Annotated in this window: 51 protein-coding genes and 1 tRNA gene; 28 read left to right on the top strand and 24 right to left on the bottom strand. The window is 64.3% G+C overall.

Annotation, left to right across the window (positions count from 1 at the left end; all coding sequences use genetic code 11):
* Positions 1-48 precede the first annotated feature (48 nt).
* A complete protein-coding gene (locus C7449_RS16570) occupies positions 49-939 on the top strand; it encodes a branched-chain amino acid aminotransferase (protein WP_108004013.1) in 891 nt (296 codons plus the stop codon).
* 49 nt (positions 940-988) lie between these two features.
* On the opposite strand, the gene C7449_RS16565 is transcribed toward C7449_RS16570, so the two are convergent.
* Both C7449_RS16565 and hppD read right to left on the bottom strand, forming a co-directional pair.
* Entirely contained in the window at positions 989-1,258 is a 270-nt protein-coding gene (locus tag C7449_RS16565) for a hypothetical protein (protein WP_108004012.1), read from the bottom strand.
* Between the two features lie 305 nt (positions 1,259-1,563).
* On the bottom strand, positions 1,564-2,667 hold the full coding sequence (gene hppD, locus C7449_RS16560) for a 4-hydroxyphenylpyruvate dioxygenase (protein ID WP_108004011.1): 1,104 nt from the start codon (positions 2,665-2,667) through the stop codon (positions 1,564-1,566).
* Positions 2,668-2,760: 93 nt separating this feature from the next.
* Here hppD and C7449_RS16555 point away from each other — a divergent pair, with 93 nt between their 5' ends.
* The 3 genes from C7449_RS16555 (at position 2,761) to C7449_RS16550 (ending at position 4,304) form a co-directional block, all read left to right on the top strand.
* On the top strand, positions 2,761-3,261 hold the full coding sequence (locus C7449_RS16555) for an Lrp/AsnC family transcriptional regulator (RefSeq protein ID WP_108004010.1): 501 nt from the start codon (positions 2,761-2,763) through the stop codon (positions 3,259-3,261).
* A gap of 125 nt (positions 3,262-3,386) precedes the next feature.
* On the top strand, positions 3,387-3,563 hold the full coding sequence (locus C7449_RS21825; protein ID WP_170115917.1) for a hypothetical protein: 177 nt from the start codon (positions 3,387-3,389) through the stop codon (positions 3,561-3,563).
* 99 nt (positions 3,564-3,662) lie between these two features.
* The gene (locus tag C7449_RS16550; RefSeq protein WP_108004235.1) at positions 3,663-4,304 is read left to right on the top strand and encodes an MBL fold metallo-hydrolase; all 642 of its coding nucleotides are present in this window, start codon (positions 3,663-3,665) and stop codon (positions 4,302-4,304) included.
* A gap of 89 nt (positions 4,305-4,393) precedes the next feature.
* Here C7449_RS16550 and C7449_RS16545 read toward each other — a convergent pair whose 3' ends face one another.
* The 5 genes from C7449_RS16545 to C7449_RS16525 all read right to left on the bottom strand — a co-directional run bounded on the left by C7449_RS16545 (position 4,394) and on the right by C7449_RS16525 (position 8,364).
* Positions 4,394-4,807 (bottom strand): BA14K family protein, encoded by a 414-nt coding sequence (locus C7449_RS16545; protein WP_108004009.1) that lies wholly within the window; start codon positions 4,805-4,807, stop codon positions 4,394-4,396.
* A gap of 137 nt (positions 4,808-4,944) precedes the next feature.
* A complete protein-coding gene (locus tag C7449_RS16540) occupies positions 4,945-5,160 on the bottom strand; it encodes a cold-shock protein (protein WP_097142268.1) in 216 nt (71 codons plus the stop codon).
* A gap of 450 nt (positions 5,161-5,610) precedes the next feature.
* The gene (locus C7449_RS16535) at positions 5,611-6,507 is read right to left on the bottom strand and encodes a DMT family transporter (RefSeq protein ID WP_108004008.1); all 897 of its coding nucleotides are present in this window, start codon (positions 6,505-6,507) and stop codon (positions 5,611-5,613) included.
* A 146-nt stretch (positions 6,508-6,653) separates the two neighbouring features.
* Positions 6,654-7,835: a PQQ-dependent sugar dehydrogenase gene (locus C7449_RS16530; protein WP_108004007.1), complete on the bottom strand. Its 1,182-nt coding sequence runs from the start codon at positions 7,833-7,835 to the stop codon at positions 6,654-6,656.
* 82 nt (positions 7,836-7,917) lie between these two features.
* Positions 7,918-8,364, bottom strand: a complete 447-nt coding sequence (locus C7449_RS16525; protein ID WP_108004006.1) for a hypothetical protein — start codon at positions 8,362-8,364, stop codon at positions 7,918-7,920.
* Positions 8,365-8,725: 361 nt separating this feature from the next.
* Between C7449_RS16525 and C7449_RS16520 the strand changes: the two genes are divergently transcribed.
* Complete coding sequence (locus C7449_RS16520; RefSeq protein ID WP_108004005.1) at positions 8,726-9,928, top strand: pyridoxal phosphate-dependent aminotransferase; 1,203 nt, start codon at positions 8,726-8,728, stop codon at positions 9,926-9,928.
* Between the two features lie 169 nt (positions 9,929-10,097).
* On the opposite strand, the gene C7449_RS16515 is transcribed toward C7449_RS16520, so the two are convergent.
* The 4 genes from C7449_RS16515 to trxB form a co-directional block, all read right to left on the bottom strand.
* Entirely contained in the window at positions 10,098-11,147 is a 1,050-nt protein-coding gene (locus tag C7449_RS16515; protein WP_108004234.1) for a calcium:proton antiporter, read from the bottom strand.
* A gap of 166 nt (positions 11,148-11,313) precedes the next feature.
* Complete coding sequence (locus C7449_RS16510) at positions 11,314-12,243, bottom strand: lytic transglycosylase domain-containing protein (protein ID WP_108004004.1); 930 nt, start codon at positions 12,241-12,243, stop codon at positions 11,314-11,316.
* A 593-nt stretch (positions 12,244-12,836) separates the two neighbouring features.
* Positions 12,837-13,733, bottom strand: coding sequence for a LysR family transcriptional regulator VtlR (locus tag C7449_RS16505; protein ID WP_108004233.1), 897 nt, complete (start codon positions 13,731-13,733; stop codon positions 12,837-12,839).
* A gap of 117 nt (positions 13,734-13,850) precedes the next feature.
* Positions 13,851-14,825 (bottom strand): thioredoxin-disulfide reductase, encoded by a 975-nt coding sequence (trxB, locus tag C7449_RS16500; protein WP_108004003.1) that lies wholly within the window; start codon positions 14,823-14,825, stop codon positions 13,851-13,853.
* A gap of 221 nt (positions 14,826-15,046) precedes the next feature.
* Here trxB and C7449_RS16495 point away from each other — a divergent pair, with 221 nt between their 5' ends.
* Together C7449_RS16495 and C7449_RS16490 are read left to right on the top strand one after the other, a co-directional pair.
* Entirely contained in the window at positions 15,047-15,514 is a 468-nt protein-coding gene (locus C7449_RS16495; RefSeq protein ID WP_108004002.1) for an Lrp/AsnC family transcriptional regulator, read from the top strand.
* 4 nt (positions 15,515-15,518) lie between these two features.
* Positions 15,519-16,436, top strand: coding sequence for a glycosyl transferase (locus tag C7449_RS16490; protein WP_108004001.1), 918 nt, complete (start codon positions 15,519-15,521; stop codon positions 16,434-16,436).
* Between the two features lie 106 nt (positions 16,437-16,542).
* Here C7449_RS16490 and C7449_RS16485 read toward each other — a convergent pair whose 3' ends face one another.
* From C7449_RS16485 to carB, 4 genes are all read right to left on the bottom strand, one after another.
* On the bottom strand, positions 16,543-17,457 hold the full coding sequence (locus C7449_RS16485; protein WP_108004000.1) for a 3-deoxy-manno-octulosonate cytidylyltransferase: 915 nt from the start codon (positions 17,455-17,457) through the stop codon (positions 16,543-16,545).
* A gap of 136 nt (positions 17,458-17,593) precedes the next feature.
* Positions 17,594-18,676, bottom strand: a complete 1,083-nt coding sequence (locus C7449_RS16480; protein ID WP_245414426.1) for a glycosyltransferase family 4 protein — start codon at positions 18,674-18,676, stop codon at positions 17,594-17,596.
* Positions 18,677-18,686: 10 nt separating this feature from the next.
* Complete coding sequence (gene greA / locus C7449_RS16475) at positions 18,687-19,163, bottom strand: transcription elongation factor GreA (protein ID WP_108003999.1); 477 nt, start codon at positions 19,161-19,163, stop codon at positions 18,687-18,689.
* Between the two features lie 320 nt (positions 19,164-19,483).
* The gene (carB, locus tag C7449_RS16470) at positions 19,484-22,966 is read right to left on the bottom strand and encodes a carbamoyl-phosphate synthase large subunit (protein WP_108003998.1); all 3,483 of its coding nucleotides are present in this window, start codon (positions 22,964-22,966) and stop codon (positions 19,484-19,486) included.
* 418 nt (positions 22,967-23,384) lie between these two features.
* Between carB and ypfJ the strand changes: the two genes are divergently transcribed.
* The 3 genes from ypfJ to C7449_RS16455 all read left to right on the top strand — a co-directional run bounded on the left by ypfJ (position 23,385) and on the right by C7449_RS16455 (position 27,320).
* Positions 23,385-24,317 (top strand): KPN_02809 family neutral zinc metallopeptidase, encoded by a 933-nt coding sequence (gene ypfJ, locus C7449_RS16465; protein WP_108003997.1) that lies wholly within the window; start codon positions 23,385-23,387, stop codon positions 24,315-24,317.
* 196 nt (positions 24,318-24,513) lie between these two features.
* Complete coding sequence (locus C7449_RS16460; protein WP_108003996.1) at positions 24,514-25,764, top strand: TCR/Tet family MFS transporter; 1,251 nt, start codon at positions 24,514-24,516, stop codon at positions 25,762-25,764.
* Positions 25,765-25,949: 185 nt separating this feature from the next.
* Positions 25,950-27,320 carry an MATE family efflux transporter gene (locus C7449_RS16455; protein ID WP_108003995.1) on the top strand — a complete coding sequence of 457 codons (1,371 nt, stop codon included), beginning with the start codon at positions 25,950-25,952 and terminating at the stop codon, positions 27,318-27,320.
* A gap of 225 nt (positions 27,321-27,545) precedes the next feature.
* On the opposite strand, the gene carA is transcribed toward C7449_RS16455, so the two are convergent.
* Positions 27,546-28,754, bottom strand: coding sequence for a glutamine-hydrolyzing carbamoyl-phosphate synthase small subunit (carA, locus tag C7449_RS16450; protein ID WP_108004231.1), 1,209 nt, complete (start codon positions 28,752-28,754; stop codon positions 27,546-27,548).
* 332 nt (positions 28,755-29,086) lie between these two features.
* Between carA and C7449_RS16445 the strand changes: the two genes are divergently transcribed.
* Positions 29,087-29,536: a GatB/YqeY domain-containing protein gene (locus tag C7449_RS16445; protein ID WP_108003994.1), complete on the top strand. Its 450-nt coding sequence runs from the start codon at positions 29,087-29,089 to the stop codon at positions 29,534-29,536.
* A gap of 88 nt (positions 29,537-29,624) precedes the next feature.
* On the opposite strand, the gene C7449_RS16440 is transcribed toward C7449_RS16445, so the two are convergent.
* On the bottom strand, positions 29,625-30,560 hold the full coding sequence (locus C7449_RS16440; RefSeq protein WP_108003993.1) for a hypothetical protein: 936 nt from the start codon (positions 30,558-30,560) through the stop codon (positions 29,625-29,627).
* Between the two features lie 188 nt (positions 30,561-30,748).
* Here C7449_RS16440 and dnaG point away from each other — a divergent pair, with 188 nt between their 5' ends.
* Positions 30,749-32,746, top strand: a complete 1,998-nt coding sequence (gene dnaG / locus C7449_RS16435) for a DNA primase (protein ID WP_108003992.1) — start codon at positions 30,749-30,751, stop codon at positions 32,744-32,746.
* Between the two features lie 146 nt (positions 32,747-32,892).
* Here the strand turns inward: dnaG and C7449_RS16430 are convergent, their stop codons facing one another.
* Positions 32,893-33,471, bottom strand: coding sequence for a GNAT family N-acetyltransferase (locus tag C7449_RS16430; protein WP_108003991.1), 579 nt, complete (start codon positions 33,469-33,471; stop codon positions 32,893-32,895).
* Positions 33,472-33,993: 522 nt separating this feature from the next.
* On the opposite strand from C7449_RS16430, the gene recQ reads away from it, so the two are divergent.
* The 8 genes from recQ to C7449_RS16390 all read left to right on the top strand — a co-directional run bounded on the left by recQ (position 33,994) and on the right by C7449_RS16390 (position 44,597).
* Positions 33,994-35,862, top strand: coding sequence for a DNA helicase RecQ (gene recQ / locus C7449_RS16425; protein ID WP_108003990.1), 1,869 nt, complete (start codon positions 33,994-33,996; stop codon positions 35,860-35,862).
* 252 nt (positions 35,863-36,114) lie between these two features.
* Entirely contained in the window at positions 36,115-37,302 is a 1,188-nt protein-coding gene (locus C7449_RS16420) for a glycine C-acetyltransferase (protein ID WP_108003989.1), read from the top strand.
* Between the two features lie 33 nt (positions 37,303-37,335).
* Positions 37,336-38,373: an L-threonine 3-dehydrogenase gene (gene tdh / locus C7449_RS16415; protein ID WP_108003988.1), complete on the top strand. Its 1,038-nt coding sequence runs from the start codon at positions 37,336-37,338 to the stop codon at positions 38,371-38,373.
* Between the two features lie 17 nt (positions 38,374-38,390).
* Positions 38,391-38,738 (top strand): GFA family protein, encoded by a 348-nt coding sequence (locus C7449_RS16410; protein WP_108003987.1) that lies wholly within the window; start codon positions 38,391-38,393, stop codon positions 38,736-38,738.
* 407 nt (positions 38,739-39,145) lie between these two features.
* Entirely contained in the window at positions 39,146-41,194 is a 2,049-nt protein-coding gene (rpoD, locus tag C7449_RS16405; protein ID WP_108003986.1) for an RNA polymerase sigma factor RpoD, read from the top strand.
* A 330-nt stretch (positions 41,195-41,524) separates the two neighbouring features.
* Positions 41,525-42,415, top strand: coding sequence for a DUF930 domain-containing protein (locus C7449_RS16400; RefSeq protein ID WP_170115915.1), 891 nt, complete (start codon positions 41,525-41,527; stop codon positions 42,413-42,415).
* 217 nt (positions 42,416-42,632) lie between these two features.
* Positions 42,633-44,069 (top strand): DUF1254 domain-containing protein, encoded by a 1,437-nt coding sequence (locus C7449_RS16395; RefSeq protein ID WP_108004230.1) that lies wholly within the window; start codon positions 42,633-42,635, stop codon positions 44,067-44,069.
* A gap of 234 nt (positions 44,070-44,303) precedes the next feature.
* Positions 44,304-44,597 (top strand): GYD domain-containing protein, encoded by a 294-nt coding sequence (locus C7449_RS16390; protein ID WP_108003984.1) that lies wholly within the window; start codon positions 44,304-44,306, stop codon positions 44,595-44,597.
* An 85-nt stretch (positions 44,598-44,682) separates the two neighbouring features.
* On the opposite strand, the gene C7449_RS16385 is transcribed toward C7449_RS16390, so the two are convergent.
* Entirely contained in the window at positions 44,683-45,789 is a 1,107-nt protein-coding gene (locus C7449_RS16385) for a branched-chain amino acid ABC transporter substrate-binding protein (protein WP_108003983.1), read from the bottom strand.
* Positions 45,790-46,229: 440 nt separating this feature from the next.
* Between C7449_RS16385 and C7449_RS16380 the strand changes: the two genes are divergently transcribed.
* The 6 genes from C7449_RS16380 (at position 46,230) to C7449_RS16355 (ending at position 50,893) form a co-directional block, all read left to right on the top strand.
* Complete coding sequence (locus tag C7449_RS16380) at positions 46,230-47,888, top strand: alpha/beta hydrolase (protein WP_108003982.1); 1,659 nt, start codon at positions 46,230-46,232, stop codon at positions 47,886-47,888.
* A 104-nt stretch (positions 47,889-47,992) separates the two neighbouring features.
* Positions 47,993-48,571 carry a transglycosylase SLT domain-containing protein gene (locus C7449_RS16375; protein ID WP_108003981.1) on the top strand — a complete coding sequence of 193 codons (579 nt, stop codon included), beginning with the start codon at positions 47,993-47,995 and terminating at the stop codon, positions 48,569-48,571.
* A gap of 324 nt (positions 48,572-48,895) precedes the next feature.
* Positions 48,896-49,249 (top strand): DUF1428 domain-containing protein, encoded by a 354-nt coding sequence (locus C7449_RS16370; protein WP_108003980.1) that lies wholly within the window; start codon positions 48,896-48,898, stop codon positions 49,247-49,249.
* Positions 49,250-49,302: 53 nt separating this feature from the next.
* Complete coding sequence (locus C7449_RS16365) at positions 49,303-49,725, top strand: secondary thiamine-phosphate synthase enzyme YjbQ (protein ID WP_108003979.1); 423 nt, start codon at positions 49,303-49,305, stop codon at positions 49,723-49,725.
* Between the two features lie 97 nt (positions 49,726-49,822).
* Positions 49,823-50,203: a nuclear transport factor 2 family protein gene (locus C7449_RS16360; protein WP_108003978.1), complete on the top strand. Its 381-nt coding sequence runs from the start codon at positions 49,823-49,825 to the stop codon at positions 50,201-50,203.
* 339 nt (positions 50,204-50,542) lie between these two features.
* A complete protein-coding gene (locus tag C7449_RS16355; protein ID WP_108003977.1) occupies positions 50,543-50,893 on the top strand; it encodes a hypothetical protein in 351 nt (116 codons plus the stop codon).
* A gap of 223 nt (positions 50,894-51,116) precedes the next feature.
* Here C7449_RS16355 and C7449_RS16350 read toward each other — a convergent pair whose 3' ends face one another.
* The gene (locus tag C7449_RS16350; protein ID WP_108003976.1) at positions 51,117-51,860 is read right to left on the bottom strand and encodes an SIMPL domain-containing protein; all 744 of its coding nucleotides are present in this window, start codon (positions 51,858-51,860) and stop codon (positions 51,117-51,119) included.
* Between the two features lie 146 nt (positions 51,861-52,006).
* Between C7449_RS16350 and C7449_RS16345 the strand changes: the two genes are divergently transcribed.
* Positions 52,007-52,082, top strand: a tRNA-Ile gene (locus tag C7449_RS16345).
* Between the two features lie 105 nt (positions 52,083-52,187).
* Here C7449_RS16345 and C7449_RS16340 read toward each other — a convergent pair.
* Together C7449_RS16340 and C7449_RS16335 are read right to left on the bottom strand one after the other, a co-directional pair.
* Positions 52,188-52,988 (bottom strand): SDR family NAD(P)-dependent oxidoreductase, encoded by an 801-nt coding sequence (locus tag C7449_RS16340; RefSeq protein WP_108003975.1) that lies wholly within the window; start codon positions 52,986-52,988, stop codon positions 52,188-52,190.
* 636 nt (positions 52,989-53,624) lie between these two features.
* Entirely contained in the window at positions 53,625-54,524 is a 900-nt protein-coding gene (locus C7449_RS16335) for an MBL fold metallo-hydrolase (RefSeq protein WP_108004229.1), read from the bottom strand.
* A gap of 186 nt (positions 54,525-54,710) precedes the next feature.
* Here C7449_RS16335 and C7449_RS16330 point away from each other — a divergent pair, with 186 nt between their 5' ends.
* Positions 54,711-55,238 (top strand): BA14K family protein, encoded by a 528-nt coding sequence (locus C7449_RS16330; protein WP_342588266.1) that lies wholly within the window; start codon positions 54,711-54,713, stop codon positions 55,236-55,238.
* A 107-nt stretch (positions 55,239-55,345) separates the two neighbouring features.
* Here the strand turns inward: C7449_RS16330 and C7449_RS16325 are convergent, their stop codons facing one another.
* Positions 55,346-55,606 (bottom strand): helix-turn-helix domain-containing protein, encoded by a 261-nt coding sequence (locus tag C7449_RS16325; RefSeq protein WP_108003974.1) that lies wholly within the window; start codon positions 55,604-55,606, stop codon positions 55,346-55,348.
* Positions 55,607-55,674: 68 nt separating this feature from the next.
* Positions 55,675-56,550, bottom strand: a complete 876-nt coding sequence (locus C7449_RS16320) for a glycine betaine ABC transporter substrate-binding protein (protein ID WP_108004227.1) — start codon at positions 56,548-56,550, stop codon at positions 55,675-55,677.
* Positions 56,551-56,624: the final 74 nt, after the last annotated feature.

The following is a 56,624-nucleotide window of genomic DNA, read 5'->3' as shown; positions in this document are numbered from 1 at the left end:
GGAGGAACGATCAACATCAAGAACGACGCACAGGCGGCGGAGGAGGGGATAATGGCGGTTCCATTCGACCAAATGGAGGGGCAGATCTGGTTCAACGGCGAATTCGTCGACTGGAGGGATGCCAAGATCCACGTGCTGACCCACGGACTGCACTACGCGAGCGCCGTGTTCGAGGGCGAGCGCGCCTATGGTGGCCGCATCTTCAAGCTCACCGAGCACAACCGCCGTCTGCACCGGTCGGCCGAGATCCTCGGCTTCAAGATTCCCTACAGCGTCGAGGAACTCGACGCTGCCAGCATCGAACTTTTGGAGCGACAGGGCTTTTCCGAGGCCTATGTCCGACCGGTCGCCTGGCGCGGCTCGGAGATGATGGGTGTCTCGGCGCAGCACAACCGCATCAACGTCGCAATCGCCATCTGGCAGTGGGGCAGCTATTTCAACCCGGCCGAGAAGCTGAAGGGCATCCGGCTCGACATCGCCGAGTACCGCCGTCCCGACCCGCGGACGGCGCCCTGCGAATCCAAGGCGGCCGGCCTGTACATGATCTGCACGATTTCCAAGCATGCCGCCGAAGCCAAGGGCTATGCCGACGCGATGATGCTCGACTATCGCGGCCAGGTGGCCGAGGCGACCGGCGCCAACATCTTCTTCGTCAAGGACGGCGTCATCCACACGCCGACGCCGGACTGCTTCCTGAACGGCATCACCCGCCAGACGGTGATCGAGCTTGCCAGGCGGCGCGGCTATCAGGTTGTCGAGCGGGCGATCATGCCGGAGGAGCTTTCCACCTTCAGCGAATGCTTCCTGACCGGTTCGGCGGCGGAGGTAACACCGGTCTCCGAGATCGGCCCGTATCGCTTCACGCCCTCGACCGTCTGCGAGACGCTGATGAACGACTACAGGAAGGAAGTCTATCCGGTCGCCGCAGCGGCGGAATGACGGCATAAGAAAAGGCGGCGAAGCTTTCGCCGCCTTTTCCGCATGAGCCTCAGGCCTGCTTGCGGCCCATCACAACGCCGGCGATCGCCTGCAGCACGCCGCCGCCGATCAGGCCGCCGATCCCGTTGGCCACAAGATTGGACAGACCTGCTTCGCCGCCGAACGCCTGCATGAGCAGTCCGCCGCCGATGCCGCCGATCGCGCCGATGATCGTTCGAACGATCATGCTGGTGCCCTGCTGCTTCAAGATGGCGGCTACGACGTTGCCGCCGATGGCGCCGCTGATGAGTTGAGTGATGAGTGGCACAAATGCTTCCATGTACACTCCCCCGTTTGGTCGTGCCGGAAACGCGTCCGGGCCCCCGGCCACGACACGTGAAGCTTGCCAGCGCAGACATCGCCGAATCACCAGCACCGAACCCCCTTCGGTGGGATCAAGGTGGTTGCAAAACGTTCATCTGTCAATTTGGCCGGGAAGTTGCCGACCGGAGCCCTGCGATGAAAGCGCGTGGCCGAACGGCCGCTCGCGGCTGCCATGGACCAGGCGCCCGTCCGCTTACGGAGGCCGGCCGCGTGAAACGATTCACGCGGTCCGCTCCAGCCGGAAAAATTTGCGGATGATGCTCAGGCGGCGTCGAAGACGCCACGGCGGATCTGGTCTTGCTCGATCGACTCAAACAGAGCCTTGAAGTTGCCCTCGCCGAAGCCCTCGTCGCCCTTGCGCTGGATGAATTCGAAGAAGATCGGCCCGATTACGGTCCTTGAGAAGATCTGCAGCAGGATCTTCGTGGTGCCGCCGTCGACCACGCCTTCACCGTCGATCAGGATGCCGTGCTTCTTCAACCGCTCGATCGGCTCCTCATGGCCGTGCACGCGCTGATGCGAATTCTCGTAGTAGGTGTCCGGCGGCCCCGGCATGAACGTCAGCCCGTTTTCGGCGAGCTTGTCGGTGGCATCGTAGATCGCCTCGGTGCCGACGGCGATGTGCTGGATACCCTCGCCCTTGTACTTGCGCAGGTATTCTTCGATCTGGCTCTTGTCGTCGGTGGACTCGTTCAGGGGGATCCGGATCTTGCCGCAGGGCGAGGTTATCGCCCGCGACACGAGACCGCTCATCTTGCCGGCGATGTCAAAGAAGTGGATCTGGCGGAAATTGAACAGCTGCCGGTAGAAGTCCCACCATTTGTCCATGTTGCCGCGGAAGACGTTGTGGGTCAGGTGGTCGAGATAGTAGAAGCCGACGCCTTCCGGCTTCGGGTCGCGCTCGCCGGTCCAATCGAACTCGGCTTCATAGGGCGAGCCCTTATCGCCGTAGCGATCGATGAAATAGAGCAGCGAGCCGCCGATGCCGATGATCGCCGGCGCGTCGATGCACTTGCCGGGGCCGGTATACTCCTCGGCCCCCATGCCGACGGCGTGCTTCAGCGCGTGCTGCGCATCGACGACCCGCCAGGCCATGGAGGGCGCGCAGGGACCGTGCTTCTCCACGAAGCCGTCGGCGAACGAGCCCTTCTCGGCATTGAGGACGTAATTGATGTCGCCCTGGCGCCAGACGGAAATGTCCTTGGCCCGGTGCTGCGCCACCCTGGCATAGCCCATCCGCGCAAACAGTTCCTTGAGCTTCTCCGGTTCGGGGTGGGCAAACTCGACGAACTCGAAGCCGTCCGTACCGGCGGGGTTTTCTGCGTTGATTTCGGCCGGCGGCGCATCGTGCGGGAACGGACCCATGCTGTTCTCCTCCTCGTCCAGTTCTGACGTTGTGCAAGTATGCGCCCGGGCGTCTGCACAGTGTGTGCAAAGTGTCTGGATGCTGGAGCTAGGATGACGTATTCTTGCATCATTTGGCGGCTGGGAGACGGAATCGTGCAGCTGGACGCATTCGACCGGAAATTGCTGGCGCTCCTGCAGCAGGATGCGCGCCTGACCAACAACGAGCTGTCCGAGCGCATCAACCTGTCGCCGTCGCAATGTTCGCGGCGCCGGGCGCGGCTCGAAGAGGAGGGGATCATCCGCGCCTATCGCGCCGAGCTCGACCGCGAGAAGCTCGATCTCGGCATCGTCATCATCGTCACCGTCACGCTTGCCACCCACAACCGCGACAACGCCCAGCGCTTTGCGCGGCTGATCTCCAATCTGCCGGAGGTGCTGGAGGCGTTCTCGCTGACGGGCGAGATGGACTACGTCATCAAGGTGGTGGTGCCGAACCTGAAGGCGCTGTCGGCCTTCGTCAACGACGTGCTGCTGCCGCACGAGTCGGTGGCGCATGTGAAGACGGCGATCGTGCTCGATACTCTCAAGGAAACGACGGCGCTGCCGGTCTAATCCCGGAACTGGCGAACAGAGCGCCGCTTCCGCTGGTGTTTCCCGCGGAACACAACGGCGCTTGGTGACATTGTAGGTTGCAGGACTGCAATCGACGAAACCATAGCGCCGAAAGGACGGGAACAATGGACAGTCAGACCCCTGCCGAAGCACGCACCGTGGCCGCGCGACTGCGCGCCGTCGTCTACACCTACGTCGCGGCCAATCTTGCCGTCGCGCTCCTGCTGTTGTCGACCGTCACTCCAACGCCGCCGCCGCAGGCCGGCTGGGCTAGCGGCCATTCGCAGGTCGCCAGCCGCTGAACACGGCATCGATCGGGTAATCTGTGATGAAGCATGGCATCCGGCGCCCCGAGCCTCTATATGCGGGGCAGATCATTTCCGAGCGAGGATCCCATGGGCATGCTTCAGGCGGGCATCATTCCCGTCACCCCCTTCCAGCAGAATTGCACCATCCTGTTCGACATGGACACAAAGGAGGGCGTGGTCGTCGATCCGGGCGGCGACGTCGATGCCATTGTCGAGGCGGTCAGCAAGAACGGCATCACGCTGAAGGCGATCTGGCTCACCCACGGCCACATCGACCACGCCGGCGGGGCGAAGGAGTTGAAGGATGCGCTCGGCCTCGACATCATCGGCCCGCACGAGGACGATCTGCCGCTGCTGCAGCGGATCGAGACCCAGGCCGAAAAGTTCGGCGTCGCCATGAAGGTGCAGAACGTCGTGCCCGATCGCTGGCTGAAGGACGGTGACCGCGTCTCCTTCGGCGAGCACGAGTTCGAGGTCTACCATACGCCGGGCCACGCTCCGGGGCATGTGATCTATTTCAATCGCGCCCAGAATTTCGCGCATCTCGGCGACGTGCTGTTCCGTGGCTCGATCGGCCGCACCGACCTGCCCGGCGGCGATCACGAGACGCTGCTGGCCTCGATCCGCGACAAGGTGCTGCCGCTCGGCGACGAGGTCGGCTTCATCTGTGGCCATGGTCCGGGCGGCAGGATCGGCGAGGAGCGCCTCACCAACCCGTTCTTGCGCGGCATCTGAGGCAGATCGGGCGAATGTAACGCCCGGAAACGCAAAAAGGCGGATGGGTGCCATCCGCCTTTGCTGTGACTGTAGCCTGGCTGTTCGCTTCAGCCGGCGACGCAGAAGTGCTCCAGCCCGTCGTAACCGCGGAACGTGCCGGTGCGCGGGTTGAAGGAGCGGTAGGTATTCTCGCAGTAGCGGTACCAACCCGGGCTCCAGGGCTCGTAGCCGCCAACGTAGACAGGACGGGGGCGATAGGCGCGGCGCACCGGGCGGTATTCCGGCTCGACATAAACGCGGCGGGGTGCGTAATAACCGTCGTCGTAATAGGTGGTGCGCGAATTGGCGATGGCACCGCCGACGATCACACCGGTGACGAGACCGGCGGCGCCGGCCACCCAGGCGTCGTTATTGTTGTGGTGATGACGATAACGGTCGCCTGCCTCGGCCGACGCGACGTTGGCGAGCGTCGCCGCCGCGACAGCCGCAGCCAGCACAACCGATTTCAAGTGCTTGTTCATGAGTTCGTCCCTGCATCCAGCCGGCGAGCCGGCAATCAATGCCAGCGAACCTAGCGGCGCCGGGATGAACCGTCGCTGAACAAAAAAGAACCCGGCAGAACTGCCGGGCCTCAACGTCTGTCGATGTGCAGATTGCCTCAGCCGGCGATCTGCAGGTTGACCGCCTTCGGGCCCTTGCCGCGGCGGTCGGGTTCCGTTTCGAAGCTAACCTTCTGGTTCTCCGACAGGCCGTTCAGGCCCGAGGCCTGCACGGCAGAAATGTGTACGAAGATATCTGCACCACCGTTGTCGGGCTTGATAAAGCCGAAGCCCTTCTCGGTGTTGAAGAATTTTACGGTGCCAGTCTCGGCCATGCGTCAGGTCCTTTTCTCTCTGCCCTATGATTGGCGGCGGGCAGCATTTCCGGTTTGCCCCGAGGGGGCGTGAGGCAGGTATTTCCGATGTGAGGAAAGGGTCCTGTTTTTACCGCAGCCAGCCAACTGCTGTCCCGAAGGAACCATCAGCACGGCTGCCCGGATTTTCTCGCGTCTCCGGCGCGCTGTTTATTCAAGGTCTTCCCATGTTCGTAAATTGCCCGAACATGACAAGATTGCTGTGTTTATCTTGAATTGGCAAGCAAAAGTTTCAATCTGCTCATATGATGCCTCACCACCGCCTGTTTTCGGGCAGTTGCACAATCAAAATTCCGTTGTTTGGCGCAATTGCTCAGGCATCGCACAGTTTATATTGCCCATGCTCGCCATAAGCTTGCGCCCGGCACAGCATAGCGGCGGCGCCGTTTATTGCCATGTTCAGTATCAGCCCTATGCCGCCGCAGAGCGGTCCTTGGGCTTCGACAGTTCGGGAACGAGTTCGGTCGCCAGCATCGCCACGAAGATGATCGCGCAGCCGGCATAGCCTGCTGCGGGAATGGTCTCGCCGAGCAGGAACACGCCGAAGAATGCGGCAAACAGCGCCTCGCTGGACAGGAAGATCGCCGCCTGCGGCGCGGTGGTGTAGCGCTGCGCCACGTTCTGGCAGATGAAGGCGAGCCCACTGGAAAACAGGCCGGAATAGAGGATTTCCGGCAACGCGCCCCGAATTGCCGCAAGACTGATCGGTTCGACGATGGCGGCAACGGCGCAGCCGACGACGGCGCAGACGGCGAACTGCACCAGAGACAGGGCGAGCGGCCGGCCGGAGCGGCCGGCAAACACGCCGACGCAGATCATCTGGATCGACCAAAGCAGTGCGCACACGATGGTCAGAACGTCGCCGGTAGTCAGCGCCGAAAATGCCCCGCCGCTCAACAGGAAGATGCCGGCGGTCGCCGTGAGCGCGGCGGGCCAGATGATCCAGTGGGCACGCTTGCGCAGCACGAATACGGTCAGGATCGGCGTGAAGACGACGTAGAGACCGGTCAGGAAGCCGGAGTTCGTGACGGAGGTGGTGAGCAGGCCCACCTGCTGGAAGGCAGCGGCGGCAAAGAGCGCAACGCCCGTAACAATGAAGCCGATCCGGTCGGCGGACCGCACCGGTGCGGTTGCCCGCCTGCTTTCGACCAGCGCGAAGGGAACGGCGACGAGGGTGGCCACTGCGAAACGCAGCCCGATGAACCAGATCGGCCCGAGTGTCGCCATCGCGGTCGATTGCGCGATGAAGCCCGCGCCCCAGATGGCGCCGGCAAGCAACAGCAGGAAGTTCGCCTGGAGGCGCGACATGGCAGTCCTCGATCGGGGTGAGGGGAGATTCGGACGGGGTTCCGTAGCAGTTGCCCGACCAGCCGACAAGTGCGCGGCCGGAGGCACAGGGGCCGCTGCCGTCCGAAGGAAAGGCCGGGCGTTGCGGGCAGGTTATTGCGCGCCGTTTACTGCGAGGAGGGGGCGCGATAGAGGCGCAGCAATTGCCCGTCATCCTCATCCGTCAGGAGCAGGACGGCGCCGTCCGGTGCGACCTTGACATCGCGCAGCCTGCCGAACGCGCCGTCCAGCAGCCGCTCCTCGCCGAGGATCGCTCCTGTCTCGTCGCGCTCCAGCCGCACCAGCAGTTGGTATTTCAACGCGGCGACGAGGAGATTGCCTTGCCACTCCGGGAACATCGCGCCGCGATAGACCGCAATAGCGCCAGGCGCGATCGAGGGATCCCAGTAGTAGGCCGGTTGTTCATAGCCCTTCTTCGCCGTTCCCTCGCCGATTTCGGCGCCGGAGTAATCCTTGCCGTAGGTGATGACAGGCCAGCCAAAGTTCCGGCCGGGCAGGGGATAGTTGACCTCGTCACCGCCGCGCGCGCCGTGCTCGGCCGTTATCAGGGTGCCGTCCTGCGGGTCGATGTCGATTCCCTGCGGGTTCCGATGGCCCTTCGACCAGACCTCCGGCAGGCCGCCGCTGTCGCCGGCGTATGGATTGCTGGCCGGGACGCCACCATCGGGATTGATGTGCAGGATCGATCCGGCATGGTCGCGCGGATCCTGGGCGCGCTCCGGCTCGCCGCGGTCGCCGATGCCGAAGAACAGGCTGCCGTCCTCGGCGATCGCAATGCGCGAGCCGAAATGCTGGCCCTTCTGGGTGAGCTTGCCCATTACGAATATCTGCCGGACGTCCTCGAGCCGGGCCTCGTCCTGCGACAGCCGGGCGCGGGCGACCGCCGTGCCGGCGCCGCCGCGGCCCGGTGCGCTATAGGTCAGAAACAGCGTGCGGCTGGCGGCAAAGTCGGGCGCCAGCGCCACGTCGAGCAGGCCGCCCTGACCACGCGCGGCCACCTTGGGCACGCCTTGGACCGGGGCGGAAACCTTGCCGTCCCTGATGATGCGGAGCGTACCCGGGCGCTCGGTGACGATATAGGCACCGTCGGGCAGAACCTCGACCGACCAGGGATGGTGAAGGCCGGTTGCGATCGGTTCGACAAGCAGGCCTGCCTTCTTGCTGGCAAATTCCCGTGGCTCGGCCATCGCCGGATCAGCCAGGGCGAACGCGACCACAGCTGCGGCAGTCGCCAGGAAAATGTCTTTCAAAATCCGCTTGTTGTGTCCGCCCATCTGCTCGTTCCGCATGCGTATCCTCCCGTTCCTACATTAACTGAGGTCGGGGGCATGCGTTATCAAGGTGCCTGTCCAAGACCTGGGCCTCCCGGGATCACGCCTCGCTTCGCCACGGAGCGGCCCGGGCCGGCGCGGGGTCGATGCGGCGGCCGGCCATCTGGGCAAGGCCGGCAAGCGCGACGAGTGCCGCGAGGGTGAGGGCCGCCCCCAGCCGCCGGTCGATCGAGGCGGCGTCGTCTGTTGCCGTACTTGCCGTGGTGACAGGATCGACCGGCGCGTCGCCGGCGACCTCCTGAAACACCGTTACCGCCAGCGGCTCCTCACGTTGAACGGCATCCCGGACGTCGAGCACCAGGTGCGTCTCGCCGATGTCACCCTGGAGAATGGCGACGGACGCGTCGATCGGCATGGCGTTTGCGACGTTGAGCAGCCCGAGTACCATGAGAACGCAGGCCGCCAGTGCCGTCGCCGTGATGTAAAGGACCGCGCGGCCTTCCCGTCTCCGGTGATCGCGCGCCGATTTCTCGTCGTCGATGAACATCGCTGTCTCCCGGGCTTTCATTCATTGGGCCTGTCGCCCGTTCGCGGCACAGAAGGCACCCGGAAATCGGCGTGACGGGGACTTAAATGGGGCGTTTCCCGACAGATGTTATGGTGAGATCTTGACGATCAAAGAGCATCGCCTTCAACCGGAAATCGCGCCGGTTGCCAGTGGTTTCATTCGGGTCGGCTTATGCGTCCCAGAAATTTGTCGATGTGGCGACGTATGGCTTGCCAAGGAGTCGCGTTTTTTCGGCCGCGCGCCTTGCAAGACCGGCCCGGTTTGGCCATAGACCTAACCGGCGGCCTCGCGCGCGCCGCATGCCTCACGCTGTCTTCGAAACCGAACTGGACGATCCACCATGGCCTTTCTTGCCGATGCCCTCTCCCGTGTGAAGCCCTCCGCCACCATCGCTGTTTCGCAGAAGGCGCGCGACCTGAAAGCCAAGGGGCGCGACGTGATCGGTCTGGGTGCTGGCGAGCCCGACTTCGACACGCCGGACAACATCAAGAAGGCGGCGATCGACGCGATCAACCGCGGCGAGACGAAGTACACGCCGGTCGCCGGCATTCCGGAACTGCGCGAAGCGATCGTCAAGAAGTTCAAGCGCGAGAACAATCTCGACTACACGCCGGCCCAGACGATCGTCGGCACCGGCGGAAAGCAGATTCTCTTCAACGCCTTCATGGCGACGATGAACGCTGGCGATGAAGTGGTTATCCCGACGCCTTACTGGGTCTCCTATCCGGAGATGGTGTCGCTCTGCGGCGGTACGCCGGTATTCGTCGCCACCACCCAGGAAAACAAGTTCAAGCTGAAGCCCGAGGATCTCGACCGGGCGATCACGCCGAAGACGAAGTGGTTCGTCTTCAACTCGCCCTCCAACCCCTCCGGCGCTGCCTATACCCATGAGGAACTGAAGGCGCTGACCGACGTGCTGCTGAAGCATCCGCATGTCTGGATTCTGACGGACGACATGTATGAGCACCTCACCTATGGCGACTTCAAGTTCGCCACCCCGGTCGAGGTCGAGCCGAAGCTCTACGACCGCACGCTGACGATGAACGGCGTCTCCAAGGCCTATGCCATGACCGGCTGGCGTATCGGCTATGCCGCGGGGCCGCTGAACCTCATCAAGGCAATGGACATGATCCAGGGCCAGCAGACCTCCGGCGCCTGCTCGATCGCCCAGTGGGCGGCGGTCGAGGCGCTGAACGGCACGCAGGACTTCATTCCGGAAAACAAGAAGATCTTCGAGGCCCGCCGCGACCTCGTGGTCTCCATGCTCAACCAGGCCAAGGGCATCGAGTGCCCTTCTCCTGAAGGGGCGTTCTACGTCTATCCGTCCTGCAAGGGACTGATCGGCAAGACGGCGCCGTCGGGCAAGGTGATCGAAACCGACGAGGACTTCGTCTCCGAACTCCTGGAAGCCGAAGGCGTCGCCGTGGTCCACGGCTCGGCCTTCGGGCTCGGTCCGAACTTCCGCATCTCCTATGCAACCTCGGAGGCCCTGCTCGAGGAAGCCTGCAAGCGCATCCAGCGCTTCTGCGCGGCGTGCAAGTAGGCGATCCGATCGTTTAAGTTCGATAAAACCCGCCAGCGATGGCGGGTTTTTTCATGGCAGGTGCGGGTCGACAAGTCGACGGCGAGGCATGGCATTTGGCTTGCCAATTCGATTCAAGTGCCTCCCGCGTCGATTCCGCGCTTGCGTATAAGTCCTTGAAATGGCGCAGCTATAGCCCGATCAGCGTCAGCATGACGAAGGTGGCGAAGAGAATGAAGTGGGTCATGCCCTCGATCGCATTGGTCATGCCGTCGTTCAGGTTGATCGCCGCTACGACCAGGGTGATGGCGACCATCACCGTCTGCACCGGCGTCATCGCCATGACGAACGGCTGGCCGGTATAGAGGGCGATCGCCTCCATGACGGGGACCGTCAGGATGACCGTCGAGAGCGACGCGCCCATGGCGATGTTGACGACCGATTGCATGCGGTTGGCAAGCGCCGCCCGCATTGCCGTCAGGATTTCCGGCGCGGCCGAAATCGCGGCCACGATCACCGCCATCAATGCCGGCGGGGCGCCGCTGCCCGAAAGGCCGGCATTCAGCATGACCGACATCACCTCCGCCAGAGCGCCGATCAGGGCGATCCCAACCACCAGGATAAGGACGGAGGGCAGGGCGGGGCTGTCGGCTTCAGGGTGCTTTTCCATTGGGCCGCTACGATCGGCCCGCGGGTAGGCATAGCTGAAGAAATAGCTGTGCTGGCCGACCTGCAGGCGCAGGAACAGCGTGTAGAGTGCAATCATCGCGCCGATGGTGAAGCCGGAATAAAACTGCCAGCTCTGGCGTGGCACGAATTCCGGCACGATCATGGAAATGCCCATCGCGGTCAGGATCATCACGCTGTAGGTGCGGCTGGAATCGTCGTTGTAGGGCTGCTCGCCGTGGCGCAGCCCGCCGATGAGCGCCGCCAGTCCGATGATGCCATTGATGTCGAGCATCACCGCGGCATAGATCGTGTCGCGCACAAGCGTCGGCGAGGCCGCAGCCTGCATCATGATCGCCAGCACGACCACCTCGACCAGCACGGCCGAGAGCGTCAGGATCATCGTCCCGTAGGGATCGCCGACCTTGACGGCGAGCACCTCCGCATGACGGGCGACGCGCGTCGACGCCAGCATGATGGTGACGATGATGACGAACGCCGCCGCCAGCGTGACGGAGCGGCCTGCCGACAAAATCGTGTGCTCCGTCGCATAGGCGGCGGCCGCGACCAGCATGGCGAGGATGAGAAACCGTTCCTGTCGGATGCGGCGGAATTTCGTCACGGTCGGCTTCCGTGGTTTTTACCGGAGCTTCGGCCGCAGACGTGACCGGAGGCGGGATTGAACGACATCGGTCCTCGTCAAGATAGACCCGCTCTTTCGCTTGGCAATAGCGTCGCAGTCAGTTCCGGAACACGACGCAGGCTCCGCCGGCCTTGCGGATCTGTCCGCAGAGATCGTCGGCTGCGGCGCGCGTCTGCCGGCCGATGCGGGCCGTGTAGCGGGGCCGGATTCCGAACGCCGGCAGGCGTTCTTGTTGGATGAACGGCTTTTCTTCGTTCAGCGGCGGCGGCAGCCGCTCCACGGCCATCTGGAAGAGACGATAGGCGGCCGGCTTGCTGAAGTGGGAGGCAAGCTGCACGCCCCATGGTGCCCAGGTGCCGTCGTCACCCGGGGGCACGATTTCCTTGATTTGCCTGCTTTCGGCGAGCGCGGTACAGGCCTCGACGAAGGGCTTGTCCCTGTCCAGCGAAAGGTCGAGCTCCGCCGGCGGGTTGTCCTTCCACTCCTCCGGCGTATGGGCCGTGACCGCGACCACATAGGCGCGCGTCTCGCCGGGCAGGCTGCCGCTGGCGAGAAAGTTCGAGAGCCCGCCTTCGCCGGCATTGTAGGCCGCCGCCGCCAGGCCGAGATTGCCATAGCGGTCGCGCAGATCGGCAAGGTACTCGGCCGATTTCCGCAGCGCGTCCAGCGCGTGGAAACTGTCCTTCAGTCCACGCATCCTTGCGGTGCCGGGCATGAACTGGGCGATGCCCTCGGCACCTTTGGGGCTGACCGCATCCGGCCGGAACAGGCTCTCGCGCCAGATCAGCCTGGCGAAGTAATCCGACGGCAGTCCGTTATCCAGCGCAAAGCCATCGATCGCCGCGCAGATGTCGCGATGGTAGGTCTGCGGGCGCACGCACAGCCGCGTTCCGTTCGCGAGGCTCGTGGCGAACAGGCAGGGCGGGGGGGCGCGCCATTCCGGCTGGGCGGCAGCCGGCGTGGGGGCGGAGAGGCATGCGGCAAGACCTACAGCCAGGATCGAGCCCCACGCCGTAGCCCCCCGCATGAGATCAGAACGCCACCCGCTTGCGAGCATGCTTCGTCCCCGATCCGTCGACGCGTGTGCCTTGATACCATCGAACAGGCGGGGGAAGGAAGTACAAGGCCGCGACGGAAACAAACCGACGGGGTCGCGCGCGTATCGTTCGGAGCGCGGGCGATCGGGGCGACCACTGGCGTGCAGGCAAAAAAAGAGGGCCACAAGCAAAAGCCTGGGCCCTTTAGGTGTGAAGGTCTGAACCTCCAGAGGGGAACAGCCGACGCGACGGTACTGGGAGGAGAAACCGTCAAACGCATCGACTGAGCGGGATATGGGGCGGGCCGATCGGCATTTCAAGGGAGCGAAATGCCGCATCCCTAAAAGTAACAAGCGAGCGCGTCGCAAGGCAAAAAAAGAGGGCCACAAGTGAAACTTGGGCCCTTTATAGTTATGAAGGTAAAAAAACCTCCAGAGGGGAACAGCTGCTGCGGTGGCACTGGGAGGAAAAGCCACCAAAGATGCATCAGCTGGGTGCGATATGCTGGTTTTTCGCCCAAACATCAACGATTTAAAGTGCATGCCAGCCATGCAACCGGCGCAGGCCTGCTGCGGAGCCAGTTTCAGAAGTTCCAGTTGCGTGCCTTGGAAACAATGAAGTCACGAAAGACCTTCAGCTTCGCGGCGTTCTTCATCTCGTGCGGATAGCAGAAATAGGTGTCGAACGACGGAACGTCGGCATTGGTGACGAGCTGCAGCAGTCCGGGATCGCGGCCGACGATATAATCCGGCAGCATGGCGATGCCGATGCCGAGCAGGCAGGCGCGCTTGATCGACGTCAGGCTGTTGATCTGCAGCACCGAGGGTCGCGGATTGTCGGAGTCGCGGCCAGCGATCTGCAGCCAGTTGACGTCGAGCAGGTAGTTCGGCGCCGGCTCGCCGAAGGTGATGATCTTGTGATGGTCGAGATCGTCGATCGACTGCGGTTCGCCGTAGCGATTGATGTAGGAGGGCGCCGCATAGACGTGCATGTGCACGGTGAAGAGCTTGCGCTGGATGAGGTCGGACTGCTGCGGCTCACGCAGGCGGATGGCGCAGTCGGCATGGCGCATGTTGACGTCCAGCTCCTCGTTGTCGAGCAGCAGCTGCACCTGCATGTCGGGATAGAGCGCCAGAAACTCCTGTACCTTGTCGGTCAGCCAGCCCTGGCCGAGGCCGACCGTGGTGGTGATCCGCAGCTTGCCGCTCGGCTTCTCCGTCGTCTCGGTCAGCTGAACGCGCACGCTTTCGAGCTTCATCAGCACTTCGTGGGCGGTGCGATAGAGGATCTCGCCCTGTTCGGTCAGGATGAGGCCGCGTGCATGCCGGTGGAACAGCTTGATGCCGACGTCCTGCTCAAGCGCGCTCACCTGGCGGCTGATGGCCGATTGCGACAGGTGCAGCTTGAGGGCTGCATGCGTGAACGAGCCGGCCTCGGCCGCGGCATGGAAAATCCGCAGCTTGTCCCAGTCGAGCGCCATTGTGTCCCCCATATGTCTTTGAGGCGGGGAGCCGATGGCCTCCCGCCCGTCGCTGATGATCTGTTCCCACTCCCGCGATCGCGGGCTGTCGAGCCCGCCCCGCGATGTTGGCGGCTTCTACTCGGCCGCAATTGCGACAGGCATATGACCTGAAAGATATTTTTCCGCTTCGAGGGCCGCCATGCAGCCCATGCCGGCTGCCGTCACAGCCTGGCGATAGATGTCGTCCGCCACGTCGCCGGCCGCAAACACCCCGGGCACGTCGGTGGCGGTGGAATCGGGCGCCGTCCACAGATAGCCGTTCGGCTTCTGCTTCAGCTTGCCTTCGAAGAGCTCGACGGCCGGTGCATGGCCGATCGCCACGAACACGCCGTCGGTCGCCATCTCGCTCGTGGCACCGGTCTTGGTATTCCGCAACCGCACGCCGTTGACGGACGCCGGCATCGGTGGCTTGGCCTCGGCGCCGAGATACTCGATCACCTCGTGATCCCAGATCACCTTGATGTTCGGCCTGGCGAACAGGCGCTCCTGCAGGATCTTCTCGGAGCGGAACGCATCGCGGCGGTGCACGACCGTAACGGTCCTGGCGAGGTTGGAGAGGTAAAGCGCCTCTTCCACGGCCGAATTGCCGCCGCCGACGACGATCACGTCCTTGCCGCGGTAGAAGAACCCGTCGCAGGTGGCACAGGCCGAGACGCCGAAACCCTGGAACTTGTGTTCGGTGTCGATGCCGAGCCACTTGGCCTTGGCGCCGGTGGCGATGATCAGCGTGTCGGCGGTCCATTCGGCGCCGCTGTCGGTCGAGATGCGGAACGGGCGCACGTCGAGATCGACATTGGTGACGAGATCGTTGACGATCTCGGCGCCGACGTGCTGGGCCTGCTTGAGCATCTGCTCCATCATCCAGGGGCCCTGGACCGGCTCGGCATAGCCGGGGTAGTTCTCCACGTCCGTGGTGATCATCAATTGACCACCCTGTTCCAGGCCGGCGATCAGCACCGGTTCCAGCATGGCGCGCGCCGTGTAGATGGCGGCGGTGTAGCCGGCCGGACCGGAGCCGATGATCAGGACCTTGACGTGACGGGCAGACATGGCTGCGCTCCTTGGCATGACGCGCCGGAGGAGGAGCCGGCGCGGACTGTGTCGATGGTGACGCTCATTTATGAGTGCGGCCCTCTCATATTCAAGGCCAAGGCGGTACTTGCCAACAGGCTTGCGCCCAAACGCGACATTTTTGTTCGGGGCGATGCAATAATCTTATGCTTCTCGAACGTTTCTGATAATGCGCCGCCTGATCAATCAAGGAAGCAAACGTGTTTCGCGCCGAACTCGACGCCATCGACATCAAGATCCTCAAGGAACTGCAGGCCGACGGCCGCATGACCAATGTAGAACTCGCCGCCAAGGCCGGCATCTCGGCACCGCCGTGCCTGCGTCGCGTGCGCAAGCTGGAGGAGGCCGGCATCATCGAGGGCTACCACGCCATGCTGAACGCGCCTGCGCTCGGCTTCGACCTCGTCGCCTTCTGCATGGTCGGCCTCAAGCATCAGTCCGAGGCCAACCTCAAGGCCTTCGCCGCCGCCACCGCCGAGTGGCCGCTGGTCCGGCAGGCCTGGATGGTGTCCGGCGACAGCGATTTCCTGCTGCATTGCGTTGCCGAGAACCTAACCCGGTTCCAGGATTTCGTGATAGAGGTGCTGACGGCGAACGAACACGTCGACACCGTCCGCACCATGCTGACGATCAGACAGGTAAAGAAGCTCGGGCTGGTGGAGGTGTGACGCGGTGCCGCACAGGGATCGTCCGTTTTCCCGGTCGCTGATCAAGCTGGGCACGCGCCTCCTGCTCGGTCGGGCGTGGGCTCACGCGCAGGACTGGTTTCCGTGGCTGTCTATCCGGCAGACACCGCAGGCGGAGCGGGCTGTGTTCTATCACGGTGCACGCGTGGCGACGCTCCTCGGATCGGCGGTCCTTTGGGGCGCCGAAGTGGATACTGTTACAATCGTTGGATCCGGGCCTTCGGTTGCGCTAGCCGATCTGACACGTCTCGAGCGGGGCAGCGCCATGCTGCTCAACGGGGCAATCCACCTCATCGGCGAATGCATTGCCGCGCCGCTCGCCGTGGCGATTCAGGACGAGCGCTTCGTCTTTCGGCATTTCGCTTTGATGCGGAAGAAGATCGCCGCCGGGCAGCGACTGCTGCTGTCGGTCGCCGCCTTGCGCGCGATTTGCGAGAACGACAGCCTTTGGCTGGCGGACAAGCGCATCGTTCTAATTGACGACATCCGCAAGCCCTACGAACTGCCGCGTCGCAGGGACGGCACGCTGCGGGCGCTTGATTTCGTCCGGCTCGACCGGAGCGGCAGATACGGCGTTTCGCTGGAGCCGGATCGCGGCGTCTTCGAGGGCGGCTCGGTGGCCGTTTCCGCTCTGCAATTCGCGTTGGCGGGGAGGCCGCAGACGATCGGCTTTATTGGCGTCGATATCCGCAACGCGGCTGGCCCGCGCTTCTACGAGCACGCCGGCACCGCCGCCTTTTCCGGCGTCGCGGGAGCGGAACAGCGCATTCTTGGGCATATCGGGCTGGCAATGTCAGTGGCGGAGACCCGGGGCACTCGGTTCGTGAATTTTTCGCCTGTCTCCGCGCTCGCCGATATCGGTGTCGGTTTCGACGATCGTCTTCTGCGACCGACAGGGCGCTGAGCATAAAGTGTCGGTCCGGAAGGATCCGCTCTGCGGCCGCTTCAGGTTCTAGTTACGGCGTTGGGACATGCTCCAAGGCCGCGAGACCCGCGGCACGCTGGCGGCCCTAGTCTGTTTTTCGTTGCTTTCGGCGCGACGCCAGAACCCTTTCCTTCTTCGACTTGCGCTTGAGCGCACGAAACAGGTCATAGGCGGCGCGCAGCGGCGCAGTCGCCGAAACCAGACGGTCGATCTGGCGGTTGGAGGCTTCCAGGCGCATTGACAGCGTCTGCGCCACGCCAAAGGCGATGTCTTTCGCGTCGATGTCGGGAAATCTGCTTGTGAGCAGCGCATAGGGGTTGCGCGTGCCCGAGCCGTCGATGGAAAGCTTGTCCTTCTCGGCGAGAATTCTCAGGCAGGTCTGTTCGAAGGTCCAATCGTGGATGTGGAACAGCTTCCACTTCGTGCCGCGCTCGCCGGAAAATCCCGTCAGCACGATCTTTGCAGCCGGCACGTTCTCGCAAAGCCACAGCGCCATGGCAAAGCCACTGCTTGCCGTGTGTCCCTGCGGGTAGAGTTCCTCGAAATAGGCGGCCAGGTCGAGCAAACCAGCAGGCACCGTGCCGAAATCGGAGATCGCGTTCATCCGTTCGATGAAGGCTGTGCGGAGGTTGAGGACGCCGGCAAAGCTTGGTCCGGCGAGCAGGGCGGTGGTCTTGCCGAGGATCCCGCGATAGACGAGTTCGGATCCGGCCTGGTTGCTGCGCGTTACCAGCAGCGAATTGCCCGAAAAAGGCTTCGAAAGCACCTTCTCGACACGATTGAAGAACACGAACAGTGCAGTCTCCGGCAGCCTCTCCTTCAGCTCGTGGAAGCGCTGGTCCTCGCTGTTGGCAACGAGCACGATATGGGAGTAGGAGGCAAAGAAGGCATGCCACGCCTCGGCGCTCGCGCGACCCGCAGCGCTGCCGCGGATGAATGCTTCTGTTTCTTCCGCCTCTGTTACAGCGGCGCTGGTTGCGCCGCGGATTGGCACGTGCATTGCGTCGTTCCTCTGCTGGGATGTTTCCGACACGCCATGTCTATCGCCCGGCGTCGGCTGCCGGCAAGGTCCGATGTCACGACCGGCGATTTTCCGTCAGGCTGGGAACACTAGCCAGACGACCGGTGGCCCGCGGTCATGCTTCCGAGAGAAGCCGGCCATAGACTTGCCCGATGGCACGCACCTCATTCTCCAGCGCAAAGGTCTCCCGGACGTGGCGTAGGGCCGCCTCGCCGTGGGCAAGTGCATGCTGCGGATCGGCCATGTAGCGCTCGATCGCCGCCGTCAGCGCCGCGCCGTCGCCGGCCGGCACCACCGAGCCCGTTTCGCCCTCGATCGTCATCTCGCTGTAGGCGCCGGCATCGGAGGTGACGACCGGTGTTTGCGAGGCCATCGCCTCCAGCGGCGTCAGTCCGAAGCCTTCGTTGCGCGAGGGGGCGACATAGAGCGTCAGGCGGCGATACCATGGCCTGATATCCTTCACCTCGCCGAGAAACACGATGCGGTCGGTGAGCCCCGCGGCAGCGATCTGGGCCTTCAGCCCGTCACCGAAAGCCTTGTGTTCCGGCGTGATGCGGCCGGAGATAACCGCGATCCAGTCGGGAAAGCGCGGCAGGAGGTCGATCATCGCGCTGACGAAAAGGTCGGTGCCCTTCTGGTGGCGCACGCGGCCGAAGCAGCCGACGAGATATTTTCCGGGCAAGCCGGTCGCTGCGATCGTGTCGTCGGGGCCGGCGGGTGGATGGAAGCGCTCGAGGTCGACGCCGTGCCGGATGACCGTGTGCGGCACTTCAAGGAAAGAGCCCGAGCGCGCGTTCGTAGCGATGACCGCGTCCATCCGGCGGATCAGGAACTTGGTGTAGCGGCTGTGGCGGCGCTGCGCCGCCGAGGTGAAGAGCAGCTTCAGCGGCATGCGCAGGACGTCGCGCAGGATGATCCCGGGCAGCATCTCGGTGTTGCGCCGCGCGTGCCAGACGCGATGGCTGCGGCCCACCGGCGGCCGCCAGAGCGAGAAAAGATCGCGGAAACGGATATGCGGCAGGTCTGCCGGCAGCCCGGGGCCAAGCGCTGCGACGCGCTGGCCGAGCGCGCGCTGCATCGGTATCAGCTGGATGATCGTCGAGGTGACGCCGGACAGGCGCCGCTTGAAGTTCGGCGCGACGACGTCGACATCGGCGATGTCGACGCGTGCGGCGTCCATGTCCGGAGAGGCTGTCATCAGTGGGCAATCAGCCCCAGCTGACGTCGAGGATTTCGTAGGCCTTCGAGCCGCCCGGCGCGTTGACCTCGATCGAATCGCCGACTTCCTTGCCGATCAGCGCGCGGGCAATCGGCGAGGAGATCGAAATGCGGCCGGCCTTCACGTCGGCCTCCTGGTCGCCGACGATCTGGTAGGTCTTTTCTTCCTCGGTGTCCTCGTCGACGAGCTTCACCTTGGCGCCGAACTTGACCTTGTCGCCGGACATCTTCGTGAGGTCGATCACCTCGGCACGGGCGACGAGATCCTCGAGTTCCGTGATGCGGCCCTCGTTATGGCTCTGCGCTTCCTTGGCGGCATGGTACTCGGCGTTTTCGGAAAGGTCGCCGTGGGCGCGCGCTTCGGAAATTGCCTCGATGATTCTCGGGCGCTCCTCCTGCTGGCGCCAGCGCAGTTCTTCCTGCAGCTTGACGAATCCGCCCTGCGTCATCGGAACCTTTTCGACCATTTTATCCTGTCCTTCCAATCGCGACGCCCCATCCATCGCAGGCACGCACGCAAAATAAAACGGTTTCCGGGGGATTAGCCCCGGAACCCGCAGAACTGTTTGAACGGCGCTTATAGCAGAAACCGGCGAGCAAAAGCCAGTGTATTCGGCGGCCGCCGAGGGCTGTGCAAGGAACAGCGCAAAGCTTGCACCAGCTGTCCGCTGCCGGACTTGAAGCTCTCGCCGGCAACTTTGTGACAGAGTGACAAGATTCTTGGCGACCAGTGGGGGCACAGGCGTTTCTACATGCAGCGCCCCGGTGCCGCCAAGGTTACTTAGGCTCAGAAATAGCTCTGCAGCGGATGCACCTCGAGCTGGCCTTCCTTCAGCGCCTTGATCGCCTGCGCGGCGGCTTCGGCGCCGGCCATGGTCGTGTAGTAGGGCACCTTCTGCATCAGCGCGGCGCGGCGCAGCGACTTCGAGTCGGAAATCGCCTTGGTGCCGTCCGTCGTGTTGATGACCAGCTGGACCTGGCGGTTGCGGATGGCATCCTCGATGTGCGGCCGGCCTTCCTGCACCTTGTTGACCTTGGTCGCCTCGATGCCGTTCTCGCCGAGGAAGCGCGCCGTGCCGGAGGTGGCTAGCACCTTGAAGCCGATCTCCGTCAGGATGCGGATCGCCGGCAGCACCCGCTCCTTGTCCTCGTCGCGCACCGAGACGAACACCGCGCCGTCGCGCGGCAGGTCGACGCCGGCGCCGAGCTGCGACTTGGCGAAGGCGAGCGGGAAGCTGGTGTCGAGGCCCATCACCTCGCCGGTCGAGCGCATTTCCGGCCCGAGCAGCGTGTCGACGCCGGGGAAGCGGGCAAACGGGAAGACGGCTTCCTTGACCGCGATGTGCTTCAGCTTGCGCGGGTCCGGCTTCTCGCCATAGGCGGCGATCGCGGCTTCCAGCTTCTCGCCGGCCATGACGCGGGCGGCGATCTTGGCGATCGGGGCGCCGATGGTCTTGGCGACGAAGGGCACGGTGCGCGAGGCGCGCGGGTTGACTTCGAGGACGTAGATCGTGCCGTCCTTGATGGCGTACTGCACGTTCATCAGGCCGCCGACGTGGAGGGCTTTTGCGAGCGCCTTTGTCTGGCGCTCCAGCTCCTCGACCATCTCGGCGGAAAGGGTGCGAACCGGCAGCGAGCAGGCCGAGTCGCCGGAGTGGATGCCGGCTTCCTCGATGTGCTCCATGATGCCGGAGACGAACACGTCCTCGCCGTCGCAGAGCGCATCGACGTCCACCTCGACGGCGTTGGTCAGGTAGCTGTCGAACAGCAGCGGGTTCTTGCCGAGCAGGGTGTTGATCTGGCCGGTCTTGTCGTTCGGGTAGCGCTGCTTGATGTCCTCCGGCACGAGACCGGGGACGGTGTCGAGCAGGTAGGTCTGCAGCATCGATTCCGAATGGATGATCTGCATGGCGCGGCCGCCAAGCACGTAGGACGGGCGCACGACCAGCGGGAAGCCGATCTCGGCGGCGACGAGGCGGGCCTGCTCGACGGAATAGGCGATGCCGTTGTTCGGCTGCGTCAGGTCCAGCTTCTGCAGCAGCTTCTGGAAGCGGTCGCGGTCTTCGGCAAGGTCGATCATGTCGGGCGCGGTGCCGAGGATCGGGATGCCGTTCTTTTCGAGCGCCTCGGCGAGCTTCAGCGGCGTCTGGCCGCCGAACTGCACGATGACGCCGACGACTTCGCCGTTGGTCTGCTCGGCCTTGAGGATTTCGATGACGTCCTCGGCGGTTAGCGGCTCGAAATAGAGCCGGTCGGAGGTGTCGTAGTCGGTCGAGACGGTCTCCGGGTTACAGTTGACCATGATTGCTTCATAGCCGGCGTCCTTCAGCGCAAACGCGGCATGGCAGCAGCAATAGTCGAACTCGATGCCCTGGCCGATGCGATTCGGGCCGCCGCCGAGGATGACGACCTTCTTGCGGTCGGAAATGCCTGCTTCCGAGCGCGTCCGGCCGGCGAAGGGCTCCTCGTAGGTCGAGTACATGTAAGCGGTCGGCGAGGCGAACTCGGCCGCGCAGGTGTCGATGCGCTTGAAGACCGGGCGCACGTCGAGGCTGTTGCGCAGTTCGGCCACTTCCTTCGGCCGCTTGCCGGAGAGCGTGGCGAGGCGCGCGTCGGAGAAGCCCATGGCCTTCAGCATGCGCAGGTTCTGGGGATCGGTCGGCAGGCCGTGCTCGCGGATGCGTGCCTCCATATCGACGATCGCCTTGAACTGGGCGATGAACCACGGGTCGATCTTCGAGCTCTCGTGTACCTCGTCCGGGGTGAAGCCCATGCGCAGCGCCTGGGCGACCATGCGGAGCCGGTCGGGGGTCGGGGTAGAGATCGCGGCGCGAACGGCGTTCTTGTCGTTGCCGTCGCCAAGGCCGGGGATCTCGATCTCGTCGAGACCGGTCAGCCCCGTCTCGAGGCCACGCAGCGCCTTCTGCAGGCTTTCCGCGAAGGTACGACCGATCGCCATGACCTCGCCGACCGACTTCATCGCGGTCGTCAGCGTCGGCTCGGCGCCGGGGAACTTTTCGAAGGCAAAGCGCGGGATCTTCGTGACGACATAGTCGATCGACGGCTCGAAGGAGGCCGGCGTCGCGCCGCCGGTGATGTCGTTCTCCAGCTCGTCGAGCGTGTAGCCGATGGCGAGCTTGGCGGCGATCTTGGCGATCGGGAAACCGGTGGCCTTGGAGGCCAGCGCGGACGAGCGCGAGACGCGCGGGTTCATCTCGATGACGACGAGGCGGCCATTTTCGGGATTAACGGCGAACTGCACGTTCGAGCCGCCGGTCTCGACGCCGATCTCGCGCAGCACCGCGATCGAGGCGTTGCGCATGATCTGGTATTCCTTGTCCGTCAGGGTGAGGGCAGGGGCTACCGTGATCGAGTCGCCCGTATGGACGCCCATCGGATCGATGTTCTCGATCGAGCAGATGATGATGCAGTTGTCCGCCTTGTCGCGGACGACCTCCATCTCGTACTCCTTCCAGCCGAGCACGCTTTCTTCGATCAGCACCTCCGTCGTCGGCGAGGCATCGAGGCCTCCCGAGACGATGTCGAAGAACTCCGAGCGGTTGTAGGCGATGCCGCCGCCGGTGCCGCCGAGGGTGAAGGACGGGCGGATGATCGCCGGCAGGCCGATCTCGTCGAGCGCGGTCGCGGCGATCGCCATGGCGTGGCTCATGTAGCGCTGCTTGCGGTCGGTCTCGCCGAGGTTCCACTGGTTCTCCAGTTCGTCCAGCGCCTTGTCGAGCGCATCGCCGGAAAGCTCGGCCTTGAGCTTGGCGCGCTCGGCCTCGTGCTTCTTGCGGTCGGCGTCCTTGATCTCGGTGGCGTTGGCCAGCAGCGACCTCGGCGTCTCCAGTCCGATCTTGGCCATCGCCTCGCGGAACAGCGCCCGGTCCTCGGCCTTGTCGATCGCCTCCGGCTTGGCGCCGATCATCTCGACGTTGTAGCGCTCGAGCACGCCCATGCGCTTCAGGGAAAGAGCGGTGTTGAGCGCCGTCTGGCCGCCCATGGTCGGCAGCAGCGCGTCGGGGCGCTCCTTGGCGATGATCTTGGCGACGACTTCCGGCGTGATCGGCTCGATGTAGGTGGCGTCAGCCAGACCCGGATCGGTCATGATCGTCGCCGGGTTGGAGTTGACCAGGATGACGCGGTAGCCTTCCTCCTTCAGCGCCTTGCACGCTTGCGTGCCGGAATAGTCGAACTCGCAGGCCTGCCCGATGACGATCGGCCCCGCGCCGATGATGAGGATCGATTTGATGTCTTGGCGCTTGGGCATGGCTCTATCCGTTCTTTCGCCTGCGCGAAAAACCGGCCAGGGTGGGAGGTTCACCGGCCGGGGCGCATAAGGCTTCGTCTTTAAAGGCTAGAAGCGGCTTATAGGCAAATGCCAGCCCGAGCGAAACCCCGAAAATTGGGAAATCGACAGAAAGCCGGCGGGCCCGCCATTGCCGCTTTAAAAGCGCCGCCGTTCGGCGGGAAACGGTGTGAAGGGGAAGCTGCAGGTCGCCAGTCCGCGCGCCGCGCTATTGTAAATGCCATCACCCGAAAAGCATCGTTGACCCCACGCCCGCTCAGCCGGAAGCGGGCGCCGCCTGCAATTCGTTTTGCAACAGGCGCGGCCGGCTTTATAACTATCATCAGGAACGAAAATCGCCTCTCCGGCGTTACGCGCCCCACAATCGAGGGAACCGATCATGGAGTGGAAGGGCCGCCGGCAATCCAGCAATGTCGAAGATCAACGCGGCAGTGGCGGGGTTGGTAACAGCCCGTTCGGCCGCGGCGGGGGATTCCGCATACCCATGGGCGGACCGGGCCGGGCTGGCGGGGGCCTGAGCTTCGGCACGATCATCTTCCTGATCGCGCTGTATTTCATCTTCCGTGCCATGGGCATCGACCTTCTGCAGGTGCTGGGCGATGGCGGCGGCCAGGTCAACCTGCCGGGCTTCGAGCAGACGGACAGCGCCAGCCGCGCCAATTCGCCGAAGCAGGAGGAGACGAAGCAGTTCATGGCGACGGTGCTTGCCGAGACCGAGGATACCTGGAACGGCATCTTCCAGGCGAACGGCGCCCGGTACGAGGAGCCCAAGCTCGTCCTCTTTTCCAATAGCATCAATTCGGCCTGCGGCTTTGCTCAAGCTGCGACCGGGCCGTTCTATTGCCCGGGCGACCACAAGGTCTATCTCGACATGAGCTTCTTCGACGAACTTGCGAACCGTTTCGGCGCTGCTGGCGATTTTGCGCAGGCCTATGTCGTCGCCCACGAGGTCGGCCATCACGTCCAGAACCTGACGGGCGTGCTGCCGAAGTTCAACCGCGCCCGCCAGTCGATGAGCGAAGCCGACGCCAACCAGATGTCGATCCGCGTCGAACTGCAGGCCGACTGCTACGCCGGTATCTGGGGCAAGTACACCGAGCAGAAGGGGCTGCTCGATGCAGGTGACCTCGAGGAGGCGTTGAATGCCGCGGTCCAGATCGGCGACGATACGATCCAGAAGCGCACGCAGGGATATGTCGTTCCTGAAAGCTTCAATCACGGGACCTCGGAGCAGCGCCAGCGCTGGTTCAAACGCGGCTTCGACAGTGGCCGCGTCCAGGACTGCGACACGTTCCAGGCCGCAAATCCCTAGTCGGGCAACCCGACGCTCCCGTCACGGTGGGCGTTTTGCGGGCGGAGAAGCGCACCGTGGTAGCCGGCGGCCACCGCGTGCGTGTCTCCCGATTCAGCCAGCAGAAAACCGATGTTCACGTATTGTTTCGCTCAGCCTTCTGCGATAAGACGCAGCTTTCACTTGTTCGCGCTCTTCTTGCGCCGGGCCCCCTCAGATGAACGATCAAAAAGCGGTCCGCCGAGGCCTCGCCCTGGTCTTCATGATCATATTCCTTGACGTCATCGGCATCGCCATCATCATGCCGGTGCTGCCGACCTTCCTCAAGGAACTGACGGGTGCCGACATTTCCACGGCGGCAATCGACGGCGGCTACCTGCTGCTCGTCTATTCGGCGATGCAGTTTCTGTTCGCGCCGCTCGTCGGCAACCTTTCCGACCGGTTCGGGCGGCGGCCGGTGCTGCTCGTCTCCGTCTTCACCTTTGCCATCGACAACCTGATCTGCGCGCTCGCCACCAGTTTCTGGATGCTGTTCATCGGCCGCGTGCTCGCCGGCATCAGCGGCGCGAGCTTCGGTACCGCCGCCGCCTACATCGCCGATGTCAGCACGGCCGAAACGCGGGCGAAGAATTTCGGTCTGATCGGGATCGCCTTCGGCACCGGCTTCGCGCTCGGTCCCGTCATCGGCGGCTTCCTAGGCGAATTCGGGCCGCGCGTGCCCTTCTATGGGGCGGCGGCGCTGGCCTTTCTCAACTTCGCGGTCGCGCTCCTCTTTCTGCCCGAGAGCCTCGAGGCGAAGCATCGCCGCCGCTTCGAGCTTGTCCGCGCCAATCCGCTTGGCGCGCTGAAGCAGATGCGCAACTATCCCGGCATCCTTTGGGTGCTGCTGGTGTTCTTCTGCTATTGGCTGGCCCACTCCGTCTATCCCGCCGTCTGGTCGTTCGTCGGCGCCTATCGCTACGGCTGGTCCGAGGGGCAGATCGGCCTGTCGCTCGGCTTGTTCGGCATCGGTGCGGCGATCGTCATGGCATTCGTACTGCCGCGCGTCGTGCCGGTGCTCGGCGAGTGGCGCACCGCAGCACTTGGCCTCTCCTTCGCAATGCTGGGTCTCGCGGGCTATGGGGCCGCCTGGGAGGGCTGGATGGTCTACGCCGTGATCCTGCTAACCTCAATCGAGAACCTCGCAGATCCGCCGTTGCGCTCGATTGCTGCGGCAAAGGCTCCGCCGTCGGCGCAAGGCGAGCTGCAGGGGGCGCTCTCCAGCCTCTCCAGCATCACCACCATCGTCGGGCCGCTGATCTTCACGCAGATGTTCGGCTATTTCACCGGCCCTTCCGCACCCGTTGCTTTTGCCGGCGCGCCCTATGCGCTCGCGGCGGTCATCCTGCTTGTCGGGGTCTGGGTGTTCGTCACGAAAGTCCGCGGACATCCGGTCGCGGCACCCAAGGCCGCGGAGCCGGCCAGGTGAGAACGGTCGCGGTCGATGGCTCCAGCGCAGCCGGGAAAACGAGCGACCCGCTTCAAATTCCGTGAAATTTGCCGCGAACAGGTGCCTTTTTGGCCCGGTTTCGCAATATTGATCGATGCATCTACGCTACTTGGTTGATCGGTGCGCGCCGATGTGATCGGAAGCGCCCGAAAGGTGTCCGAATCATGCATACGGTCGCAAGACGCGAAAACAACAGCTGGGCAGCACAGGTCCGGGCGACGCTGGCCCTCGGCATTCCCCTGATCGGCGCGCAACTGGCGCAGCTCGGCATCCACACCACCGACGTGGTCATCCTCGGGCGGCTCGGCGCCGCCCACCTGGCAGCGATCGTGCTTGCCGGGCAGTTCTTCTTCACCATCTTCATCTTCGGTTCGGGCTTCGCGACCGCCGTGATCCCGATGGTGGCGCAGGCCTACGGACGCGGCGACCTCGTCTCGGTGCGGCGATCGGTACGCATGGGCATGTGGGTCGTGCTGCTTTACTCGCTGTTGACGGCGCCGCTCTTTTCCTACGCCGAACAGATACTGCTCTACGCCGACCAGAAGCCCGAGGTCGCAGCGCTGGCCCACCGCTATCTGGCGATCGCCCACTGGGGCCTGCCGCCGGCGCTGCTGTTCATGACCCTGCGCGGGCTGGTCAGCGCCCACGGCAAGGCGGGGATCATCCTCTGGATCACGATCCTCGTGCTCGTCGTCAACGCCATCTTCGCCTATGCGCTGGTACTCGGTCACTTCGGCCTGCCGGCGCTGGGCATGGAGGGGGCGGCGATCGTCTCCTTCGGCGTGAACACCCTGTCGTTCGTGCTGATCGTGATCTATGTCCAGGGCCGCCCGGAGATGCGCCGCTACGAGCTGTTCGTACGGTTCTGGCGGCCTGACTGGCCGGCCTTCTTCGAGGTGCTGCATCTCGGCCTGCCGATCGGCCTCACCATCCTGGCCGAGGTCAGCCTGTTCACCGTCGCCTCGCTGCTGATGGGATCGATCGGCACGATCGAACTCGCCGCCCACGGCATCGCCCTCCAGCTCACGTCGATCGCCTTCATGTTCCCTTATGGCCTCGCCCAGGCGGCGACGGTGCGCGTCGGGGTGGCGCATGGCAAGGGCGATCATCAGGGCGTGAGGCGGGCGTCGCTGGCGGTCATCGGCGTCGCGTCGCTGATTGCGCTTTCGGGCGGGGTCCTCTTCGCCCTCATGCCGACGACGCTTGCAGGCGTCTTCCTCGACCGGCAGTCCCCCGAGGCTGCACAGGTGCTCGCCTATGCCGGGCCGCTGGTCATCATCGCCGGTATCTTCCAGCTCGTCGACGGACTGCAGGCGATCGCTTCCGGCCTGCTGCGCGGGTTGAAGGACACCCGCGTGCCGATGATCCTGGCGCTGATCGCCTACTGGCCGATCGGCTTCGTCTGCGCCTGGACTTTCGCCTTTCCGCTCGGTCTCGGCGGCATCGGCGTCTGGCTCGGCTTCCTCTGCGGGCTCGCGGCCGCCGCCATCCTGCTCAACTGGCGCTACTTCCGCATGCTGGCGCGGCAGGGTTGACGTCCCGCTAATCAACCTGCCGTGCATCTGCCGGCACTTCCTCACCGCGAGCGGAGACGGACGGCGCCGCGCCGCTCACGTGTCCCTTTAACGCGCCGGCAATTTGTACAGGCGAGGGGCCGTGTCGCACGGCGAGCTTCATCTCGCGCCTCATCGTCGCTCAAACGAGAAAGGCCCGGAAGGGCTTTCACCTCCGGGCCTTCGATTCCACGTAGCCTAAAGCGGTCAGGCCCGCTCGGGGATCGCCTCTTCGCCCTTTTTCTCGCGCACCAGGTTGAGGAAGCGTCGGAAGAGATAGTGGCTGTCCTGCGGGCCGGGCGAGGCTTCCGGGTGGTGCTGGACCGAGAACACCGGCTTGCCGACGAGGCGCAGGCCGCAGTTGGTGCCGTCGAACAGCGAGACATGCGTCTCCTCGACGCCTTCAGGCAGCGAGTCCGAGGCGACGGCGAAGCCGTGGTTCATCGAGACGATCTCGACCTTGCCCGTGGTGTGGTCCTTGACCGGATGATTGGCGCCATGATGGCCCTGGTGCATCTTCTCCGTCTTGGCGCCGAGCGCAAGGCCGAGGATCTGGTGGCCGAGGCAGATGCCGAACATCGGAATGCCGGTCTTGATCAGTTCGCGGATCACCGGCGCCGCGTACTTGCCGGTGGCGGCCGGGTCGCCGGGGCCGTTCGAAAGGAACAGGCCGTCCGGCTTCTGCGCCAGCACCTCTTCGGCGCTCGAGGTGGCCGGCATCACCGTCACCTTGCAGCCGAGACCGGCAAAGAGCCGCAGGATGTTGCGCTTCACGCCGAAGTCGAGGGCGACGATATGGTACTTAGCCTCGCCTTCCGACAGATCGTCATAGCCTTCGTTCCAGACCCAGGGCCGCTGGCTCCAATGTGCGGACTGGCCGGAGGAAACCACCTTGGCAAGGTCGAGGCCGACGAGACCGCTCCAGGCCTTGGCCTCGGCCTTCAGCGTCTCGATGTCGAAAACGCCGGAGGGGTCGTGGGCGATCACCGCGTTCGGCGCGCCGTTCTCACGGATCCAGGCCGTCAGCGCGCGCGTGTCGATGCCGCACAGGCCGATGATGCCGCGCGCCTTCAGCCACGTATCGAGGTGCTTCACCGCGCGGTAGTTGGAGGGATCGGTGATGTCGGCCTTGAAGATCACGCCGACTGCGCCGTGCCGCGCGGCGGGCGTCAGGTCTTCGATGTCTTCGCCGTTGGTCCCGACATTGCCGATATGGGGGAAGGTGAAGGTGACGATCTGACCGAGATAGGACGGGTCGGTGAGGATCTCCTCATAGCCCGTCAGTGCCGTGTTGAAGCAGACTTCGGCTTGAACCTTGCCGGTCGCGCCGATCCCCTTGCCTTCGATCACGGTTCCGTCGGCGAGAACGAGAAGGGCGGTCGGCTTTTCCGAGGTCCAGGGGGCGGTTGAGGTCATGGTCATCCCTTTTCCGGCGCAGACCGGCATGCCTTGAAAGGCAGGGGATCAGGCGCCACTTATTGTCGCGAACGTGGGCGCGCGGAAACTCCGCGGCAAGGCCACCACATGCAAATTTCGTGCAGGTGCCGGAAAATAGACAAAGCGGGGCCAGCGGTCAACCTGCCGGGCTTGAATCACGCTGGAAAATAAACCCAGTGATTCCAGCAGGTTGAGCAATCGATTTGATTGCGGCGGCGTCGCTGGTCTATGAGAACGCGAGAACTGCCCAAACAGAAACGGACGGCAATTCGCCCCGCCTCACATCGGGCGACGTCCAGTGGAGAAGTAAGATGCGCGAGCAACTCGCAGAATGCCTCAAGAGTGCGCTGAAGGCCAAGGATGCGCGCCGCACCTCGACGGTGCGGCTGATCCAGGCCGCGATCAAGGACCGGGACATCGCCAATCGCGGTGCCGGCAAGGACCCGGTCGACGATGACGGCATCAAGCAGATCCTGGCCAAGATGATCAAGCAGCGCGAGGAATCGGCGAAGATCTACGAGGAGAACGGCCGTCCGGAACTCGCTGCGCAGGAGCGTGAGGAGATCGCGGTCATCAACGGCTTCCTGCCCGAGCAGATCTCGGAGGAAAAGGTCAGAGAGCTTTGCGCCGAGGTCATCCGCGAGACCGGCGCGCAGGGCCTGCGCGACATGGGCAAGGTCATGAATGTCCTGAAGGAGCGCTATCCGGGCCAGATCGATTTCGCCAAGGCCTCGGGTGTCGTCAAGGAATTGCTGAAATAGCAAGGCGGGCACGGACGCTGGTCCGCACGCTTAAACCTCATCGAGAAAGCCGCGGTTCAGCCGCGGCTTTCTTGTTTTCACGAAGTGGTCAGGCAGGGTCGGCCGCGCCGGCTGCCGCTGGGGCCGAGGCACGAAGATCGGCCGGGTCATGGTCGGCCGAACAGCCCATCACGGCATGGAAGGCGCTATCAATGATCGCGCACTTCTCGGCCTGGTAGCGCCAGTATTGGCCGACGAGCCGCCTTGACACCCAGACCTCGCTTTCGCCGCGGCCGGCGCTCCAGCCAACGTCACCCAGTTCGACCGCCCTGTCCAGCATCCGCTTGGCGTGGGTGCGAGAGATCCGGAAACGGTGCGACACCTCGGCGAGCGAGATGGCGCCGGCCGGAATGCGCTCCGGCAGGGAGGCGGCGTATGCGTCCTCGACCTTGAGCGATGCGATCAGATGGTCCATCAAGAGCCCGCCGGCGTTGGCCCAGGTGAAATGATCGAAGGCCGGTCCCTGGTGGCGCATGCCGGGCGCCTCAAGCAGACGCTCGGCGATCGTCGGCTGCAGGCGGTTGACCATCGTCGGCTCGGACCTGTGGTGCTCGGCACGGCTGCCGCCGTCGAGGCGGTCCAGCATGGCGAGGTGCAATTCGAGCCAGTTCGACATGGCCTGCCGGGCGACCTCGGTGGGCTGCAGCAGCCGCTTGCGGCGGTCGTCGCGACTGGCGACGGGCGCGGCGAAACCGAAGTGCACGACCTCCCTGATGAAATCCGCCGCCGTGTTGCGGCTGACGACGTTCTTTGCGACGGCCAGTTCAATGAAGGGCGCCGCGTATAACCCGCTGCCGGAAACCTGCGGATCTTGGGAGCAGGCGAGCGCTAAGGCCGCGTGGCACATTAGCCAGCGTTGCTGGGAGGAAAACAAGGCGCCGATGCGCGGGTCCTCGTCGTGGAACTGCAGAAGCGCGCGGGCGGCCTCGCGGAAGGCGAGAAAGAAACGCGGGTCGTCGGCAAGGGCGCAAAAATCGATCGGCATGTCACGGTCCGATGATGGGTCTGCACAGTCATCGCGTCCGGCGCCGCCTCTGTCAAACTGTCGAGGCGAAATCCCGTCCGCCGTTCCGGACCGCCGGCACTGTCGTCCATCCGCGACTTGCCGTATTGTGGCCCCGCAGCCTATAGAAGCCAGTCGCCCGCCGGCGGCGACGGAGACCACGTTCCATCATGCGCTTTACGCCTTCCTTCCTCGACGAAATCCGTGACCGCGTGCCGATATCGGCCGTGATCGGCCGGCGCGTCACCTGGGACCGGAAGAAGACCAATGTCTCGCGCGGCGATTATTGGGCCTGCTGCCCGTTCCACGGCGAGAAGTCGCCGAGCTTCCATTGCGAGGACCGCAAGGGCCGGTATCACTGCTTCGGCTGCGGGGTGTCCGGCGATCATTTCCGTTTCCTCACCGAACTCGACGGTCTGGGCTTCCCGGAAGCGGTGCAGCAGCTTGCCGACATGGCCGGCATGGCGATGCCCCAGCCCGACGCACAGGCCGAGCGGCGCGAGCGCGAGCGCACCTCGCTCCTCGACGTCATGGAAATGGCCGCCACGTTCTTCGAGCAGCAGTTGCAGTCTGCCGCCGGTGCCCGGGCGCGCGCCTACCTCCGCGACCGCGGGCTGACCGGCCGCACCATCGAGACGTTCCGCCTCGGCTACGCGCCGGACGGCCGCAACGTGCTGAAGGAACATCTGGCGGGCAGGGGCGTGCCAAAGGAACAGATCGAGGCGTGCGGCCTCGTCGTCCACGGACCGGATATCCCCGTTTCCTACGACCGCTTCCGTGACCGGATCATGTTTCCGATCCTGTCGTCGCGCGAGAAGGTGATCGCTTTTGGCGGCCGTGCCATGTCGCCGGACGCGCCGGCCAAATACCTGAACTCGAACGAGACCGAACTCTTCCACAAGGGTAACGTGCTCTACAATTTCGCCCGCGCCCGCAGGGCGGCCCAGGGGCGCCGCGGCAGCGACGGAGCGGACGACGGCGCCGGCACGATCATCGCCGTCGAAGGCTACATGGACGTGATCGCCCTGCACCAGGCCGGCATCGAGAACGGGGTGGCCCCGCTCGGCACCGCCCTTACCGAGGCCCAGCTCGAGCTGCTCTGGAAGATGACGCCGCAGCCGATCCTCTGCTTCGACGGCGACGGGGCGGGCATTCGTGCCGCAAACCGTGCCGCCGAGCTGGCGCTGCCGCATATCCGGCCGGGCCGCACGGTGCGCTTCGCGCTTCTGCCTGACGGCAAGGACCCGGACGACCTCGTCCGCAACGAGGGCCGGGAGCCGTTCGACAAGGTCCTGGCTTCCGCCCAGCCGCTGGCCGAGATGATCTGGATGCGCGAGGCCGGCACCGGCAGCTACGACACACCCGAAAGCCGCGCCGAACTGGAGGCGCGGCTGAAGCAGATCGTCTCGGTGATCGCCGACGAGAACGTCCGCCGCCATTACCAGCAGGACATGCGCGACCGACTGAACCGCTTCTTCCAGCCTGTTGCCAGCCAGCGCGGCGAGCGTGGCGGCTTTGGCGCACGGCGGGGCCGCCAGCCGGGCGGGCGATCTGCCGGCGGCAGCCAGGCGCCCCTGCCGACCAGCGTTTCCGCCGGCCTGGCGCGCTCCACCCTCGTTCGGGGCGCGCAGGAACTGCCGGTGCTGCGCGAAACGGCGCTGGCGCTGACGATCGTCAACCACCCGCAGCTTCTCTTCGAGGAGTATGACGAGGTCGCGGCGATCGAGTTCGACAATCGCGACCTGCAGCGTTTCTGGTCGGCCGTGCTCGGCATTGCGGCGTCGGCCGGCGACCGTCTGACCCGCGAACGGCTGGTGGAGGAACTCGAAGCGGCGGACTTCGCCGCGATGCTGAAGGGCATGGACCAGCAGGTCCGCAACGCCCGCCTGTGGACGGCGACGGCAGAGGCGGCGCCGTCGGACGCCCGTGAGAGCTATCTGCAGGCACTGGCGCTGCACAAGCGCACCCGCGCGCTCCTGTGGCAACGGCGGGAGCTCGAGCGTGAGCTGGCGGAGGCCACCGAGGAAGGCGACGCCGAGCGCGTCCCGCAGATCCTGCGCGCCCTGCAGGAGGTGCAACTGGAAACCACGCGGCTCGAGAACCAGGAGGCCATCATCGACGGCTTCGGCGTCATGTCCGGGCGCGTGAAGGGGCCGGCCAAGGGGTAGGCGCCGCGTGGTGGCAGCCCGGCGACCACTTCGCGCCACAAGGGGACGCAAGCCTTCGCATCCAGCGGACAGTGGCCGTTGTCATCTTCACAAATCAGCAAGGACGACGTGCATGTCTACGTCCAATGTCGAGGAGCAGTCATACACTAGAGCGGTCTGATCAGGAGCACCCAGTGCTCTGTATCGGTTTCCCAGCCTTCGTTCACACAGGGGAGTGCTGCGACTTCTTCGTAGCCATGTCGCTCATATAATCGTCTTGCGCCTGCATTATCGCTTGCGACGATGACACTCATCCGCCGCAACTGCTGATCCCGAGCCATTTGTTCTGCCGCACTGAGCAGGCGTGACCCAAGTCCGCGCCCGCGGTATTCGGGGTAGCAGGCCAGCACATTGACATACCAGCTTTCGAGGGCCTTGTTCTCCAGTTCTTGAAACGGCCGAAACAGGGCGGGGAAGTCATCGCCGATTGGCTTGGGCTCCGAGCCGATCGGGTAGCCGGTCAGAGACGCGACGGCACCGTCTCCAAAGTCTGCAACCACGATTTGGCCTTTGCGCACCCTTTCCAATTGCCGAGCGCGGCCAACCTCCCAAGGGTCCTGATCGTCCCTTGCAAGTCCCTCCCAAATGTAGAGGGGAAGACCCTGGCCAGCGAAGTTGACGAGATCAGCCAATTCCCTTGCATCTGCTTCGCGTGCAAATCGTAGCGGTGGCTCAAGCGTAATCATTTGTGCCTCCGGAAAACCAAGCTCTGAGAGGCATCGTTCGAGAAATAACTCGCCACGCATGCGATATGTTGGGATCGACCTGCATCATGGTTGCCTCCCTCGCTAGAACATGGCTCCCGGAAGTGGGACCGCTTCGGGAGAGACATGCGTGAGAACATAAGCTAAGGCGCGCGAAGCTAATTCTTTGGAGCGCGAAGCGCTTAGCTCTCTTCCCGACGGCTTCGCATGAGCCGCTGCGGGAAAAAATTCTAAACTCATCCGACCAATCGCGTAAGCGCGCCCCGGTAGAGTTGCACAAGTAAAACGTGCAAAAGGCGCGCGCAGGATACCGTCGGTCCCTATGGGGCACGGCGGCAAGCCGCATGCTCCATGATCTAAATCCGGGCGGAACGCGGCCAGGCGCGCCGAATTTCTTCTTGCAGAGGCGGTTGCTGCCGAACAGCGCGGACACTCCAGAGTATCGCCCCTTGCGCCACTGCGCCGTCTGGCGATGATGCGCGGGCGATTCCCCGAAAGAGACCGATGCCGCTTCAACGACCCGACCCTCCATTCTCCACCGACCGCCTGTTCGATGCAGGGCGTGCGCCGCTCGACGTGCTCAAGCGCGTCTACGGCTATGATGCCTTCCGTGGCAAGCAGCAGGCGGTGGTGGAGCATGTGACCGCCGGCGGCGATGCCGTCGTGCTGTTTCCGACCGGGGCGGGCAAGTCGCTGTGCTTCCAGATCCCGGCGCTTTGCCGCGACGGCGTCGGCATCGTCGTCTCGCCGCTGATCGCCTTGATGCGCGACCAGGTGGAGGCGCTGAAGCAACTCGGCGTGCGCGCCGCGGCCTTGAATTCCTCGCTGTCGCGCGAGGAGGCGGTCGCCGCCATGCGCGCCGTCCGCACCGGCGAGCTCGACCTTCTTTACGTCACGCCCGAACGCCTCGTCACCGAAGGTTTCGCCGAGCTGATCGGCAATGCCCGCATCGCGCTTTTTGCCATCGACGAGGCGCACTGCGTCTCGCAGTGGGGCCATGACTTCCGCCCAGAGTACCGGGCGCTAGACTGCCTTGCGGAACGCTTTCCCGGCGTGCCGCGCATCGCGTTGACGGCCACCGCCGACCCGCACACGCGTGACGACATCATCGAGCGGCTGTCGCTCACCGATGCCAAGGTGTTTACCACCTCCTTCGATCGGCCGAACATTTCCTACGACATCGTCGAGCGCGACCAGCCGCGCCAGCAGTTGCTGCGTTTCCTCTCGCGCCACAAGGATACCAGCGGCATCGTCTACTGCCTGTCGCGCGCCAAGGTGGAGGACACCGCCGAGTGGCTGGACAAGCGGGGGATCCGCGCGCTGCCCTACCACGCCGGGCTCGACCGCGCGGTGCGCGACGCCCATCAGGACGCCTTCCTCAAGGACGAAAACCTCTGCCTCGTCGCCACCGTCGCCTTCGGCATGGGCATCGACAAGCCGGACGTGCGCTACGTCGCCCATCTCGACCTGCCGGGCTCGGTCGAGGCCTACTACCAGGAAACCGGACGCGCCGGGCGCGACGGCCAGCCGTCCGAGGTGTGGATGGCCTACGGCATGGCCGACGTGATGCAGCGCCGCCGCATGATCGACGAAGGTGATGCCGCCGAGGAGGTGAAGCGCGTCGAGCGCGCCAAGCTGAACGCATTGCTCGCCATCTGCGAGACCGCCTCCTGCCGCCGCCAGGCGATCCTGGCCCATTTCGGCGAGAGCCATCCCGGCGGTTGCGGCAATTGCGACACTTGCCGCAATCCGGTCGAGACCTGGAACGGCACGGAGGCTGCGATTACCGCGCTCGCAGCCGTCTACCGCACCGGCGAACGCTTCGGCACCGGCCATGTCATCGACGTGCTGCTGGGGACCGTCAACGACAAGACCGAGCGCTTCGGCCACGTCGACATGCCGGTCTTCGGCGCCGGCAAGGATATTCCGGCCCGCACCTGGCAGTCGGTGTTCCGCCAGTTGCTGGCCATGGGCCTGATCCGCATCGACCACACGGCCTTCGGGGCGATGAAGCTCGAGCCCGAGGCGCGCGCCGTCTTCCGCCGCGAACGCGAGGTCCGTTTCCGCAAGGACCGGCCGGTTTCGGCCAAGGCGGCAAAGGGACAGAAGTCGGCCTCCGCCCGCGAGCGCGCCGACCTCGCCGGCTCCGATCTCGAACTGTTCGAAAAGCTGCGCGCCGAGCGCCTGTCGATCGCCAAGGACCTCGACGTGCCGCCCTATGTCGTCTTCCCCGACGCGACCCTGATCGCGCTCGCCAAGGAGCGACCGCGCGACTGGGACGAACTGCTCGACATCCCCGGCATCGGCCAGAGCAAGCGGGAGCGCTTCGGCAAGGCGTTTCTTCAGGTCATCGAGGACTATATCGAGGGGTGAGCGACACCTCCGATCTTCCCTGAGCTCGCCCCTTACCGCCACCCCGACCTCTTACCCGGGCAGGAAGGGGATGGATGAGGCTTTTCCAGACTGCCCCGGAGGAGCCGGGAACCTATGAAGCGCACCTCCCGCTCGGCAGGCTGATAACGTACCGGGCCTCGGGCGGCCGGCGACATCGCGGCCGGGGCTGCAAGACGGCAGCCGGCGTGCTAAGAGGTCGAGGGTATTCTGTCCTATCGGAGACGCCCACCGATGACCGACACCTTCCTTTCCCACCTGCGCGCCGAACTCGAGGGCCTGAAGGCCGCCGGGCTCTACAAGTCCGAGCGGGTCATCACCTCCAAACAGGCGGGTGAGATCGAGGTTGCCTCCGGTCAGCGCGTCCTGAACTTCTGCGCCAACAACTATCTGGGGCTCGCCGACAACGAGGATCTGGCCGACGCGGCCAAGCAGGCGCTCGACCGCTACGGCTACGGCATGGCCTCGGTGCGCTTCATCTGCGGCACGCAGGAAGAACACAAGCAGCTCGAGGCGAAGATCTCGTCCTTTCTCGGCATGGAGGACACGATCCTCTACTCCTCCTGCTTCGATGCCAATGGCGGACTGTTCGAGACGCTGCTTTCCGAAGACGACGCGATCATCTCGGATGCGCTGAACCATGCCTCGATCATCGACGGCGTGCGCCTCTCCAAGGCGAAGCGCTTCCGCTACGCCAACAACGACATGGCCGCGCTGGAAGAGGAACTGAAGAAGGCGGAAGGCAGCCGCTTCAGGCTGATCGCCACCGACGGCGTCTTCTCGATGGACGGCATCATCGCCAACCTGCAGGGCGTCTGCGATCTTGCCGAAAGATACGGCGCCATGGTCATGGTCGACGACAGCCACGCCGTCGGTTTCGTCGGCAAGCACGGCCGCGGCTCGCCCGAACACTGCGGCGTCGAGGGCCGGATCGACATCATCACCGGCACGCTCGGCAAGGCGCTCGGCGGCGCTTCCGGCGGCTACACGTCGGCGAAGGCCGAGGTGGTCGACTGGCTGCGCCAGCGCTCGCGCCCCTATCTGTTCTCCAACACGCTGGCGCCGGTCATCGCCGCCGCCTCGCTGAAGGTGTTCGACCTGATCGAGCACGGTGATGCGCTCCGCGCACGCCTCTACGCCAATGCCGATCTCTTCCGCTCCGAGATGACCAAGCTCGGCTTCACGCTGGCCGGCGAGGGGCATCCGATCATTCCGGTGATGCTCGGCGATGCGGCGCTGGCGCAGGAGATGGCGGCGCGGATGCTGGAGAAGGGCGTCTACGTGATCGGCTTCTCCTTCCCCGTCGTGCCGAAGGGCCAGGCCCGCATCCGCACCCAGATGTCGGCGGCCCATAGCGAGGCCGACGTCCGGAAGGCGATTTCCGTCTTTGCTGAAGTGGGACGCGAACTCGGAGTGATTTGAAGATTCTTCTGAATTGCTTGCGGAGATTTGGTGATGTCGAACATGATGCGCGCATTGGTCAAATCGAAACCCGAGGTCGGGCTGTGGATGGAAAGCGTGCCCGTGCCGGAGCCCGGCCCCAACGACGTGCTGATCCGGGTGAAGAAGTCGGCTATCTGCGGCACCGACGTGCACATCTGGAACTGGGACCAGTGGGCGCAGAAGACCATTCCGGTGCCGATGGTGGTCGGCCACGAGTTCGTCGGCGAGATCGCCGAGGTCGGTTCGGCCGTCACCAAGTACCACGTCGGCGAGCGGGTTTCGGGCGAGGGGCACATCGTCTGCGGCAAGTGCCGCAACTGCCGCGCCGGACGGGGGCATCTCTGCCACTATACGCAGGGCGTCGGCGTCAACCGGCCGGGCTCCTTTGCCGAGTTCCTCTGCATCCCCGAGCACAATGTCGTGGCGATCCCCGACGAGGTGCCGGACGAGGTGGCGGCGATCTTCGATCCGTTCGGCAATGCGGTGCACACAGCACTCTCCTTCGATCTCGTCGGCGAGGACGTGCTGGTGACCGGCGCCGGCCCGATCGGCATCATGGGAGCGATGGTTGCCAGGCGCGCCGGGGCGCGCAAGGTCGTGATCACCGACATCAACCCGGCGCGGCTCGAACTCGCTCGCAAGGTCGGCATCGACCACGTCGTCGACGCCTCCAGGCAGGACCTGACGGAGGTCATGAACGAGATCGGCATGACGGAGGGATTTGACGTCGGTCTGGAGATGTCCGGCGCGCCACCCGCCTTCCGATCGATGATCGACGCGATGAACAATGGCGGCAAGATCGCCATCCTCGGCATCGCCCCCGTCGCCTTCGGCATCGACTGGAACAAGGTGATCTTCAAGATGCTGACGCTGAAGGGGATCTACGGACGTGAAATGTTCGAGACCTGGTACAAGATGATCGCCTTCGTGCAGGGCGGCCTCGACCTGTCGCCGATCATCACCCACCGCATCAGGATCGACGAATTCCGCGACGGCTTCGAGGCGATGCGCTCGGGAAGCTCCGGCAAGGTCGTGATGGACTGGTACTAAACGTAAGGAGAGGAAGAATGAAATATGAGGGAAGCTGCCACTGCGGCAATGTCGCCTTCGAGGTCGAAGGCGACTTCGATACGGCGGTGGACTGCAACTGCTCGATGTGCCGCCGGCGCGGCGGCCTGTTGGCTTTCGTGCCGAGGGACAAGCTGGTGCTGACCGTGCCGGAACAGAACGTATCGACCTATCAGTTCAATCGTCACGTTATCCGTCATCATTTCTGTGCGGTGTGCGGCATCGCCCCCTTTGGAGAGGGTGCGGACGGGAAGGGGAACGAGATGGCAGCGGTCAACCTGCGCTGCATTCCGGCGATCGATCTCGACAAACTTTCGATTACAAAAGTTGACGGGCGGTCGTTCTAGCGTGCTATGCTCCGATTCGCGGATTCCGTCGGTGCCCGCGTACCCCTTGTCTTTTCCACGACCATCCCTACATGTGCTTTGCACACGCAACCAGCGCCTTTGGGCTTGAGGACTCGAATCTACGGGTTTTCAGGCTTTTTTGGCATAATAGCTTGACGGAACCGAAATTTCTGGGAATCACAATTCCCAGCACAAGTGAGAATGGGTACGGCGGATCGGGAAGTCATGTCAATTGCGTTGACGCGGCAGCATGTACCCGGCCTTCTCGGTGAAGGCGTGGTTAAACAGGATTTAAGTTTCATTCCGTTAGGTCAGTGAAACTGGTTGGCAGGCGCGCGAGCATGGTCCGGCGCCCGCGCGGTCCCGAATTGGCAGTAAACTGAATACCCCAGGAAAGCGAAGAATAAATGGCAACCAAGGTCAAAGAAAACGAAGACGCCGAAACCGAACGCGAAGGCGCACCGGACGGCCCGCTTCTGGATCTTTCCGATGATGCCGTCAAGAAAATGATCAAGGCCGCCAAGAAGCGCGGCTATGTCACCATGGACGAACTGAACTCGGTCCTGCCGTCGGAGGAGGTCACCTCCGAGCAGATCGAGGACACCATGGCTATGCTCTCCGACATGGGCATCAACGTCATCGAGGACGAGGACGCCGAGGAGGCGCAGGGCGGCGACGACGACGGCGACGATGACACCGAAGCCGAGGGCGGCGAAATCACCTCTTCCGGCGGCACCGCGCTTGCGACCGCCAAGAAGAAGGAACCGACCGACCGCACCGACGATCCGGTGCGCATGTATCTGCGCGAGATGGGCTCGGTGGAGCTTCTGTCGCGCGAGGGCGAGATCGCCATTGCCAAGCGCATCGAGGCCGGCCGCGAGACGATGATCGCAGGGCTATGCGAGAGCCCGCTGACCTTCCAGGCGCTGATCATCTGGCGCGACGAGCTGAACGAGGGTCAGACGCTGCTGCGCGAGATCATCGACCTCGAAACCACCTATTCCGGCCCCGAGGCGAAGGCTGCTCCGCAGTTCCAGAGCCCGGAGAAGATCGAGGCCGACCGTAAGGCCGCCGAGGAGAAGGAAAAGGCGAAGAAGAGCCGCGCTGCCAGCGAGGACGACATCACCAATGTCGGCGGTGACATGCCGGCGCCGGAGGAAGAGGAAGAGGACGACGACGAGTCGAACCTCTCGCTCGCCGCCATGGAAGCCGAGCTGCGCCCGCAGGTCATGGAGACGCTCGACAAGATCGCCGAGACCTACAAGAAGCTGCGCAAGCTGCAGGACCAGCAGGTGGAAGCCCGCCTGCAGGCAACCGGCACGCTGTCGCCTGCACAGGAGCGCCGCTACAAGGAGTTGAAGGACGAGCTGATCACGGCAGTCAAGTCGCTGTCGCTCAACCAGAACCGCGTCGACAGCCTCGTTGAGCAGCTCTACGACATCTCCAAGCGCCTGATGCAGAACGAGGGCCGCCTGCTGCGCCTTGCCGAAAGCTATGGCGTCAAGCGCGATTCGTTCCTGGAACAGTATTCCGGGGCCGAGCTCGATCCGAACTGGATGAAGTCGATCGGCAACCTGGCCGCCAAGGGCTGGAAGGAATTCGCCAAGGCCGAGAACGCCACGATTCGCGACATCCGCCAGGAGATCCAGAATCTGGCGACCGAGACCGGTATCTCGATCGCCGAGTTCCGCCGCATCGTCTCGATGGTGCAGAAGGGCGAACGCGAGGCCCGCATCGCCAAGAAGGAGATGGTCGAGGCCAACCTCCGTCTGGTGATCTCGATCGCCAAGAAGTACACCAACCGCGGCCTGCAGTTCCTCGACCTGATCCAGGAGGGCAACATCGGCCTGATGAAGGCGGTGGACAAGTTCGAGTACCGTCGCGGCTACAAGTTCTCCACCTATGCGACGTGGTGGATCCGACAGGCGATCACCCGCTCGATCGCCGACCAGGCCCGCACGATCCGTATTCCGGTGCACATGATCGAGACGATCAACAAGATCGTCCGCACCTCGCGCCAGATGCTGCACGAGATCGGCCGCGAGCCGACCCCGGAAGAGCTGGCCGAAAAGCTCGCCATGCCGCTGGAGAAGGTGCGCAAGGTGTTGAAGATCGCCAAGGAGCCGATCAGCCTCGAAACGCCGGTTGGTGACGAAGAAGACAGCCACCTCGGCGATTTCATCGAGGACAAGAACGCGCTGCTGCCGATCGACGCCGCCATCCAGGCGAACCTGCGCGAGACGACCACCCGCGTTCTGGCCTCGCTGACGCCCCGCGAGGAGCGCGTGCTGCGCATGCGCTTCGGCATCGGCATGAACACCGACCACACGCTGGAAGAGGTAGGGCAGCAGTTCTCGGTCACCCGTGAACGCATCCGTCAGATCGAGGCCAAGGCGCTGCGCAAGCTCAAGCACCCGAGCCGGTCGCGCAAGCTGCGAAGCTTCCTCGACAGCTGAGGCATCACACCCAGACCGGTGCGGCGGTTTGGGATGAGGATAGGAAGAAGGCCTGCGGCAGGTAGCCGTGAGACCTTTTACGGGCAGCCCTCTACTAAGCGAGGGTCGCCCTGTTGAAATCACAGCCCGGTCAGTCAAACTGGCCGGGTTTTGTTTTGCGCTTCGCCGCGGTTCTGGCCGACAGCGCGAGGATTATGAGGGCATCGGCTCCGGATGATGCGACGGATCGCACGGAAGCGCTGGCATGAGCCCGGCTGGGGCGCGCTCGTCTCGATTGCGCTTCACCTGGCGATCGCTGCCGCCCTGTTCGTCCGCCTTCCGGCGCAAGAGTTGCCGTCCGCCGCCGAGGAAAGCATCAGCGTCGAACTGGTGCCGCCGCCGCAGGAGGCCGCGCAACAACCGACCCCGGAGGAAAAGCAGCAACAGGAGGCCACGCCGCCGTCACCGGATGAGCCTGAAGAGATGACGCCGGATATGGAGGCCCAGCCGGAAGGTCAAGCCGACGGTCCGGCTCCCGGCAAGGTGCCGATACCGGTCCTGCGGCCGGTCTTCGAGTTTGCTGACAAGGTCACGGGGTCTGACGGGGTGGATATCGCCGCTGCGAAGACGGTGCCGGCAGAACGCCCGTCCGCAAAAGTTGCGGAGGCGCCGCCGAGTGCGCCTTCAGGGGCAACCGAAAAGTCGGATTCCGCGACGCCTTCGGCAACGGCGGAACTGCCCGACGCCGGGCCTGGAGACCTGCCGGCCGAAGTTGAGGAATCAACCGCGCTTGAGGAGCCGCCGGTGGACGGCGGTCCGGCTGAAGAGGCAATAACGGAGGCGGAACAGGCGTCCGATCAGCCCGGCCTTGAGAATGAAACGCTCACCGAGGCAGGCAGGCTCTTTTCGGAAAGTATCACCGACGATCCGGTGGCCAGGACGGCCATTGCCGACCTGCCGCGCGGCGCGCGCGTCGAGCAGTTGTGCAGCACCGAGCTGTACGCCCAGCTCCGGCATGCATCGCCGCCCCACAAGCCGGACCTTCTGCCCACGTTTCGGCTGTCGCGCGGAACGGTGCTCGAGGTCCGTCGCGCTGCGTTCCGTGCGAATGCCCGCTGGTACGACCTCAGCTTCCGCTGCGAGGTCGACGGCGATGCGACCCGCGTCGTGAGCTTCGCCTTCGCGGTCGGGGCGGAGGTTCCCAGGAGCGAATGGCAGACCAGAGGTTTTCCCGTCTGGTAGGAAATCGCCGGCGAATCCCCGGCACTATGGGCGGGCGGTTTCGCCGTTCCGGCTAAGCCTAATGGGGAACGCGCCGAGCCGCCGAATTCGGCACGCAGCATTGGCCCGAGCGCCGGCCCATCGTGTTAATGTATTCCCTCGCGTGGGGGAGGCGGGACGCGCTAGCGCACTCTGCTTAGGGGCTGGCCATCAGGAAAGTCTAGCTTTGGAGGCTGCGATGAATGTATCTCGCCGCGCCGTTTCGATCGGCGGACTTGGATTGCTTGCCGCAAGCGCCCTGACGCCTGCAGTTGCGATGGATCTGCCGATCGCAGACCCGTTCGACGGAAGCGGCGATTTCTGGAATGCCGTCGACGCCTATATCTACGGCTATCCGCTGGTCACCATGGAAATGACGCGCCGGGTGGTGACGAACGTCGAAAAGCCCGAGGGAAGCAAGGGGCCGATGGGCCACCTGATCAAGCTGCGCGAATACCCGAACGCCTCGTTCCGGGACGTGACGGCGCCGAACGCCGACACGCTTTACACGACCGCCTTCGTGGATGTCGGACACGAGCCCTGGGTGTTCTCGATCCCGGACATGCAGGACCGCTATTTCCTGTTTCCGATGCTCGACGGCTGGACGACCGTGTTCCAGGTGCCGGGAAAGCGGACGACCGGCGGCCGGGCACAGAGCTACGCGATTACCAGGCCGGGCTGGCAGGGGACGATCCCCGAAGGCGTGACCGAATACAAGTCGCCGACCAGTCTGGTCTGGATACTCGGCCGGATCTACTGCACCGGCACGCAGGAGGACTACAAGGCCGTCCACGACCTGCAGGACCAGTGCAAGCTCGTGCCGCTCAGCGCCTACGGAAAGGATTGGACGCCGCCGCCCGGCCAGGTCGATCCGAGCATCGACATGAAGACCCCGGTGCGCGACCAGGTGAACCGGATGGACGCGGTGGAGTACTTCACCCTGCTCGCCGAGCTGCTGAAGACAAATCCGCCGAGCGCGGCGGATGCCGCGATCGTTCCCAAGCTGGCGGAGATCGGCATCGTTTCCGGCAATGACTTCGACAAGAGCAAGCTCGATGCGCGCTTCACCAGGCGAATTCCGCAAATCGCCTTCGGCCGCATCATGTTGCACTTCAAGTACAGCGACGGCGACGTGAAGGACATCAACGGCTGGGGCTACACCACCAAGACCGGTGTATACGGGACGGAATATCTGCAGCGGGCCTTGGTCACCGCTATCGGGCTTGGCGCCAACCGACCGCAGGATGCGGTCTATCCGACATCGCTGAAGATGAAGGAGGGGCTGTTTTCGCGCGTCTATGAAGGCTCGGAAAAGTATGTCCTGACGTTTGCGAAAGGGCAGATGCCGCCGGTGCGCGGCTTCTGGTCGATCACGATGTACAACGACCAGTACTTCTTCGTCGACAATCCCATCAACCGCTACTCGATCAGCGCCCGGCAACAGCTGAAGACCAATCCGGATGGATCGACCGACATCTACATCCAGCACGAGTCGCCCGGCGCCGACAAGGAAGCGAACTGGTTGCCGGCGCCGAAGGACAAGTTCATCCTGATGATGCGGCTCTACTGGCCGGACGACAGCCCACCGTCGATCCTCGACGGGTCATGGGTCATCCCGCCGGTCCGGAAGGTTTGATCGGCCCCCGACGGGCCCGGACGACCGTAATCTCCGACCATGCCCCGACGTTCGAAGACCGACTCCGATTGGCGGGGTCCCGTGATGTTTCCGGTCCCGTTGCTGTCTGCAGGCCGGCCGAATGGGGACCGGAAACACGGTTGTCTGCTTGTGGGGTCACGCCTCGCGGGCGTATAGTTTTGGCGGGGTGAGGGGCATCGGCTGCTGCGTCGCGCGGACGCGGGAAGGTGTGCCATGACAACGTACATCGTTTTCATCAACTGGACGGAACAGGGCATCAAGAACGTGCGGGAGTCGCCGAAGCGGCTTGACGCGGCCAAGAAGGCGCTTAGCGACATGGGCGGCTCGTTCAAGGAATTCTATCTCACCATGGGCGAGTACGACATGGTCGCTGTCTGCGAGGCGCCCGACGATGCGGTCGCCGCCCGCTTCTGCCTGACGCTCGGCCAGGCCGGCAGCGTGCGCACGAAAACGCTCAAGGCGTTCCCTGAATCGGCCTATCGCGAGCTCATCGGCTCGCTCGGCTGACGGCAGCCCGCAACGGCGGATCGCCTTTAATGCACAAACGCCGGGAGTGTTCTCCCGGCGTTCGTTAGTTCCTGCACTGCAGATCTTACTCGGCGGCGACGATCTTGCCGTCTTCCCACTTGAACAGGGAGAAGCTCGGCGACGTCAGGTCACCGGTTTCACCATAGGTGAGCTTGCCGATTGCGGTCTGGATCGGCTCGCCGGACTTCAGCGCCGTTGCGACGGCGGCCGAATCCTCGGCGCTGCCGGCCTTCTCGATGCCCGCCTTGAGCACCTCGACGGCGGCATAGGCGTTCAGGGTGAAGGCTTCCGGGGGGATGCCGGCGGCCTTCAGGACCTCGACGGCCTTTGCAGAATCCGGGTTCTTGAGGGCATCGATGGCGTTGGTGAAGGTCGTGCCGGCTGCCGCATCGTTGGCGATTGCCCAGAGTTCGCTGTTGGACAGGCCGTCGCCGCCGATGATGGTGGCATGTACGGACATGTCGTGCAGCTGGCGGGCCAGCAGGCCTGCCTCGGGGTGATAGCCGCCGAAGTAGATGACTTCGACGCCCTCTGCCTTCAGGCGGGTGATGAGGGCGCTGAGGTCCTTTTCGCCCGGGGTCACGCTCTCGTAGAGCACCTCGGTGATGCCGCCGGCGTTGATGCCGGCCTTGAAGTTGTCGGCCAGACCCTTGCCGTAGGCGCCCTTGTCGTGGACGATGGCGATCTTCTTGTCCTTCATCGTCTTGACGACGTAGTCGGCGGCGACGGTCGCCTGCTGGTCGTCGCGGCCGCAGGTGCGCAGCACGTTCGGCAGGCCGCGCGCGGTGAGGTCCGGAGCGGTCGCCGTCGGCGTCACCATCAGCACGCCGTTCTCGGCCAGCACGTCGGAAGCCGGAATGGCCACGCCCGAGGTCACCGGACCGACAACGAAGCGAATGCCTTGGCCGACGAGCTGGTTGGCGGCGGAGACGCCCTGCTTGGGCTCGCCCGCGTCGTCAGCCAGCTTCAGGACCACCTGCTCGCCGAGGATGCCGCCATTCTTGTTGATCTCGGCGACAGCCGCCTCGGCACCCCTCTTGACCTGGTCGCCATAGGCCGCGACCGGGCCGGTCAGCGGTGCGATCAGGCCGATGGTGATGTCGGCATAGGCGGCAGTGGACAGCAGCAGCGATGCTGCGAATGTTGCGCCGGTGAGCGTCTTCAAAATCATGGTTCCTCTCTCCCTACAATGGATCCCGGGAAGGATCCGGACCGCCGGCCCACCAGGCCACAGGCGTTGCCTGCACCGGCGGAAGCCGTAAAACGCGCTTGTAACCGTTCAAGACGGCGGACAATTGCGCATTTTAACTAGGAAAATCGCGCGTCTGCCGCAACATAATAACTCGTGATGAGCGGTAATATACAACAGCGCCGCTCGTTCGACGCGAAATCAGATGCCGCAGGGTTCTCCGCCCGGTTGATAGGGGGAGGGCGAATGGGGCAGCGGACCGCCCCCTCGGTTGCGCGGGCGGCGAAAAGGCGGCATCGTTCGACCAGAGCGAGAGACGTCAAAACCGCATAGTCAGAGGGCAGGCGCTGCTTTGTAGCCGCCCATTGCCGTGGGCGGGCGGCATTTGCCGGCCGTCTTCGCCGCAAACACGGAATTTCGCCATGCACCTTCGCCTTCTGAAATTCTGGTATTCGCTATCGACCGTCGGCCTGCTGCTAGGTGCGCTATTCTTCGCCGCATCGCTGACGCCGAGCCTGCTGCCGCGGACCGCTCTGACCCAGGGGGTCCTGTCCGGCGTCTGCTTCACCATCGGCTACGCTCTGGGCGTCCTCGCCTGGATGACCTGGGACTATCTGGAACTGCCCTTGCCGGTCGGTCGGTTCCGGCGGGCCGTCAAGTTCGCGGCCGCCTTTTTGTGCGCCATCGTCGTTCTGGTCTTTCTCTGGCGCACGGCCGAATGGCAGAATTCAATTCGCAAGCTGATGGAATTGCCGCCGCTCGAGACCGGTCAACCGTTCAAGGTCGGCGGCATCGCGCTTCTCACCGCTATCGTCGCAATCGCTCTGGCGCGCCTGTTCGCCGTTGCCTGGCGCCTGTTCGCCCGGCTGTCGGAGCGTTTTGCCCCACGGCGCGTCTCCAGCCTGATCGGCGGCGTTCTTGCGCTCGTGCTGTTCTGGACCGCTGCCGAAGGCGTGCTGTTTCGCAGTGCGCTTCATGCGGTCGATTCCTCGCTGCGCCGCCTCGACGAACTGATCGAGCCGGATACGCCACAGCCCACCGATCCCACGCGCAGCGGCAGTGCTGCATCGCTGGTTTCCTGGCAGGATCTCGGCCGGCGCGGGCGCGAATTCGTTGCCAGCGGTTCGACTGAGCAGGAGATAGCAGCCTTTACCGGCCGGCCCGCCAAGCGGCCGGTCCGCGTCTATGTCGGCCTGAACGCTGGCCGAAATGCGGAGGAGCGGGCCGCGCTGGCGCTGAAGGAACTGATCCGCACGGGTGGGTTTGCGCGCAAGACCCTGGTCGTCGTCATGCCGACCGGAACAGGCTGGGTCGACCCGGAGGGCATCGATCCGCTGGAATACCTGACCGGCGGCGACGTCGCGAGCGTGGCGATCCAGTACTCCTATCTTTCCAGCTGGCTGTCGCTGTTGGTCGAGCCCGGCTATGGCACGGATGCCGCCCGCGCACTGTTCCATGCAGTCTACGGTTACTGGACCAAGCTGCCGAAGGATGCCCGGCCGAAGCTGTACCTGTACGGCCTGAGCCTCGGTGCGCTCAGCTCGGAGCAGTCGACGGAGCTGTTCGAGGTGATCGCCGATCCCTACCAGGGCGCGCTCTGGGCCGGCCCGCCATTCCAGAGCCGCATTTGGCGCAGGTTCACCGAGGGCCGCAACAAGGGAACGCCCGCCTGGCTGCCCCGCTTCGGCGACGGATCCTACGTGCGCTTCACCAGCCAGAGGAACGCGCTGCCGGAGGCCGCCGCTCCCTGGGGACCGATGCGCATCGTCTATCTGCAATATGCCAGTGACCCGGTCACCTTCTTCGACGAGGGCGCCTACCGCCGTCCGCCGGCCTGGATGGTCGGCCCTCGTGGCCCGGACGTGGCGCCGGAGCTCCGCTGGTATCCCGTCGTCACCTTCCTGCAGCTCGGGCTCGACATGGCGATGGCGACGACGACCCCGATGGGCTATGGCCATGTCTATGCCGGCGAGCATTATATCGACGGCTGGATCGCCGTTCTCGGACTGGAGAACGCCTGGAGCCCGGAACAGATCGCAAGGCTGAAGGACAAGTTCCGCGCCGACCGGCAGCGGCGGTGAGCGCCGGCGGACTGGACGAAGCGATGCCGCATCGCGGTACTGGCCCAAAAACCAAACATTAAGCTTTACCAATTATCAATCTCTCGAATTTGAGAGATTGAGCGATGCGTTGCGTTTTTGTCGTCGTCCTCACGATGATGCTTGCCGGCTGCGGGACCGTGCCGCGCCACACCGATAATGCCTGCGCCGTGTTTGAGCAGAAGGATGGTCTGTTCAACAACTGGCGCCGCCAGGCCGAGGCGGTCGAGCGCGAATATGGCGTTCCGGTCCCCATCCTGATGGCCACGATCTACACCGAATCCGGCTTCCGCCATAACGCCAAGCCGCCGCGTACCAAGCTCTTGGGGTTCATCCCGTGGAAACGCGCCTCATCGGCCTACGGTTATTCGCAGGCGCTCGACGGCACCTGGGATCGCTACCGTAAAACGACCGGCCGCACGATGGCCAGGCGAACCGATTTCGGCGACGCGATCCGTTTCATCGGCTGGTATCATCACCAGAGCCACCTGAGAAACGGCATCCCGCTCAACGATGCCTACCGGCTCTACATCGCCTATCACGACGGTCACGCCGGCTATGCCCGCGGCAGTTGGAGCGGCCAGGCAAAGACCGGCGCCGGCCGGGCCTCGAAGATGGCTTCGCGCTACTCCGGGCAATTGCGCAACTGCGGCAACGGCTGGTGAGCGCTGCGGGTGTGGCCAACCTCTTGCTGTAGGCTTCGCGACCCCTTTAGGGCTCTCTGCCCCCGGCCAGCCCGGGCCTCGTTGCTTTCGGATCGGCCATTGCGCCTGCCCTTTTATAGGGGGTATCCTGCGTGACGGGTCTGCGTCCGGCCGCCGGTGCGGGGCGCACCCACCGGCGAGGTCGCAACGCCGCGCCGCTCGACAAGGGCGGGCGATCCGAATGTCGGACCAGGACCCGCCGCTCGTCCTTTGACTGGTTGCGATCGGCGCGTCCATGCGTCGGGAACGCAGCCCTGTCACAAGCGCACGCACAAGGAGCCTCTCATGCCTTATGTCGATGGATTTGTCGTTGCCGTCCCTAAGGGGAAACTCGAGGCCTACCAGGATCTCGCCCGCATTGCCGGTCCGGTCTGGATGGAGAACGGGGCACTGTCCTATGTCGAATGCGTCGGCGACGACGTTCCCTACGGCAAGCTGACCTCGTTTCCGCGCGCCGTGCACGCCAAGGACGATGAGGTCGTCATCTTCTCCTGGATCACCTACGAGTCACGCGAGAGCCGCGACGCGATCGTCGCCAAGGTGATGGAGGACCCACGCCTGACGGAGGACCAGTGGAAGAGTGTATTCGACGGCAAGCGGATGATCTATGGCGGGTTCCAGAGCTTTCTGGAACTATAGAGAACCGCAACTCTCAAACGAGGATAACGGCGGAACACGGCCAGGGAGGCGCGGTGCCACAGACCAGCATTTCGATCCGGACCCGCGGGCAGGGGCTCTACGAATTCACCGCCGAGGCCGATTCGTTCGTGCAGCGATCCGGTGTCGGCGAGGGCCTGCTCACCGTGTTCGTCCGCCACACCTCGTGTTCGATCCTCATCCAGGAGAACGCCGATCCGGACGTGCGGCGCGACCTCGACCAGTTCTTCCGCCGCCTGGTGCCGCCGTCCGACGATCCGTCGATGGGCTGGATCTCGCACACGATGGAAGGACCGGATGACATGCCGGCCCACATCAAGGCGGCCCTGAACCAGGTCTCCATCGGCATTCCCGTCAGCCAGGGGCGGCTGGCGCTCGGCACCTGGCAGGGGCTCTTCTTGTTCGAGCACCGCGATCGTCCGCATGATCGCGAGATCGTTCTGCATCTCGGCCCGTGAGAGTTTTGCGGAACCGCTGCCTCGTTGCCGGCATTGCAACGACGTAACCGGCGGCTGAACAGCAGGCCGGCATAGCGACGAGAAAGAGGAGTTTGTCATGCCAGGTGAGGCAACCACCATCGCTACCGGCCTCGTGGCGGCGCTGAATGCGCGCGATTACGCTGCCATTGCCGGATACGCGGACGAGGATGTCGCCATCGCCGGGATCGGGGAGGGAAGCGAGATTGGGCGGGCGGCGTTGCGTGATCGCCTCGCCCGGCACTTCGCCGCCTTCGATGAAAACTACGGCGACGCCGTGATCATGACCGCCAGCGGCGGCTCACCGGTGGCCATCCGGCTCACTGCGCGCGGGCGGGTGGCGTCGGGAAACGCCTATGCGACCGAAAAGGTGCTGCTGCTCGATATAGACGGCGGCCTGGTGACCCGGCTGACGCTGCTCGCCGATGCCGGCGATCTCGTACGCCAGGTTGCGCGCTGACGGCATCGCCGGAAGGGTTCCTCCAGCGCCGACGCTCTGCCGCGCAGGTTTGCCGGTGCTGAACATCTCCCGAACGCGTGCCTCGCTTCCCTACCGAGCGTGGTTACATCTGCCCGTCAGACCTAGGCTCGTCCTGAAGAGGCGCGCCTGGCACCGCCTTGCGGTAGACGGTGCGTCCTTCCAGCCGAAAAGTGATTCTGCGTGCCGGCGTCGACCGGGCCTGAATGGTGCCTGAATGGCCGATTCCGGTGCCGTTCAGCCTGGCGGCCGTAAATGTTCTCCATCGAATTGCAACAGTCGCTGCCCAGCAGCCGACGCGCCCGATCAAAGGAGAACTCCATGCCGAACCTTCTCGGAAAGACCTTCGCCGCCGCCCTGCTTGCGATCGCCGGGCTGACGGCCGTTGCCCCCGCGGCTTCAGCCGGCGGAATGGACGTCTATATCACCACCGTCGACCACCGCGGCTACCGCGACGGCTATCACGGCCGTGGCTACGGTTGGGACAAGCGTAACGACCGTGGCCGCTGTGCGCCTTGGCTCGCCGTCGAAAAGGCCCGCGATCACGGCATCCGCCGGGCCCGCATCGCCGATGTCAGCCACCGCCGCGTCGTCGTCGAGGGCTGGAAGCATCACCGTTACACGCGCATCGCCTTTGCCAATGCGCCGCGCTGCCCGACGATCTGGCGCTGACGACCGGCCGCTTCTGCGAAACATTGAGGTTTTTACAAGGACCGGGATGGCGAATGCGCCGTCCCGGTCCTTGTGCGTTGACCCTGTTGCCACGCGTCCGCCAGCTGCAGGCCCGGCCGCGCCGACAGTCTGACGAGGAACAAGGGTGTTCCCCGGAGCCGGGGACACCGATCCGTGACGGCTTCGGCCCTGAAAAGCGCCTTGAGGTCTTCGGGCCGCCGCGTCAGTGCTGCAGGGCGAAGGTGACGTTCACGTTAACCGAGTAGCTGGTCTCGCCGGCCGCAATCGGGACCGACTCGGCGGCGAAATCCTTCGCCATGGCGCTGCGCATCATCGGTACCGGGGAGGGTCGGTAGGATGTCTCGGAGATTTCGAGTATTTGCCCCAGGCCGATGCCGGCGGCGTCGGTCAATTGCCTGGCCTTGGCCATCGCGTCGGCGACCGCCTTCTTGCGCGCCTCGCCAATGGCTTCTTCGGGCTTGTCGTTGGTGAAGTGGATGCCGCCGCTCATGTTGACGCCGAGGCGCACCGTCTGGTCGAGGATGGCGCCGAGCTTCGAAAGGTCACGGACACGCAGCGACAGCATGTTGGAGACCTGGTAGCCGACCAGCACCGCCGGCTTGTTCTCGCCATTCTCATTCTGCGGGTACTGGTATTGCGGGTTGATGTTGAAGCCGGAGGTCTGCAGGTCGCGTTCGGCAATCCCCGCGTCCTTCAGCGCCTTCATCACATCGGCCATGGCCTTGTTGTTGGCGTCGAGCGCCTCGCGCGCCGTCTTGGCGTCCTTGACCACGCCGAGTTCGATGATCGCCATGTCGGGGGCGACGTCCGACCGGCCCTCGCCGGTGACAGTGACGACCGGCTCGCGCGGTCTCGGCTCCTGCGCGGAGGCAGGCGCGGCGATGGTGCCCAGGCTGGCGGCGACAAGGACGCCGAACGCAGTGCGGAAAAGTGTCGAACGGGGCATGCAGGTCGTCTCCGTGTGGTTGTCCCTTGACTGGTTATTCCCGCGAGATTGTGTAAGGATTGCGGCGGCGCTTGTCGACCGTACGGAATTCGTCTAGACGGGTCTTTCCGGGGCCGCCATTGACCCCGCGCGCCGCCGTGTCGGCCGGGCCTGTAGCTCAATGGTTAGAGCCGGCGGCTCATAACCGCTTGGTTGGGGGTTCGAGTCCCTCCGGGCCCACCACTTTTCCGGAGTTTCTGGCCGTGCAATCGGCGCTCATCGGAGGCTTGCGGCAGCAGCCGGTGCCCCGCTACACCAGTCGGTTTCGCCCCAGCCAGGGTTGCCGCGTCAATCGGCCGCCGAGCACGGCTCGGCCATCTTGCGGTGCTGCTCGGCAAGGATGCTCGCCGGCGTGATGTTGGCCACCGCCGCGTGCAGCTTGTTCTTCCAGCCGCTGACGACGCCGCCCTCACCGTCCATCATCGCATCGAAGCCGATCTTGGCGACGTCGGCTGCATCGTCCTTCTTCGCCTGGCCGATCGCGGTGTCCATCAGGCGGGCGCGCTCGAAGAAGCGGGTCTCCGTCGCGCCGGGCATCAGGCAACTGACGCTGACGCCCGAGCCCTGGAGCTCCTCGCGCAGCGCGAAGGAGAAGCTGTTGATGAACGCCTTCGTGGCATTGTAGACCGCCTGATAGGTGCCGGGCATGAAGCCAGCGATCGAGCCGGTGAACAGGATACGCCCATATCCCTGGCTGCGCATGAGATTGCCTATGCGCTGGACCAGGTAGATCGTGCCGGTGATGTTGGTGTCCACCACCCGCCGCGCTTCGGCGAAATCCTGGTCGAGGAACCCTTCGCCGAGGCCGCGGCCGGCATTGGCCATCAGGAGATCGACCGGCCGGTTCGTCGCCTGCGCACGGTCGACCAGACGGTCGACACCGTCGAGCGTCGCAAGGTCGGCCTCGACCGCCTCGACGGTGACACCCATGGCACGCAGCGTCGCCGCGGCTTGCTCGATTTCCGGCTCGTCGGCGGCAATAACGAGGTCGTAGCCATCCGCCGCGGCGCACTTGGCGAGCTCGTAGCCGATGCCGCTGGAGGCGCCGGTGACGATGGCGATCCCTTTCTCGGCCTGGTTCGTGTCCATGGCAGCGCCTCCTTCAAGGCTTGAGAACGACCTCGCGGCAGCCGTCCTTCTTTTCGAGCAATGTCTTGTCAGACCCGTCCTCAAGGCATCCGCAATGCGTATCAACAAAGGAGAGTCACAGGCCTAGGGTCTATTGGCTCTGGTCGATCGCGTGAGGGGCGGGTTGTCCCGGTTTCCCCGTTTCCTGCCGGGGCCAGAAAAGGTAAATGCCTCCTGCTATGATAAGGAGGATTGCAACACCTGCCACTACCTTGGCGACCATGGCTCGTCCGTTCAGTCCAAAGCTGACCGCTGGTCGGGCGCTAACCGTGGGCGGTGCAGAAAGTTCCGGAACAGCTCAACCGCATGCACCTGCTAAGCCGTCAGGCATCGGTGGCCGGAATCAGCGAGGCCCCAAGGAGCCGGCCACGCCGCCGGGTCCTTCGGGACAAGAAGCGAAAATGGACGGGTTAGCCTGAAAGGGTCCCGCAAAATCGAAACAGTCTGACCTGAGGAGCAACCCACGGAAAACACATCTCGTCAAGGACACCAGCAGGATCGATAAAACCAGCTTGCCGGCCCGCCAAGGCCCCTTAAGCCGCGTGGAATGCCGTCAGCAGAACGGTCCCTCATGGGGGGCGTTGATTTAGCAGCCGGTCAGGGCTTCCTGTACTCGCCGCCCTCCCGTTCATCCGCCGGTATATCGACGTACTTTCCCCCGTCCGGGACCGCAACTCGGTCGAAATTGCGAGCGAGTTCGTGAAGCGCTGCGCACATCTCATCCCCTTGCATGGCGGGACCGTGGCCCGTGATTGCCCGCATCGGATCGACTGACGCCAACAGCTCGGCCGACGTGCGGGCATTGTGCCAATTGGTCGTGTAGTACATCGGTGGACCATGGAGCTCCGCGGCCTGAACCGCGACAGCATAGGCCGATTCCTGCCGCGTGGTTATGATGGCATCGCCCGCTATGACAGTTCGATCCGTCTCGCGCCAAAGCGATATATGGCCGGGGGTGTGGCCGGGTGTATGAAGCCAGCGCCAGCCTGGCATCCCCGGAACGCTGCCGTCTTGCGGAAGCTTCCGCAGCCTGCTGCTCACGTCGACCGGCCCTCGTGGATAGAGCGGCGACAGCATCGACATGACGCCACCGCCAACCGACGGGTCCGGGGGAGGGTAGGAGGCGCTGCCGTTGAGATAGGGGTGCTCGAGCTCATGCGCGTAGACGGCGACATCCCATTTTTCGGCAAGCTCTTCCAAGCCGCCGACGTGGTCGAAGTGTCCGTGCGTCATGATGATCGCTGCAGGTCGTGAATGCGGACCAAATCGGGCCTCTGCGGCCTCGATTATCAGGCTCGTCGTTCCGATCACCCCGGCATCGACCAGAACCCAGCCGCGGTCACCTGCTCCAGATCTTCCGAAGAAGGCGACATTGACGATTGCAAGACGGCGATAGGCGAGATCGGGGCAAATCTCCTGAATGTCGTCATCTCGCGCAGCGTCGCTCTCGGGGCTGGCGGCCCGCCCGCGGGGATCAAGCGGTATCTGCTTTGGCATGGTATCCTCCCTTCGGGGCAGCGAACCGACGAAAGTGAACTCGGTTCCGCATGGTGGGCGGAAAAAGCGCGCCTGCTGCAGGCTGCTCCAGGGGTGGACAAGGCGCACCAGTCGAACGTCGCGCCCGTTGACGCCTTGAAGCGGCACAAAAGCCCGCACCATGCGTTATGCAATTGGGAGGTGAGTATGATGCAGGTGAAAACGCTCGCTGTATTCGGGATCTCACTGGCTACCGCCTTGTCGGGCGCCATGCCGGCGGAGGCCTTTCCGTCATTCTCGGGACCCAGTCTCGAGAATTCACAGGTTCATAAGGTCAAGAATCAAAAGTGGCGACGTCACCACGGCGGCGATCGGCACTCGAGCCGCAATGGCGGCGGCCACAACCATCATGGTCGCGGGCATCACCATGATCACGATGGCGGTGGGCATTGGAACGGCCACCACGGCGGAAGTCATCACAACCATCATCACGGCAACCACGACGACGATTTCGGTGCGGTATTTGGCGGGCTGGCGGCAGGGGCGATCATCGGCGGTCTGATTGCCCAGCCTTACGGCGGGTACTACGCGCCGCGCTACTATGGGCCGCGATACCCGGGCGCCAGCGGCCATGTGGGATGGTGCTATTCACGCTACAGTTCTTACCGGGCGTACGACAACACGTATCAGCCCTATTATGGACCGCGCAGGCAATGCATTTCGCCGTACCTGTAGCGTTGGCAAGTCTAGGTGTGGCACTGGCGGTCGCGCCCTCTGCTAAACGCGCCCGCTATAGGTTCAACGGATGATCGGTACGCCTCACGGCTTCCTGCCGGGCCAGCCTAACGTGGCCCGGTGCCCTGTCCGTGAAGCAGCCAGGCAATGCTGACCTGAAGGATGCGCGCCAACATGTCGAGGCGGTTGGCGCGTGGCGCGGCGCGATCGTTCTCCCAGTTCGACCAGGTTTCGGTCGTCACGCCGGTGACGGCCGAGGCCTCGTCAACCGAAAGGCCGACGGCGTCGCGCGCCAGCGAGATCCGCCCGCCGATGGTGTCGTATGCCGCGTCGAAACTGGCCCGCGGTGCGAGGGTGTCGTTGTACATGTCCGAGTTCCTTCGTGTTGATGGCCCCGCGGACGCAGCCGCGAGGCGCGATCTGCGAACCGTCGGCGTCAGCCGCTTTCCTTGCCGAGCCAGGCCTTGATCTGATCCGGGTGAGCCTCGATGTACTTGTCGACGGCCTTTTCGTAGGAGGTCTCCTGCGCGTCGAACATTGCCGCCTCGAGATCGCCGATCGGCAGCTTCATGCGCGACAGGAAGGCCGCGACCTCGGGGTTGTCCTTCTCGAAGTCCTTGCGGGCGAGCACGTCGACATGCTCCGCCTTGCCGAGCGCGCCCTTCGGATCGTCGAGGTAGCGCAGCTCGTACTTGCCGAACATCCAGTGCGGGCTCCAGGAGGTGGCGACGAACCACTCCTCCTTGCGGATTGCCCGGTCGACCGTCGTCAGCATGCCGGCCTCGCTGGAGATCTGCAGCTTGTAGTCGCCGAGCTCGTAATCCTTGACGGCCTGCTCGGAAAGGCGCGTGAGACCGGCGCCGGGATCGATGCCTTCGATGCGGCCGTTCAGCTTCTCCTTCACGTCGTCCTTGTTGAGATCCTCGATCGAGGCGATGGCGTCCTCGGGCACGTATTTCGGAACCACCCAGCCGAGCTTCGCGCCGTCATAGACGGTGCCGAGCGTCGTCACCTTGTCCTTCACCTTGGCGAAGTAGTCGGCGTGGGTTTCCGGCAGCCAGGCCATCATCATGGCGTCGAGGTCGCCGCGGCCGACGCCCTGGTAGAGCGGCGCGACGTCGGTCTGGATCAGTTCGACCTCCTGGCCGAGCTCGTCTTTGATGAGCTTCGCGGCAAGCTTGGTCACGAACTCGGCGTCGGACCAGGCGGACCAGCCGATCTTCACCGGCGCCTTGTCCTGCGCCAGTGCCGTGCCGGCCGCGCCGGTGAAAATGCCGGCCGCGAGGCTCATTGTAACGAGTGTCCTGAACATGTTTGCTCCTTTTTTGAAGGTTCGCATTCGGCGGCGCGCACGCCGCCATTTTCAAGCGCAGGCAGCGCTGCTCA

The organism is Mycoplana dimorpha (assembly GCF_003046475.1).
GTDB classification, from domain to species: Bacteria; Pseudomonadota; Alphaproteobacteria; order Rhizobiales; family Rhizobiaceae; genus Mycoplana; species Mycoplana dimorpha.
Note: the sequence above shows the minus strand (reverse complement) of the source record. Positions and strands in the feature narration are given on the sequence as shown.

Excerpts from the sequence above, each read along its gene's own strand:
- carB (WP_108003998.1), bottom strand. The coding sequence starts at position 22,966 with ATGCCCAAGCGCCAAGACATCAAATCGATCCTCATCATCGGCGCGGGG.
- C7449_RS16485 (WP_108004000.1), bottom strand. The coding sequence starts at position 17,457 with ATGCACGTGCCAATCCGCGGCGCAACCAGCGCCGCTGTAACAGAGGCG.
- C7449_RS16370 (WP_108003980.1), top strand. The coding sequence starts at position 48,896 with ATGCCTTATGTCGATGGATTTGTCGTTGCCGTCCCTAAGGGGAAACTC.
- trxB (WP_108004003.1), bottom strand. The coding sequence starts at position 14,825 with ATGTCTGCCCGTCACGTCAAGGTCCTGATCATCGGCTCCGGTCCGGCC.
- C7449_RS16510 (WP_108004004.1), bottom strand. The coding sequence starts at position 12,243 with ATGCGGGGGGCTACGGCGTGGGGCTCGATCCTGGCTGTAGGTCTTGCC.
- C7449_RS16335 (WP_108004229.1), bottom strand. The coding sequence starts at position 54,524 with ATGCCAAAGCAGATACCGCTTGATCCCCGCGGGCGGGCCGCCAGCCCC.
- C7449_RS16505 (WP_108004233.1), bottom strand. The coding sequence starts at position 13,733 with ATGGCGCTCGACTGGGACAAGCTGCGGATTTTCCATGCCGCGGCCGAG.
- C7449_RS16535 (WP_108004008.1), bottom strand. The coding sequence starts at position 6,507 with ATGTCGCGCCTCCAGGCGAACTTCCTGCTGTTGCTTGCCGGCGCCATC.
- C7449_RS16545 (WP_108004009.1), bottom strand. The coding sequence starts at position 4,807 with ATGAACAAGCACTTGAAATCGGTTGTGCTGGCTGCGGCTGTCGCGGCG.
- C7449_RS16515 (WP_108004234.1), bottom strand. The coding sequence starts at position 11,147 with ATGCTGGTCGCGGCCGCCGCCTATGCGACGGAGCACACGATTTTGTCG.
- C7449_RS16530 (WP_108004007.1), bottom strand. The coding sequence starts at position 7,835 with ATGCGGAACGAGCAGATGGGCGGACACAACAAGCGGATTTTGAAAGAC.
- C7449_RS16325 (WP_108003974.1), bottom strand. The coding sequence starts at position 55,606 with ATGTACAACGACACCCTCGCACCGCGGGCCAGTTTCGACGCGGCATAC.
- C7449_RS16525 (WP_108004006.1), bottom strand. The coding sequence starts at position 8,364 with ATGTTCATCGACGACGAGAAATCGGCGCGCGATCACCGGAGACGGGAA.
- C7449_RS16320 (WP_108004227.1), bottom strand. The coding sequence starts at position 56,550 with ATGTTCAGGACACTCGTTACAATGAGCCTCGCGGCCGGCATTTTCACC.
- C7449_RS16350 (WP_108003976.1), bottom strand. The coding sequence starts at position 51,860 with ATGCCCCGTTCGACACTTTTCCGCACTGCGTTCGGCGTCCTTGTCGCC.
- C7449_RS16395 (WP_108004230.1), top strand. The coding sequence starts at position 42,633 with ATGAATGTATCTCGCCGCGCCGTTTCGATCGGCGGACTTGGATTGCTT.
- C7449_RS21825 (WP_170115917.1), top strand. The coding sequence starts at position 3,387 with ATGGACAGTCAGACCCCTGCCGAAGCACGCACCGTGGCCGCGCGACTG.
- C7449_RS16550 (WP_108004235.1), top strand. The coding sequence starts at position 3,663 with ATGCTTCAGGCGGGCATCATTCCCGTCACCCCCTTCCAGCAGAATTGC.
- C7449_RS16330 (WP_342588266.1), top strand. The coding sequence starts at position 54,711 with ATGATGCAGGTGAAAACGCTCGCTGTATTCGGGATCTCACTGGCTACC.
- C7449_RS16420 (WP_108003989.1), top strand. The coding sequence starts at position 36,115 with ATGACCGACACCTTCCTTTCCCACCTGCGCGCCGAACTCGAGGGCCTG.
- C7449_RS16360 (WP_108003978.1), top strand. The coding sequence starts at position 49,823 with ATGCCAGGTGAGGCAACCACCATCGCTACCGGCCTCGTGGCGGCGCTG.
- C7449_RS16540 (WP_097142268.1), bottom strand. The coding sequence starts at position 5,160 with ATGGCCGAGACTGGCACCGTAAAATTCTTCAACACCGAGAAGGGCTTC.
- tdh (WP_108003988.1), top strand. The coding sequence starts at position 37,336 with ATGTCGAACATGATGCGCGCATTGGTCAAATCGAAACCCGAGGTCGGG.
- C7449_RS16565 (WP_108004012.1), bottom strand. The coding sequence starts at position 1,258 with ATGGAAGCATTTGTGCCACTCATCACTCAACTCATCAGCGGCGCCATC.
- C7449_RS16445 (WP_108003994.1), top strand. The coding sequence starts at position 29,087 with ATGCGCGAGCAACTCGCAGAATGCCTCAAGAGTGCGCTGAAGGCCAAG.
- C7449_RS16375 (WP_108003981.1), top strand. The coding sequence starts at position 47,993 with ATGCGTTGCGTTTTTGTCGTCGTCCTCACGATGATGCTTGCCGGCTGC.
- hppD (WP_108004011.1), bottom strand. The coding sequence starts at position 2,667 with ATGGGTCCGTTCCCGCACGATGCGCCGCCGGCCGAAATCAACGCAGAA.
- C7449_RS16340 (WP_108003975.1), bottom strand. The coding sequence starts at position 52,988 with ATGGACACGAACCAGGCCGAGAAAGGGATCGCCATCGTCACCGGCGCC.
- C7449_RS16430 (WP_108003991.1), bottom strand. The coding sequence starts at position 33,471 with ATGATTACGCTTGAGCCACCGCTACGATTTGCACGCGAAGCAGATGCA.
- ypfJ (WP_108003997.1), top strand. The coding sequence starts at position 23,385 with ATGGAGTGGAAGGGCCGCCGGCAATCCAGCAATGTCGAAGATCAACGC.
- C7449_RS16480 (WP_245414426.1), bottom strand. The coding sequence starts at position 18,676 with ATGACAGCCTCTCCGGACATGGACGCCGCACGCGTCGACATCGCCGAT.
- C7449_RS16520 (WP_108004005.1), top strand. The coding sequence starts at position 8,726 with ATGGCCTTTCTTGCCGATGCCCTCTCCCGTGTGAAGCCCTCCGCCACC.
- C7449_RS16380 (WP_108003982.1), top strand. The coding sequence starts at position 46,230 with ATGCACCTTCGCCTTCTGAAATTCTGGTATTCGCTATCGACCGTCGGC.
- C7449_RS16440 (WP_108003993.1), bottom strand. The coding sequence starts at position 30,560 with ATGCCGATCGATTTTTGCGCCCTTGCCGACGACCCGCGTTTCTTTCTC.
- carA (WP_108004231.1), bottom strand. The coding sequence starts at position 28,754 with ATGACCTCAACCGCCCCCTGGACCTCGGAAAAGCCGACCGCCCTTCTC.
- C7449_RS16390 (WP_108003984.1), top strand. The coding sequence starts at position 44,304 with ATGACAACGTACATCGTTTTCATCAACTGGACGGAACAGGGCATCAAG.
- C7449_RS16555 (WP_108004010.1), top strand. The coding sequence starts at position 2,761 with ATGACGTATTCTTGCATCATTTGGCGGCTGGGAGACGGAATCGTGCAG.
- C7449_RS16355 (WP_108003977.1), top strand. The coding sequence starts at position 50,543 with ATGCCGAACCTTCTCGGAAAGACCTTCGCCGCCGCCCTGCTTGCGATC.
- dnaG (WP_108003992.1), top strand. The coding sequence starts at position 30,749 with ATGCGCTTTACGCCTTCCTTCCTCGACGAAATCCGTGACCGCGTGCCG.
- rpoD (WP_108003986.1), top strand. The coding sequence starts at position 39,146 with ATGGCAACCAAGGTCAAAGAAAACGAAGACGCCGAAACCGAACGCGAA.
- greA (WP_108003999.1), bottom strand. The coding sequence starts at position 19,163 with ATGGTCGAAAAGGTTCCGATGACGCAGGGCGGATTCGTCAAGCTGCAG.
- C7449_RS16385 (WP_108003983.1), bottom strand. The coding sequence starts at position 45,789 with ATGATTTTGAAGACGCTCACCGGCGCAACATTCGCAGCATCGCTGCTG.
- C7449_RS16410 (WP_108003987.1), top strand. The coding sequence starts at position 38,391 with ATGAAATATGAGGGAAGCTGCCACTGCGGCAATGTCGCCTTCGAGGTC.
- C7449_RS16455 (WP_108003995.1), top strand. The coding sequence starts at position 25,950 with ATGCATACGGTCGCAAGACGCGAAAACAACAGCTGGGCAGCACAGGTC.
- C7449_RS16460 (WP_108003996.1), top strand. The coding sequence starts at position 24,514 with ATGAACGATCAAAAAGCGGTCCGCCGAGGCCTCGCCCTGGTCTTCATG.
- recQ (WP_108003990.1), top strand. The coding sequence starts at position 33,994 with ATGCCGCTTCAACGACCCGACCCTCCATTCTCCACCGACCGCCTGTTC.